55 protein-coding genes and 2 pseudogenes (1 of these 57 running past the window's edge) are annotated in these 57671 nt (G+C 48.6%); 24 read left to right on the top strand and 33 right to left on the bottom strand.

Translation table 11 applies throughout. The annotated features are described in order from the left end of the window. From H6G45_RS02930 to H6G45_RS02940, 3 genes and pseudogenes are all read right to left on the bottom strand, one after another. A pseudogene (locus H6G45_RS02930) lies at positions 1 to 103 on the bottom strand (IS4 family transposase); the annotation flags it as partial. Positions 104 to 467: 364 nt separating this feature from the next. Beyond that, positions 468 to 911 carry a response regulator gene (locus tag H6G45_RS02935; RefSeq protein ID WP_190596449.1) on the bottom strand — a complete coding sequence of 148 codons (444 nt, stop codon included), beginning with the start codon at positions 909 to 911 and terminating at the stop codon, positions 468 to 470. A gap of 19 nt (positions 912 to 930) precedes the next feature. Beyond that, the gene (locus H6G45_RS02940; protein ID WP_190596451.1) at positions 931 to 3177 is read right to left on the bottom strand and encodes an ATP-binding protein; all 2247 of its coding nucleotides are present in this window, start codon (positions 3175 to 3177) and stop codon (positions 931 to 933) included. A gap of 455 nt (positions 3178 to 3632) precedes the next feature. Here H6G45_RS02940 and H6G45_RS02945 point away from each other — a divergent pair, with 455 nt between their 5' ends. The 3 genes from H6G45_RS02945 to H6G45_RS02955 are packed head-to-tail and all read left to right on the top strand — an operon-like array spanning position 3633 to position 6185. Then, positions 3633 to 4895, top strand: coding sequence for a gamma-glutamyl-phosphate reductase (locus H6G45_RS02945; RefSeq protein WP_190596453.1), 1263 nt, complete (start codon positions 3633 to 3635; stop codon positions 4893 to 4895). A gap of 10 nt (positions 4896 to 4905) precedes the next feature. Then, positions 4906 to 5109 (top strand): hypothetical protein, encoded by a 204-nt coding sequence (locus H6G45_RS02950; protein WP_190596455.1) that lies wholly within the window; start codon positions 4906 to 4908, stop codon positions 5107 to 5109. Beyond that, positions 5106 to 6185 (top strand): AI-2E family transporter, encoded by a 1080-nt coding sequence (locus H6G45_RS02955; protein ID WP_347338239.1) that lies wholly within the window; start codon positions 5106 to 5108, stop codon positions 6183 to 6185. The genes H6G45_RS02950 and H6G45_RS02955 overlap by 4 nt, the downstream gene beginning before the upstream one ends. Positions 6186 to 6436: 251 nt before the next feature. Here H6G45_RS02955 and rpsD read toward each other — a convergent pair whose 3' ends face one another. Beyond that, on the bottom strand, positions 6437 to 7045 hold the full coding sequence (gene rpsD, locus H6G45_RS02960) for a 30S ribosomal protein S4 (RefSeq protein ID WP_010873531.1): 609 nt from the start codon (positions 7043 to 7045) through the stop codon (positions 6437 to 6439). A 218-nt stretch (positions 7046 to 7263) separates the two neighbouring features. Next, on the bottom strand, positions 7264 to 8067 hold the full coding sequence (locus H6G45_RS02965; protein ID WP_190596459.1) for an ABC transporter ATP-binding protein: 804 nt from the start codon (positions 8065 to 8067) through the stop codon (positions 7264 to 7266). Between the two features lie 247 nt (positions 8068 to 8314). On the opposite strand from H6G45_RS02965, the gene H6G45_RS02970 reads away from it, so the two are divergent. Continuing rightward, complete coding sequence (locus H6G45_RS02970) at positions 8315 to 8758, top strand: DUF29 domain-containing protein (RefSeq protein WP_190596461.1); 444 nt, start codon at positions 8315 to 8317, stop codon at positions 8756 to 8758. Here the strand turns inward: H6G45_RS02970 and fmt are convergent, their stop codons facing one another. After that, positions 8759 to 9766 (bottom strand): methionyl-tRNA formyltransferase, encoded by a 1008-nt coding sequence (gene fmt, locus H6G45_RS02975; protein WP_190596463.1) that lies wholly within the window; start codon positions 9764 to 9766, stop codon positions 8759 to 8761. A gap of 332 nt (positions 9767 to 10098) precedes the next feature. Between fmt and H6G45_RS02980 the strand changes: the two genes are divergently transcribed. Continuing rightward, positions 10099 to 10578: a nucleoside deaminase gene (locus H6G45_RS02980; protein WP_190596465.1), complete on the top strand. Its 480-nt coding sequence runs from the start codon at positions 10099 to 10101 to the stop codon at positions 10576 to 10578. On the opposite strand, the gene H6G45_RS02985 is transcribed toward H6G45_RS02980, so the two are convergent. After that, the gene (locus tag H6G45_RS02985; protein ID WP_190596468.1) at positions 10575 to 11234 is read right to left on the bottom strand and encodes a hypothetical protein; all 660 of its coding nucleotides are present in this window, start codon (positions 11232 to 11234) and stop codon (positions 10575 to 10577) included. The two genes, H6G45_RS02980 and H6G45_RS02985, sit on opposite strands and share 4 nt — an antisense overlap. Positions 11235 to 11352: 118 nt before the next feature. On the opposite strand from H6G45_RS02985, the gene accC reads away from it, so the two are divergent. Then, positions 11353 to 12699 (top strand): acetyl-CoA carboxylase biotin carboxylase subunit, encoded by a 1347-nt coding sequence (gene accC, locus H6G45_RS02990; RefSeq protein WP_190596469.1) that lies wholly within the window; start codon positions 11353 to 11355, stop codon positions 12697 to 12699. A 2-nt stretch (positions 12700 to 12701) separates the two neighbouring features. On the opposite strand, the gene H6G45_RS02995 is transcribed toward accC, so the two are convergent. Continuing rightward, the gene (locus H6G45_RS02995) at positions 12702 to 13763 is read right to left on the bottom strand and encodes an Mrp/NBP35 family ATP-binding protein (RefSeq protein WP_190596471.1); all 1062 of its coding nucleotides are present in this window, start codon (positions 13761 to 13763) and stop codon (positions 12702 to 12704) included. 220 nt (positions 13764 to 13983) lie between these two features. Between H6G45_RS02995 and H6G45_RS03000 the strand changes: the two genes are divergently transcribed. Further along, on the top strand, positions 13984 to 15270 hold the full coding sequence (locus H6G45_RS03000) for a pitrilysin family protein (protein ID WP_190596473.1): 1287 nt from the start codon (positions 13984 to 13986) through the stop codon (positions 15268 to 15270). A gap of 18 nt (positions 15271 to 15288) precedes the next feature. Further along, positions 15289 to 15447, top strand: coding sequence for a DUF2256 domain-containing protein (locus tag H6G45_RS03005; protein WP_190596476.1), 159 nt, complete (start codon positions 15289 to 15291; stop codon positions 15445 to 15447). Here H6G45_RS03005 and ribD read toward each other — a convergent pair. From ribD to ggpR, 18 genes and pseudogenes are all read right to left on the bottom strand, one after another. Continuing rightward, on the bottom strand, positions 15392 to 16504 hold the full coding sequence (ribD, locus tag H6G45_RS03010; protein ID WP_190596478.1) for a bifunctional diaminohydroxyphosphoribosylaminopyrimidine deaminase/5-amino-6-(5-phosphoribosylamino)uracil reductase RibD: 1113 nt from the start codon (positions 16502 to 16504) through the stop codon (positions 15392 to 15394). The genes H6G45_RS03005 and ribD overlap by 56 nt on opposite strands. A 98-nt stretch (positions 16505 to 16602) precedes the next feature. Next, positions 16603 to 17241 carry a class I SAM-dependent methyltransferase gene (locus H6G45_RS03015; protein WP_190596480.1) on the bottom strand — a complete coding sequence of 213 codons (639 nt, stop codon included), beginning with the start codon at positions 17239 to 17241 and terminating at the stop codon, positions 16603 to 16605. Between the two features lie 261 nt (positions 17242 to 17502). Continuing rightward, positions 17503 to 18621, bottom strand: a complete 1119-nt coding sequence (locus tag H6G45_RS03020) for a hypothetical protein (RefSeq protein WP_190596482.1) — start codon at positions 18619 to 18621, stop codon at positions 17503 to 17505. 159 nt (positions 18622 to 18780) lie between these two features. Further along, complete coding sequence (locus H6G45_RS03025; protein WP_190596484.1) at positions 18781 to 18987, bottom strand: type II toxin-antitoxin system HicA family toxin; 207 nt, start codon at positions 18985 to 18987, stop codon at positions 18781 to 18783. Further along, complete coding sequence (locus H6G45_RS03030; RefSeq protein ID WP_190596487.1) at positions 18984 to 19187, bottom strand: type II toxin-antitoxin system HicB family antitoxin; 204 nt, start codon at positions 19185 to 19187, stop codon at positions 18984 to 18986. The genes H6G45_RS03025 and H6G45_RS03030 overlap by 4 nt, the downstream gene beginning before the upstream one ends. Before the next feature lie 172 nt (positions 19188 to 19359). Further along, entirely contained in the window at positions 19360 to 20532 is a 1173-nt protein-coding gene (locus tag H6G45_RS03035) for a hypothetical protein (protein ID WP_190596488.1), read from the bottom strand. Between the two features lie 10 nt (positions 20533 to 20542). After that, positions 20543 to 21616 (bottom strand): hypothetical protein, encoded by a 1074-nt coding sequence (locus H6G45_RS03040; protein WP_190596490.1) that lies wholly within the window; start codon positions 21614 to 21616, stop codon positions 20543 to 20545. A gap of 4 nt (positions 21617 to 21620) precedes the next feature. Next, positions 21621 to 24851 (bottom strand): hypothetical protein, encoded by a 3231-nt coding sequence (locus tag H6G45_RS03045; protein ID WP_190596492.1) that lies wholly within the window; start codon positions 24849 to 24851, stop codon positions 21621 to 21623. Between the two features lie 80 nt (positions 24852 to 24931). Further along, positions 24932 to 25069 carry a hypothetical protein gene (locus H6G45_RS03050; protein ID WP_190596493.1) on the bottom strand — a complete coding sequence of 46 codons (138 nt, stop codon included), beginning with the start codon at positions 25067 to 25069 and terminating at the stop codon, positions 24932 to 24934. Then, entirely contained in the window at positions 25066 to 25407 is a 342-nt protein-coding gene (locus H6G45_RS03055; protein WP_190596495.1) for a nucleotidyltransferase domain-containing protein, read from the bottom strand. The genes H6G45_RS03050 and H6G45_RS03055 overlap by 4 nt, the downstream gene beginning before the upstream one ends. After that, positions 25397 to 25555, bottom strand: a complete 159-nt coding sequence (locus H6G45_RS03060; RefSeq protein ID WP_190596497.1) for a hypothetical protein — start codon at positions 25553 to 25555, stop codon at positions 25397 to 25399. Before H6G45_RS03060 ends, H6G45_RS03055 begins: the two co-directional genes overlap by 11 nt. Continuing rightward, positions 25552 to 26124, bottom strand: a complete 573-nt coding sequence (locus H6G45_RS03065) for a Uma2 family endonuclease (RefSeq protein WP_190596498.1) — start codon at positions 26122 to 26124, stop codon at positions 25552 to 25554. The genes H6G45_RS03060 and H6G45_RS03065 overlap by 4 nt, the downstream gene beginning before the upstream one ends. A gap of 39 nt (positions 26125 to 26163) precedes the next feature. Continuing rightward, positions 26164 to 27651 carry a hypothetical protein gene (locus H6G45_RS03070; protein ID WP_190596500.1) on the bottom strand — a complete coding sequence of 496 codons (1488 nt, stop codon included), beginning with the start codon at positions 27649 to 27651 and terminating at the stop codon, positions 26164 to 26166. Positions 27652 to 27661: 10 nt separating this feature from the next. Continuing rightward, positions 27662 to 28165, bottom strand: a complete 504-nt coding sequence (locus H6G45_RS03075) for a hypothetical protein (RefSeq protein WP_190596502.1) — start codon at positions 28163 to 28165, stop codon at positions 27662 to 27664. A gap of 57 nt (positions 28166 to 28222) precedes the next feature. Continuing rightward, a complete protein-coding gene (locus H6G45_RS03080) occupies positions 28223 to 29620 on the bottom strand; it encodes a lipoprotein (RefSeq protein WP_190596504.1) in 1398 nt (465 codons plus the stop codon). A 248-nt stretch (positions 29621 to 29868) separates the two neighbouring features. After that, entirely contained in the window at positions 29869 to 31530 is a 1662-nt protein-coding gene (gene glpD / locus H6G45_RS03085; protein ID WP_190596506.1) for a glycerol-3-phosphate dehydrogenase, read from the bottom strand. 145 nt (positions 31531 to 31675) lie between these two features. After that, on the bottom strand, positions 31676 to 33175 hold the full coding sequence (gene ggpS, locus H6G45_RS03090) for a glucosylglycerol-phosphate synthase (protein WP_190596508.1): 1500 nt from the start codon (positions 33173 to 33175) through the stop codon (positions 31676 to 31678). 275 nt (positions 33176 to 33450) lie between these two features. Next, positions 33451 to 33720: pseudogene (gene ggpR, locus H6G45_RS19765) on the bottom strand (glucosylglycerol biosynthesis transcriptional repressor GgpR); the annotation flags it as partial. 246 nt (positions 33721 to 33966) lie between these two features. On the opposite strand from ggpR, the gene gghA reads away from it, so the two are divergent. From gghA to H6G45_RS03110, 4 genes are all read left to right on the top strand, one after another. After that, the gene (gghA, locus tag H6G45_RS03095) at positions 33967 to 36633 is read left to right on the top strand and encodes a glucosylglycerol hydrolase (protein WP_190596510.1); all 2667 of its coding nucleotides are present in this window, start codon (positions 33967 to 33969) and stop codon (positions 36631 to 36633) included. Positions 36634 to 36683: 50 nt separating this feature from the next. Then, positions 36684 to 38210, top strand: a complete 1527-nt coding sequence (gene glpK / locus H6G45_RS03100; RefSeq protein ID WP_190596512.1) for a glycerol kinase GlpK — start codon at positions 36684 to 36686, stop codon at positions 38208 to 38210. Positions 38211 to 38284: 74 nt separating this feature from the next. Continuing rightward, complete coding sequence (locus tag H6G45_RS03105) at positions 38285 to 39109, top strand: RNA methyltransferase (protein WP_190596514.1); 825 nt, start codon at positions 38285 to 38287, stop codon at positions 39107 to 39109. 105 nt (positions 39110 to 39214) lie between these two features. Further along, positions 39215 to 39559: a DUF760 domain-containing protein gene (locus H6G45_RS03110; RefSeq protein ID WP_190596516.1), complete on the top strand. Its 345-nt coding sequence runs from the start codon at positions 39215 to 39217 to the stop codon at positions 39557 to 39559. A 291-nt stretch (positions 39560 to 39850) separates the two neighbouring features. On the opposite strand, the gene H6G45_RS03115 is transcribed toward H6G45_RS03110, so the two are convergent. After that, complete coding sequence (locus tag H6G45_RS03115; RefSeq protein ID WP_190596518.1) at positions 39851 to 40420, bottom strand: TetR/AcrR family transcriptional regulator; 570 nt, start codon at positions 40418 to 40420, stop codon at positions 39851 to 39853. Positions 40421 to 40783: 363 nt separating this feature from the next. Between H6G45_RS03115 and H6G45_RS03120 the strand changes: the two genes are divergently transcribed. From H6G45_RS03120 to H6G45_RS03145, 6 genes are all read left to right on the top strand, one after another. After that, on the top strand, positions 40784 to 41197 hold the full coding sequence (locus H6G45_RS03120) for a nuclear transport factor 2 family protein (protein WP_242018023.1): 414 nt from the start codon (positions 40784 to 40786) through the stop codon (positions 41195 to 41197). Between the two features lie 291 nt (positions 41198 to 41488). Further along, positions 41489 to 42166 (top strand): glutathione S-transferase N-terminal domain-containing protein, encoded by a 678-nt coding sequence (locus H6G45_RS03125; RefSeq protein WP_190596522.1) that lies wholly within the window; start codon positions 41489 to 41491, stop codon positions 42164 to 42166. 105 nt (positions 42167 to 42271) lie between these two features. Then, on the top strand, positions 42272 to 42964 hold the full coding sequence (locus tag H6G45_RS03130) for a cysteine hydrolase (RefSeq protein WP_190596524.1): 693 nt from the start codon (positions 42272 to 42274) through the stop codon (positions 42962 to 42964). Between the two features lie 169 nt (positions 42965 to 43133). Then, positions 43134 to 43802, top strand: a complete 669-nt coding sequence (locus H6G45_RS03135) for an NAD(P)H-dependent oxidoreductase (protein WP_190596526.1) — start codon at positions 43134 to 43136, stop codon at positions 43800 to 43802. 98 nt (positions 43803 to 43900) lie between these two features. Next, complete coding sequence (locus H6G45_RS03140) at positions 43901 to 44302, top strand: VOC family protein (RefSeq protein ID WP_190596528.1); 402 nt, start codon at positions 43901 to 43903, stop codon at positions 44300 to 44302. Positions 44303 to 44454: 152 nt separating this feature from the next. After that, the gene (locus H6G45_RS03145) at positions 44455 to 45417 is read left to right on the top strand and encodes a pyridoxamine 5'-phosphate oxidase family protein (RefSeq protein ID WP_190596530.1); all 963 of its coding nucleotides are present in this window, start codon (positions 44455 to 44457) and stop codon (positions 45415 to 45417) included. A 47-nt stretch (positions 45418 to 45464) separates the two neighbouring features. Here H6G45_RS03145 and H6G45_RS03150 read toward each other — a convergent pair whose 3' ends face one another. The 3 genes from H6G45_RS03150 to H6G45_RS03160 all read right to left on the bottom strand — a co-directional run bounded on the left by H6G45_RS03150 (position 45465) and on the right by H6G45_RS03160 (position 48254). Then, positions 45465 to 46355 carry a tetratricopeptide repeat protein gene (locus H6G45_RS03150; RefSeq protein ID WP_190596532.1) on the bottom strand — a complete coding sequence of 297 codons (891 nt, stop codon included), beginning with the start codon at positions 46353 to 46355 and terminating at the stop codon, positions 45465 to 45467. 167 nt (positions 46356 to 46522) lie between these two features. Beyond that, entirely contained in the window at positions 46523 to 46702 is a 180-nt protein-coding gene (locus H6G45_RS03155) for a Uma2 family endonuclease (RefSeq protein WP_190596534.1), read from the bottom strand. Positions 46703 to 46718: 16 nt separating this feature from the next. Next, complete coding sequence (locus H6G45_RS03160) at positions 46719 to 48254, bottom strand: bifunctional pantoate--beta-alanine ligase/(d)CMP kinase (RefSeq protein WP_190596536.1); 1536 nt, start codon at positions 48252 to 48254, stop codon at positions 46719 to 46721. Positions 48255 to 48424: 170 nt separating this feature from the next. On the opposite strand from H6G45_RS03160, the gene H6G45_RS03165 reads away from it, so the two are divergent. From H6G45_RS03165 to H6G45_RS03180, 4 genes are all read left to right on the top strand, one after another. Then, entirely contained in the window at positions 48425 to 49243 is an 819-nt protein-coding gene (locus H6G45_RS03165; RefSeq protein WP_190596607.1) for a carbonic anhydrase, read from the top strand. Between the two features lie 89 nt (positions 49244 to 49332). Further along, positions 49333 to 50082 (top strand): serine O-acetyltransferase, encoded by a 750-nt coding sequence (cysE, locus tag H6G45_RS03170; protein ID WP_190596539.1) that lies wholly within the window; start codon positions 49333 to 49335, stop codon positions 50080 to 50082. Between the two features lie 160 nt (positions 50083 to 50242). Continuing rightward, complete coding sequence (locus H6G45_RS03175) at positions 50243 to 51838, top strand: glucose-6-phosphate isomerase (protein ID WP_190596540.1); 1596 nt, start codon at positions 50243 to 50245, stop codon at positions 51836 to 51838. Positions 51839 to 52053: 215 nt separating this feature from the next. Then, positions 52054 to 53109, top strand: coding sequence for a fatty acid desaturase (locus H6G45_RS03180; RefSeq protein ID WP_190596542.1), 1056 nt, complete (start codon positions 52054 to 52056; stop codon positions 53107 to 53109). Positions 53110 to 53266: 157 nt separating this feature from the next. Here the strand turns inward: H6G45_RS03180 and H6G45_RS03185 are convergent, their stop codons facing one another. Continuing rightward, positions 53267 to 54649 carry a hypothetical protein gene (locus H6G45_RS03185; RefSeq protein ID WP_190596544.1) on the bottom strand — a complete coding sequence of 461 codons (1383 nt, stop codon included), beginning with the start codon at positions 54647 to 54649 and terminating at the stop codon, positions 53267 to 53269. 243 nt (positions 54650 to 54892) lie between these two features. Between H6G45_RS03185 and murF the strand changes: the two genes are divergently transcribed. Then, positions 54893 to 56257 (top strand): UDP-N-acetylmuramoyl-tripeptide--D-alanyl-D-alanine ligase, encoded by a 1365-nt coding sequence (murF, locus tag H6G45_RS03190; protein WP_190596546.1) that lies wholly within the window; start codon positions 54893 to 54895, stop codon positions 56255 to 56257. 134 nt (positions 56258 to 56391) lie between these two features. On the opposite strand, the gene H6G45_RS03195 is transcribed toward murF, so the two are convergent. Both H6G45_RS03195 and rplI read right to left on the bottom strand, forming a co-directional pair. After that, positions 56392 to 56778: a cytochrome c gene (locus H6G45_RS03195; RefSeq protein WP_190596548.1), complete on the bottom strand. Its 387-nt coding sequence runs from the start codon at positions 56776 to 56778 to the stop codon at positions 56392 to 56394. Between the two features lie 231 nt (positions 56779 to 57009). Further along, positions 57010 to 57468 carry a 50S ribosomal protein L9 gene (gene rplI, locus H6G45_RS03200; RefSeq protein ID WP_010872796.1) on the bottom strand — a complete coding sequence of 153 codons (459 nt, stop codon included), beginning with the start codon at positions 57466 to 57468 and terminating at the stop codon, positions 57010 to 57012. A gap of 181 nt (positions 57469 to 57649) precedes the next feature. Here rplI and H6G45_RS03205 point away from each other — a divergent pair, with 181 nt between their 5' ends. Continuing rightward, positions 57650 to 57671, top strand: partial view of a hypothetical protein gene (locus H6G45_RS03205; protein ID WP_190596610.1) — the 5' end (the start) only. Its footprint extends 842 nt past the window's final position; only the first 22 of its 864 coding nucleotides appear in the window; it begins with the start codon at positions 57650 to 57652; its stop codon lies off the right edge, out of view.

A 57671-nucleotide genomic window follows, 5' to 3' on the forward strand; every position in this document is an offset into this window, starting at 1 on the left:
CTAACCAGATACTCACAAACTTAAATGTGTCTAACACTGGGTAGTCATCTTTAGGAAAATTAGATAGATGAGTTTTGACAATATGTCCAAAATTTGATATCATTGCTTCAATTATTTTAATATTTCTGCCCTTTATTCTATCATTTTAAAGGGCTTTTTCCTTCTTTATAACTATCGTTCAACACTTCTGCGAGAGAGGGTGTTGCTATGAATTTTGCTCTGGTTTTTTTTCCTGAATTAACCCGTAGCCAATCTTCGCAAAACTGTAACTCCATCCGAATAAATTCACTTTTAGGCGATTAGGCGATCGCCATTAAACCCTTAGTCATTGATTGGTTGGTCTAACTTTTGTTGGCCCGCGCCTGAGCTTGGCATCGTTTCAAAACAGAGTGACCTATCCATTTCCCATAGAGCACATCGTTAATCCTGTCTTTTGCCGCTAATGGCAATAAAATGACGCGGTGGGGTCAACTGGCTGGTAAGGTAACCGTTTCCAGCCAAAAGGACTCAATACCCTGCACCATCTTAAATAAATCCTTCAAATTGCGGGATTTGGTGAGATAACAATTGACATGAAGTTCATAACTGGCGATTACATCATCCTCATTGTGGGAAGTGGTTAACACCACCACGGGGATTCTTTTCAGGGCCGGGTCTTGCTTAATTTCCGCCAACACTTCCCGGCCATCCTTTTTAGGAAGGTTTAAATCCAACAAAATTAGGTTGGGACGGGGGGAGTTTTCGTATTCCCCCTCTTGTCGTAAAAAGGCCATGGCCGCTAAACCATCCCGGAGAATGATTAGTTCGTGGTCAATGGTGCTGGTTTTCAAGACTTCCTGCACAAGGCGACTGTCGGCTTTGCTGTCTTCCACCAGCAGAATGACCTTGGGGGGATTAGATTCATCGGACATGGTTCAATACCTTACCTTCTTAGTTACCAATGGGGATGGAGAAGTAGAATGTGGAGCCCTCCCCTGGGTTAGACTCTACCCAAATTTGCCCTTGATGACCCTCGATAATTTTTTTGCAAATAGCTAGACCCATGCCGGTGCCTTTATACTCGTCCCTGGTGTGGAGTCGTTGGAAAATAACAAAAATGCGCTCGAAGAATTGGGGGTCAATGCCAATACCATTATCTTGCACCGCAAATACCCAGGCATCCTCCCGGCGATCGCCCCAGATTTTAATTTTGGCTGACTTGTCCCCGGCAAACTTGATCCCATTAGCGATCAGGTTCTGGAACACTTGCATGAGCTGGATTTGATCTGCCATTACTGCCGGCATGGAACCAACTTCAATTTCCGCCCCGCTTTCTTCAATCCGTTGCTTCAGGTTAGCCAGGGCTTTATCCACCACTTCCTGCACATCGGTGAAAGTGAGCTGGGCATACTGGGTATCCACCTTGGCATAGGTCAAAATATCGTCAATCAGAGTCTGCATCAGGGAAACCCCCGTCACGGCAAAGTCAATGAAGTCCTTAGCGTCTTCGTCCAGAGCTTCGCTGTAGCGCATTTCTAGCAGTTGTACATAGTTGCTGACTTGGTTGAGAGGTTCCTGCAAATCATGGGAAGCAATGTAGGCAAATTTCTTGAGGTCAGCGTTGGACCGTTCCAAGTTGCGGGCTAACTGAGCCAACTCTTCCGCCTGACGCAAAATCAAGTTGACGATCGCCTTTTTCAGGGCCAGGGCACTCTGAATTTCCACCGATTGCCAAGGTAGGGATTGCAGTCGGACAATTTCTTTCCAGAGGTCAAAGGACTGCCGGGGATGGAGTTCAATTTTACCGTCTTCCTGGGTGGCTTCGTAGGCATGGTGAGGATCTCCCCCCCAGTTAACCGTTTGCAACACTTCGGGGCGGAACCAGAGCAAAAAGTTATGGCGGGCAATGGGAATGGCCAATAAACCGCTGGCTACGGATTTAAAGTTAACGGCATCGGGGTAAATTTGTGACAGTGAAGAAGTGAAAAACACGTCCTGGACTTCCCGATTTTCCAGCCATTGCAGTAGATATCGCACCGCTTTTTCGTCTGGGGTTTCCCCAACCAAAATTAATTTTTCCCCAAAACAAATGGCCGCTCCCTGGGAACCAGTTAGCCCCAACAGGCGATCGGGATGATTGGTTAACCCTTCGACGAAATCCCCCGCCGTGGTCATTTTGTCCAATAAAACCGCTTCATGCTCCGCTAATTGCACCCGGTAATCGAAGGTTTCCGTATCTTCCTGGGCGGAAATGTTACTAAACACTACCCGACCAAAAAATTCGCAGGCTTTACGCAGTTCAAAGGGAATTACTTTGGGCGTTTGATGGTGGCAGGCAATGAGACCCCAGAGATTGCCATCCTTAATGAGGGAAATGGTCAAAGAAGCCCCCACCCCCATATTTTTCAGATAGGTGAGGTGACAATGGTAGGCACTGCGGAGAATGGATTCTGTCAAATCCACCGCTCGGTTGGTGCTGGGATTAACGGCGGGGGTGAGGGGCACTGCCACACCATAAACGTCAGGAATAACTCGGATGGGGTTATGGATAAATAGCCGACGGGCGGGCTGGGGAATGTCTGATTCAGGATAATGCAAGCCCAAGTAGGGCTCCATATCATCCCGTTTATCTTCGGCAATGACATCACCGTGGTTATTTTCATCAAAGCGGTATAGCATCACCCGATCAAAGCCGGTCATACGTCGTACTTCTTGGACGATGACATCGTAGAAATCCCGCAGATTAGCTTGTTGGCGCAACCGATTTAAGGCGGCATTGGCCATGTGGTAAAAACCAAGGAAAGGCAGATTGTCGGAAGTGTAGGCTGGTTCTAGTTCACACACCAATAGGCCGTCGCTATTGCGGTGAAAAACCCCATCGAAAATGACAAAGTCGTCCCCCATTACCCGCGCCCACAGTTTACTGGGGTTGAGGCTGCTGATTTGTCCTGCCGTTAGGCGACTCTGGATGGGCTCAATCTGAAAGCTATCAAATACTTCCCCTAGGCCTTTGCCCAACAGTTCCTCTGGCGATCGCCCCAAAATACCGGTGCAGTTGGCACTGATTTGGCTGATGATCAGATCCGGTTCCTGCAAGACCACCACTAAACCGTGGGGCTGAATTAGGTGGGCGGTGTGGATGGCGAGGGTTTCTAGCTGACGGAGGGACTGGTCGCTGAGTTGTAGGGTAGTGGCCATGGGCTTTTCTCTTTCTATCTATGGGTGGAGGCTGATGCTAATAACGACGGAGGCCGCAACTTTGGGCTTATAAGTAACTTGCAATAATCTTGGACTGACTGATAATTTCATCTCCGTCACTGGAGTAATAACGACCGAATATTCTGGGTGCTTTTATCCTAACGAAGCTTTTTTATTTCCCAACCGCAACGTTACACAACGAAACCGTTTCGCAATTTTTCTTAATGATTAGCGAGATAATTCACCGGTTCGAACTGGCCCTTGGCGATCGCCATTTTGACTAAATCTGAGCTTTGATTGTTTAATTGTCTATAACTGTCAATCCAGCAATTGGCTGCCCCTAACCCCTAAAATCCCTAACCTTTCCTTTTGGTTACTTTGGATGGGTGTTCGTCGAATAAACTGTCCGAAGTAAATCCATCTTTGCAGGCGGGCTTTGCCCCCTAGAATTTTCGATGACTAGCGACGATGCCGCGGCCGGTTTAGTAAAGGTTCTCGATTCTGCCCAGGGAGCTTTCCTTGCCCTCGATTCCTATGGCGGCAATGACCGGAGTCGGGCGGTGTTGGCCATGGCGGAGGCGTTGGAACGTTCCTTTGCCCAAATTTTGGAAGCCAATACCTTGGATTTGGTGGTTAGTCGGGAAATGTCCGTGGCGGATTGTCTCTGTGAATGGCTCAAGCTCACCCCGGAAAGGTTGCAAAACACGGTGGCTATTCTGAAGCGTTTGGCTTCCTTGCCGGATCCCCTCCAGCGGGTGATGGCTTCCCCCTATCAATTTAACCTGGCCCAGACCTATTGCCAGTTGATGCCCTTGGGGGTGGTGGCCCTAGTCTATGAAGCTTTTCCTGAATTAGCGGCGATCGCCGCAGGCTTTTGCCTGAAAACCGGGAACAGCCTAGTTTTGAGGAGTTGTGGTGCCTCTAGCCATTCCACCGCGGCCATTTGTGAAATCTTGCGGGAAGGTTTACTAGATGCGGATTTACCGGTGGACAGTGTTAACCATATTCCCAGCGAAACGCTACCCAATGTGCAGGACTTAGTGGGCAGTGCTAGCCAGCTTAATTTGGTTATTCCCTACGGCCGCCCCAGTTTTGTGGAACAAATTAGCCAACAATGTACTCCCCCTGTGTTGAGGGCCGCCATGGGTAACTGTTACCTCTACTGGTCTAGTAAAGGGGACTTGGAAATGGTGCGGCAAATGATCATCGACAGCCATGTGGGGCACCCGGATCCGGTCAATGCCATTGAAAAAGTTCTGGTTAGTCCGGGGCAAAATCCAGCGCCGTTGGTACGACTATTGAATAACCTACAGGGCAAGGGCTTCAAGCTCCGGGGAGACAGTGAACTCTGTGAACAATTTCCCGACCACCTCACCCTGGCCAAGGAGAACGAATGGGGTAAGGCCTACCTGGACCGCACAGTGGCCTTCCGCACCACCCAAAACTTGAAAACGGCGATCGCCTGGATCAATAGCCATAGCAGTGGCCACGGGGATTGTATTGCCACCGATTCCTATCAGGAAAGTCGACAGTTTTCCATGGGGGTGGACAGCGCCTTGGTGTATGTCAATATTCCGCCCTCTTTCTGTCGCAATCCCCACCAGGGAGAATCATTATTTTTGGGGGTATCGAGCCAAAAAGGTCAACGGCGAGGCTTGATTGGCCTAGAAGCATTTATGACCCCCAAGCAAATTGTCCAGGGGGAAAGTCGCAGTTGAGCCATTGCCCATGTCACAGTTAGGTCGTTTGGCATTGTTGGCCCTGAAAGTATTGCTCCCTTCGTTTCTTATCTCCTGGGGCATTAAGTTTATTGTGCCGGCCTTTGCTCCTCCACCGGAGTTAGCCTGGACCTTGCTATTGGTGTTCACTCCAGTGCTGGCGGTCATCGTTTGGTTGGGGCTACAGGAATGGCAGGGGAGGAAAACACCGTGACCTTTGCCCAATGGTCTGGCTTTATCAGTCTCTTGTTGATGGGGGCAGTGCTGTGGCAGATCCGCCAATTATTGTTACTGTTGTTTGCTGCCGTAGTGGTGGCCAACGGTTTAAACCACCTTTCCCAATGGTTCCAGCGGCGGGGCATAAAAAAACAATTATCCATACCCTTGGCGGTGATCATTCTACTGTTGGCCCTCGTAATAGTGGTGGCCCTGATCATCCCCCCCTTTGTGGAGCAATTCCAGGAACTCCTGACCCTTGTCCCCACCAGCATTGATGACACCCTACAATGGCTCCGGAAAATAGCCAGGGCGATCGATCCAGAATTAACGCCCCTCCTACCAAATTGGCAACAAATCACCGGACAGATCAGGCCTATTTTGCAGAAATTGGCTGGTAACGGTTTGGGGTTGTTTTACAGCACCCTGGGTTTACCCCTCACCCTTTTACTGCTGATTGTGCTCAGTCTGATGTTTTTGGCCAATCCCAGGGCCTACCGTCAGGGTTTCATCCGTTGCTTTCCTGCTTTTTATCGAGCCCGGGTTGATCTAGTTCTTAGTAAGTCGGAAATTTTATTGGAGGATTGGCTACGGCTAATTGTGGTCAGTGCTGTGGTGGTCACCGCCACCACTTGGCTCGGTTTAGTTTTGCTCCAGGTGCGGCTTCCCCTGGCCCTAGCCCTTGTTGCCGGTATTTTTGTTGTTATTCCCAACATTGGTCCCCTGATTAGTCTAGTCCCCGCCATGGCGATCGCCCTGTTGGACAATGCTTGGAAACCTCTCTTGGTGTTGGTGCTCTATGGGTTGATAAACTACTTTGAATTCCATTGGATCACCCTGCACTGCATGGGCAAGCCCCAGCCAATTTTGCGGGGGGTTTTACTGTTAGCCCAAGTATTTTTTGTCAGTGTGTTCGGACTTTTTGGGTTGTGGTTGGCGGTGCCCCTCACCTTAGTTGCCCAAGTTCTAGTACAAGAAATATTGATCAAAGACATTCTTGATCGTTGCCAAAGCTCAGAAGAAGTTGGGGAAGAAACGCCCCCACAGACTCCACCAGCATTGCCGGAATCCTAGGGGAAGGGCCACAGTAAATGTGGTGTAAATTTAGTTGAAAATGGTTCTAACTTGGAGGTGAGGATAATCCTTCTGTAAACTCCTCTGCAATTCACACGAACTTAATCTGATGGGAATCAGCCGCAAAACGTTGAATAACTAACTCCAAGGGAATTCTGCAGTTTCCCACTTTAATACTTGTAAAAAAAAAGATAAACTCATGGTGGTTAGGGAAAGGGAAAGTAAATTCTCCCCCATTTCCCCAGACAGATCTACGCTTTCCGAGAATAATACTCAATTACAAGCAGTTCATTGATCTGCAACGCCACCCACTCACGGTCAATAACGCTGTTGACCTTGCCAGTAAACGTATTTTTATCGAACTCCAAATGGGAAGGCACATTGGCCAAACCAGGAAATTCCATATTGGTTTCCACCAATTTACGGGAACGGTCCCGATCACGGACACTGACAATATCCCCAGGACGGCACTGGTAGCTAGGAATATCCACTACTTGACCGTTAACGGTGATGTGGCCGTGGCAGACTAACTGCCGAGCCCCCGGAATGGTGCCAGCCATGCCCAAACGGAACACAGTGTTATCCAAGCGCATTTCCAGCAGTTCCAACAGAGCTTGTCCGGTGGAACCCGTAGCCCGACGGGCTTTTTTCACATAACGGACCAATTGCTTTTCCGTAATGCCGTAGTTCAACCGTAGTTTCTGTTTTTCTTCTAGCCGAATGGCATACTCAGAACGTTTGCGACGGGCTTGGCCATGTTGGCCGGGGGGGTAGGCACGGCGAGGGGATTTACGGCTTAAACCGGGTAATTCCCCAAGGCGGCGGACGATCCGCAGACGAGGTCCTCTATAACGAGACATCTTAGTTGGTCATCTCCTAATCAATAATTCCCAAACATCCCATTATAGGTTAGTGAGGTCTGTTAACGCTACCCAGTGAAGTCCTCTCCCAGGGCATTGTGAATAACTTGGTAATTGATGCTCAATGTCCCATACTCTATTGGCTTAGGGTAAAGACCATGGTGAGAACTTCAATTAATTCTTTACCAATTCTCAAGCTTGACTAGTTCTGCCAAGGGCTAGGAATCGCCCAAATAGGCTTCCAGAACCCTAGGGTCAGACTGAATTTGCTCAGGAGTGCCATCGGCTAAGTTTCTTCCTTCTGCCAAGACCCAAACGTGGTGACAGAGGGTCATGATCACATCCATATTGTGTTCAATCACTAAAAAAGTAATGCCTTGGCGATTCCAATTGACAATGTGTTCACAAATTTGCCCAATCAGGGTGGGGTTAACTCCGGCGGCGGGTTCATCTAGCAAAATGAGCTTGGGATTGCTCATCAAGGCTCGGGCCATTTCCAACAGTTTCCGTTGTCCCCCCGATAACGCTCCGGCATAGTCATGGGCTTTAGCGGCCAAACCAACAGATTCCAGCATCTCCATCGCCCGTTGGCGGTTGACCCGCTCTTCTGACCGTACTTTTTTGAAACTAATTAATCGTTGCAGAAACTTTTCACCGGTCTGATGCTGATCCGCCAGTAACATATTTTCCAACACCGTCAGGCGGGAGAGCACTTTCGCCACCTGGAAAGTCCGCACACAACCCTGCAGGGCAATTTGGTGGGGGGCAAGTTGGCCGATGGAATCACCATTGAAAAGCACTTCCCCTTGGTCGGGGCGAATGAAGTTAGAGAGCAGATTAAATAGGGTAGTTTTACCGGCACCGTTGGGGCCAATTAAGCCGGTGATGCTACCTTCTTTGACCACAATATCGGCGTGGTCCACCGCCCGCAGACCGCCAAAATTTTTGCATAGCCCCTGGGCGAGGAGTAGAGAACTGTCCGGACTACCGAGATTTTCTGCCGGGGTGATGCGATCGCTCATGGAAAATGTGTCAATTACCGCTCAATTACTCTGATTTAGGCGAAACCAATGGTGCTCCGGTTCCCGTTGATGAAATTCCAACCGCTTTGGGACTTTTTGCCGGGGGGGGCTATACCGCCTCCAATCATAGTGGTTTGGAGCCAGTTGGCAAGACAAGATGGCAATTTGATCTACCAAAGATTAGGATGGAACCCATCCTTGATCCGCCCAAAAATTAAATTTCGGTGGGATTCAGCCGTAGATTGCCATGGAAGAAGTCAAGACCAAACAACTATACGAGCGGGACTATAGCCAATGGGCAGAAACGATGGCTGATTTGCTGGCTTCAGGTAACTTCGCAGAACTTGACATCGAAAATCTGGTGGAGGAGGTGCGGGATTTGTCCAAGCGAGAACGCGATCGCCTGTTAAGCAGTCTGCGGCTCATTGTTCATCATTTGCTGAAGTGGGATTATCAACCCCAGAGGCGCTCCCGCAGTTGGCAAGTAACCATTCAACGGGAACGGAATAATATCAGTTTCTACCTTAAAGATAGCCCCAGCCTACGGCGGTATTTGACGGATGGGTGGCTGGGGGAAATTTATGGCAATGCCAAGCTAGAAGCATTCAAAGAAACCGGGTTAGACTTTCCGGCGGCTTGTCCCTACGACATTGGGGAAGTGTTGAATCGTGTTGTTTCCCTAACTGATTAATTATTGATGGGCATTGGGCAGACCAAAAGCTCTGATGTCCCGGTTCCCATTGATGAAATCCCAACCGCTTTGGGGCTTTTTGCCTGGGGGCTGGACTTGTTCCAATAATAGGTGCCCGTTGCCAGTTTGTAGAATGGGACCCCAATTCTTAATGGTGCCGATAATTCGCCCCGGCGAGCCAGGCTCGAAGGAACAATGGTTATAGGCTTTGGCTAAATCTTGATATTGCTCTGGCAAGAGGGGAAAGAACTCCTTCACCAGGGGAATGGTGCTAATTATTTTCAGGGTCTGTTCGCCCCAAGCTGTGTGGCAGGCCGGCGCAAAACCCCGCACTTGGTTATGGATTTCTATGGCGCTCCGGTGCCAGTCAATAACAAAATCGGCTTTTTTCAGCAGAGGGGCATAGGTGGCTTCCGTTTCAGCCTGGGGAGTGGGTTGCAGTTTGGCTCCATCTAGTTCCCGGAGGGTTTGCACCAACAATTCCGCGCCTGACTTGGCCAACCGATCGCCGATCGCCGTTAGATTATCCAGTAAACCGATGGGGGTGGAAGTTTTTAGCAACATGGCCCCGGTGTCCATGCCTTCGTCCATGAGCATGGTGGTGACACCAGTTTCCGTTTCTCCGTTGGCGATCGCCCATTGCAGGGGGGCCGCACCTCGATATTTGGGTAGTAGGGAACCATGAACATTAATACATCCCAGCCTGGGCATGGCTAGAATTTCCGAGGAAAGTAATTGTCCGTAGGCCACCACCACAAAGAAATCGGCTTGGCAATTTCGTAATTTTGCGAGGGTTTCCCCGCACCTTTTCACCCGTTCCGGCTGCCATACAGGAATACCGGCTTGCATGGCCACTCCCTTAACCGGAGAAGGAATTAACTTACTGCCCCTCCCCCGTCGGCGATCGGGCTGACTAACCACCGCCAACACGTCCATATCCGGTTGGTTTAAAACAGCATTGAGGGTAGGAACAGCAAAATCCGGTGTGCCAAAGAAGACAATTTTCATTGCAAAATATCAAAAAAATAGCTCAGTTCCCTAGGGCTTTAACTACCAATTACCATGGCTTTATCGCCCCAAGAGTATGCTTATAAAGTTCTACCCTGCTCCTAAATCTCCCAATACTGGGGGACTTTAAAGTAGTTTCCCCCCAAAGTTGAGGGGCTAGGAGAACCCTTAAAACAGTTTCTAAAAAGTGTGAAGAATTGTAAGAAATGCCATTCTTCCCCAGCCGTTGCCATGGATTAAAAGTACAATTTGTACCAATAGTTGACGGCATGGGCAAAAGTCAGGGAACAGCCCATCGGACTAAATTTACCCCTTTAGAGGATATAGCCAGAATGGTTACTGAACAAGACCGTGAGTACATGCGCCAGGCGATCGCCATTATGCGGGATGCGGGGGTGGTCAACAAGACTGGTGGCCCCTTCGGCGTGGTCATAGTCAAGGATGGAGAAGTAATTGGAGCGGCGGGCAATAGTGTAATTCAAGACAATGATCCATCTGCCCATGCGGAAGTAAATGCCATCCGTCAGGCCTGCCAAACCGTGGGCACCTGGAATTTGGCGGGGGCGGTGATGTATAGCAGTTGCGAATGTTGCCCCATGTGCTACGCCACCAGCTACTGGGCCAGGATTGACAAAATTTACTACGCTGCCGGTTGGAGCGATTTTGAAGATCTTTTTGACGACAGCAATATCAGTAAAGATTTGGCAAAACCTTACCCAGAAAGACTGTTAGCACCGGAGCAAATTTTACAGGAAGAAGCTCAAGTGGTTTGGGAGGAATTTCGTCAGTTACCGGACGGTGCCCGCTACTAGCCCGATCGACTGAAAATTACCCGAAAAAACTGTAATAGCAAAAGTAGAGCAAGGATAATGGACGCCAACGCCAAAGATTGCTCTTTTTTTGTGCCTTGCCCCTCTAGCCAACGTTGATAAATGCCGCTCACCCAGGGCACCGCAAACCAGCCTGTGATAGCCACACTACAAAAGTTACTGAACAGCATCCAGGTGGGGAAATCAATCAAATCTGGCTTATGGAGCAATAAATTAAGCCCCATAACAGTGGGGTAAAGTACCAATAAAACCAACAGGTTTATTTTCCAGACGGGGGATGGCTGGCTCAGTTTTTGCTTTAACCAACGGCTGTAACCTTCCGTATTTACTTTGCCTTTAAACTCATAACCAGCATTTTCTTCTAGGTAAATTAACTGTCTTCTTTCTGGGCTATCTAGCCAACCGATAAAATTTTCCAGCGTGTCAAAGCGGATCACTGTTTCCGCTACAAAAATGCCCCCTTCCGAGCGTAATTCGGTGGATTCACTGCTAATGTAGCCCGGATATTTTTTTTCTAACTCCTTTAATTGTTCCTGACACTCCAGAAAAATTTGCTGGTGCTCTGGGGTGACCCGGTGGGCAAAATGATACTCAAAATATTCATCAGCAGCTTGGTCTGGCGTCGGTGGAGATGTCATGGGCAATGGGGATGGGGGCGCGGGGTCAGTATATCGGCGATCGCCTAGTCAACAAAACCCGATATTCTACTAAAAGACTAAACACATCGTTTTACCAACGCTAGAGCTGGGTGGGCCAATGCAATTCGCCAAAATTTTAATTGCCAATCGGGGAGAAATCGCCTTACGCATCATTCACAGTTGCGAAGAATTGGGCATTCCCACCGTGGCAGTCCACTCCACCATTGATCGTCACGCCCTCCATGTACAACTAGCCAACGAAAGTGTCTGCATTGGGCCGCCCCCCAGTAACAAAAGCTATCTCAACATTCCCAATATTATTGCCGCCGCCCTCACCCGTAACGCCACTGCCATTCACCCAGGCTATGGCTTTTTGGCGGAAAATGCTCGCTTTGCCGAAATTTGCGCTGACCATCAAATTACTTTCATTGGTCCCAGCCCAGAAGCCATTACGGCCATGGGGGATAAATCCACCGCTAAAAAAACCATGCAAAAGTCCGGGGTGCCCTGTGTGCCCGGTAGTCCTGGTTTGATCGATTCAGAAGCAACGGCTCTAAAAATTGCTGCAGACATTGGTTACCCAGTGATTATTAAAGCTACGGCCGGCGGCGGTGGTAGAGGCATGCGCCTCGTCCAGCAAGAAAAAGATTTCGTGCGAATGTTCCATGCGGCCCAGGGAGAAGCAGGGGCGGCCTTTGGTAATCCAGGAGTTTACCTAGAAAAATTCATCGAAAAACCCCGCCATATTGAGTTCCAAATTTTGGCCGATAGCCATGGCAATGTGGTGCACCTAGGGGAAAGGGATTGTTCCATTCAACGGCGGCATCAAAAGTTACTCGAGGAGGCTCCCAGTCCCTTTTTGACCCCTTCCCTACGGAAAAAAATGGGGGAAGCGGCGGTGAAAGCGGCCAAGTCCATTAACTATGTTGGAGCCGGCACAGTGGAATTTCTGGTGGATGGCAACGGCAATTTCTACTTTATGGAAATGAACACCCGTATCCAGGTGGAACATCCGGTGACGGAAATGATTACCGGCTATGACCTGATTGCGGAGCAGATTCGCATTGCCATGGGGGAAAAACTCCGCTTCCGCCAAGGAGACATACAAATCCGGGGTCACGCTATCGAGTGTCGCATTAACGCCGAAGATCCCAAACAAAACTTCCGGCCCCATCCTGGCAAAATCAGTGCCTATCTGCCCCCCGGTGGCCCTGGGGTACGGATCGATTCCCATGTGTACACCGATTATGAAATTCCCCCCTATTACGACTCCCTGATTGGCAAGTTAATTGTCTGGGCTGGCGATCGCCCTTCGGCCATCAAAAGAATGCAGAGGGCGTTGCGGGAATGTGCCATCACTGGAGTGCCCACCACGTTAGAGTTTCACCAGCGCATACTACAAACCCCAGCTTTTCTGGCCGGGGATGTGTACACCAATTTTATTGAAGAGCATTTAACGCCCTAATTTTAAACCAGGGCGGCCATGGAAACCTTGCCAGCAATTTGCTTAGCGATCGCCGTTAGGGCTTTAGCAGAAGCCGATTCAGGTTGGGAAACCACAATGGGAATGCCCTTGTCTCCCCCTTCCCGCAGGCTGATTTCCAAGGGCACACAGCCCAACAGGGGCACATTCAGTTCTTTGGAAGCTTTTTCGCCGCCGCCGGAACCAAATAAATCGTATTGGCGATCGGGCAGATCCGGGGGAATGAAATAGCTCATATTTTCCACAATGCCCAACACGTTCACCCCCATCTGTTGGAACATCTTCAGACCCCGGCGAGCATCCAGCAAAGAGACGGTTTGGGGCGTGGTGACAATGACAGCACCGGCCATGGGCACCGATTGGGTCAGGGTAAGTTGGGCGTCCCCGGTACCAGGGGGCATATCGACAATTAGGTAATCCAAAGCTCCCCAATTGACTTGGTAGAGGAACTGACGAATAATGCCATTCAGCATGGGGCCTCGCCAGATTACTGGTTGATCGGGGTCAATTAAAAAACCCATGGAAACCATTTTGATGCCATGGTTAAACACTGGCTCTAACACTTCCCCTTGGGGACTGTTTTGTACTTGCACCGCCGCACCGCTCAAGCCCAACATGGTGGGGGCATTGGGGCCATAAATGTCCGCATCCAATAGTCCCACTGTAGCGCCGGTTTGGGCCAGGGCTACCGCCACATTCACCGCCACTGTACTTTTTCCTACCCCTCCCTTACCGCTGGAGATGGCAATAATATTTTTCACCTGCCCCACGGATTGGCGATCGGGCAAGGATTTTTGTTGGGGAGTTTCCGCCGTCACCGTTACTTCTACCTTTTCCACCCCGGGCAAGGTTTTAACCGCTTTTTCGCAATCCTCCACAATGAATTCCCGCAACGGACAGGCCGGCGTGGTCAACACCAGGGTAAAACTAACAGTGCCCCCGGCGATCGCCACATCTCGGATCATGTTCAGTTCCACCAAGCTTTTTTGTAGTTCGGGATCTTGAACGGGACGGAGCACGGTTAAAACGGCATCGGTGGTTAACATAGTGACAATTGATGACAAAAATTGGGAGAATTCTCTGAGGGATTACAGTCTGCCCCTTGATCTTAAAGGTTTTTGGGCAGGTTCCGGCCAGACAGACCCCAGAGATAGGCAAGCTTCACCATTGACTAACCCCCCGACAAAGTCAGGAAAATCCCCCCCAAACCTAAGCATTGTGTCAGAGTGGAAATAGACATAGAGCAAACCCTATCCGTTTCCCTCCATGACCCCCAGCCTATTGCCTCCCCGCCTCAATCGTCCCCACATTGAAGTGTTGCCCAATGGTTTAACCATTATTGCGGAGCAGATGCCGGTGGAAGCAGTGTCTTTTCAACTCTGGTTGAGGGTGGGTTCCCGTTGGGAGGGAGATGAAATTAATGGCACAGCCCATTTTTTGGAGCACATGGTGTTTAAGGGCACTCCCCGCCTTGCCATGGGGGAATTTGAGCGGACCATTGAATCTAGGGGAGCGGGCACCAACGCCGCCACCAGTCAGGATTACACCCAGTTTTACTTCACTTCAGCTCCCCAGGATTTTGAACATTTAGCCCCTTTACAGTTGGATGTGGTGCTTAATCCCACCATTGCCGATGGGCCGTTTGAGCGGGAACGGTTGGTGGTGCTAGAAGAAATTCGGCGATCGCAGGATGATCCCCAACGGCGCATTTTTCAGCAGGTGGTGCAGTTGGCTTTTCCCCACACTCCCTACGCCCGACCGGTGCTGGGGGCGAGGGAAATTATTACCCATCTCCAAGCTCAACAGATGCGGGATTTCCACGCCCATTGGTATCAGCCCCAGGCCATCACTGCCACTGTGGTGGGGAATCGCCCCGTAGCCCATCTAGTGGAAACGGTAGCCAACAGTTTTGCCGATTGTTACCGGGTGAAATCCCCTTCCCAAACCTTAACGCCGCCGCCGGTCAATATTCCTCCACCTTTCACTAAGGTAGAAACAATCACTGTAGTAGATAAAGCTTTACAACAGGCCCGTCTAATTTTGCTTTGGCGATCGCCGGGGTTAGACCAGTTTGAGCAAACCTTACCCCTGGGAGTATTGGCGGTGATTTTGGGTCGGGGGCGAGTGTCCCGTTTGTTTCGAGAATTGCGGGAAGAAAAGGGTTTAGTAACGGCGATCGGGGCCAGCAATTCCACCCAGGCCACCCAGGGCATGTTCTACATTTCAGCCCAGTTACCGACGGAAAATATTCCTACCGTGGAGCGGTGCATCCTAGACCACATCGAGCGATTGCAGAATGAACCGGTACCAGAGAAGGACTTAGAACGCATCCGCACCCAGGTGGCCAACCGCTTTGTTTTTGGCAATGAACGCCCCGGCGATCGGGCTAATTTATATGGCTATTACTACGCTCAAATTGGCGATCTAGAACCAGCCTTGACCTACCCCGAACAAATCCAAGCCCTGACGGCAGAGGATTTACAAAGGTCTGCCCAAACCTACCTTTCCCCCACCGCCTATGGCAAAGTGGTGGCTCTGCCGGAACCACTATAGGTTTTACCCATAAAAACCATGGCCCACCGAGGTAACAAAGCCCATCTGCCCAGTAAAATCTGTCCTGTTTGTCAACGGCCCTTCACTTGGCGCAAAAAATGGGCCAGTTGTTGGGACGAGGTTAAATATTGCTCTGACCGTTGCCGTCGTCAGCGTTCCCAGCCAGATAACCCGTAAATAGCCAATCGGGCCCGATCGCCTGGCAATGGAGATTAGTTAAATTTAATGCTTCGGTCATACGCTGGAAACCCAATTCCCCCACTGGGGTCGGAGCCGTGCCACCACCAATAATTTTCGGGGCGAGAAAAGCATGAACTTTTTGCACTGTCCCCATGGCGATCGCCTCGGCCGCTAGGATGCCGCCACATTCCCACAACACTTGCAGACAATCCCGTTGGTATAACTCCGTCATTACTGCCAGGGGAGTTAACGGATCTAAGATCAGGGTCTCTACCCCCAATTTTTCCAGATGGCTGAGCATATTGTGATCACAGGTTTTGGTCGTCACCACCAAAGTTTTAGCAATCTCTTGATGCCATAACTGGGCTTCCAGGGGTAAATCCAAGGTGCGACTCAACACCACCCGCCAAGGATTTTGGTCACTCAGTCCATGGGTAGTGAGCAAAGGATTATCCCGCCGCACCGTATTACCACCAATAATTACGGCTTGGCATTGACTGCGTAATTGATGCACCCAATGGCGAGCGGCTCTACTGGTGACCCAACTGCTGTGGCCCTGGGCCGTGGCAATTTTTCCGTCCAACGTCATGGCGTATTTGAAAATGCCAAAGGGTCTTCGGTGCTGGATGCGAAAACAAAACGCTTCATTTAAGCGCTGGCAAGCTTTTTCTTCCACCCCCACTTTCACCTCAATGCCAGCCTGTCTCAAGCGGCTAATGCCCTTACCCGCCACCAAAGGATTGGGGTCTACCATGCCCACCACCACTTTAGATATCCCCGCTTTGATAATTGCTTCCGTACAGGGGGGAGTGCGACCTTGATGATTACAGGGCTCCAAATTGACATACAGAGTGGCACCCTTGGCCCGATCGCCAGCTTCCCAAAGGGCAAAAATTTCTGCATGGGGTTGCCCTGCCTGGGGATGGAAACCTTGGCCGACAATTTGATCTCCCTGGACAATGACTGACCCCACCAAGGGATTAGGGGCCGTTTTGCTGATCGCCGTTTTTGCTAGGGTCAAGCAACGACGCATATGGGTTTGGTCTGAGATCATGGCGCACTAGGAAGAAGAAATTTAATCAGATTTGCGTAAAATTTGCTCAACTTGCAACCAGGCATAGACGGTGGGGCTGCAATTATTCTTCCTAGCTATCAATGGAGGTTTTTGCCTGACCCCTTCTGGAAAATCACCGATAAATTATTGGCCGGCATGGCGATAACAGCCTGATTGTGTAGGTTCCTTTTTTTTGCTGCTTCAATCACATCTTCGAGCTGCCTCAAACCCCAGGCCGGATTCCGACTCCGCAAAGATTGGTCAAACGCTTCATTACTAGGAGCAGTGGTTACACCATCCTGGCGATAGGGGCCGTAAAGATAGAGTCTGCCCCCCTCCGGTAAGATGCGTTCCGCTCCATTCAGTAAACCTAAACAAGACTCCCAGGGAGAAATGTGGATTAAGTTGATTGCCACCATGGCAGTGATAGGCTCTGGCCAAATTTCTGCTTCCACCGGCCACGGAGATGATTGCACATTTAAGTCCAACGGTGGCTGTAAACAGGCCAATCCCTGGTGCTCCTGCCAGGCGAGAATACTTTCCCGACAAAGAGGATCCGGATCGGATGTTATCCACCAGCGGGGGGAAAAAAGGGGCGCAAAAAAACAAGCGTGTTCCCCGGTGCCACTGGCAATTTCCAAAATACTGCCCTGGGGAGGTAAATACTCCTGCAAAACAGCGGCGATCGCCTCTCGGTTGCGTTGGGTAGCGGGGGCATACTGACGGCGATCGGTCATGGTGAAGAAAGCAAAAATTTGACAGGAGGTAGGGATTGGCGAAAACGGGAAATAAACTATTCCTAATCCATTATGGTGCCATTTTTGGGTTCCTCTGACCCAATAAAAGGCTAAATAGAAGCGGTACAGAAGCTATTGCCATTGAAGTAAAGAGTAAGTTGGATTTTGATAATGTGGATGATCACCTGGAAAGATTAGCCAAATTTAAATATTAATTCTCAACCTAAAGCTTGGTAGTTTTTAGTGGGCTAAATAGGATTATTAATCTAAAGAAATCCAATGGCCATTGAGCCTTTGCACGATCGCCGTTGCTTCTTCATAACTTTTGGTAATCGCCCAAGTGTGGTGGGTTTTGCCATTACTTTCCCGCAGATAAATCTGATTGGGTAGCAGGGGATGGTCAGCGGCGGTGCGGAGATAATCCTTGTTAAATTTGCTATGGGATTGGGAATAAATAGACGTATCCCAAGGCACCCCCCGGTCCCAACCTGGCACTACCAAAGGATTAGAGCCTAACAAAATTTGGCATGGTACTAGCATGGGGCCTTTATAAATGGCATAGGCGATCGGCATGCAAGTGTTAATCGCTAAGGTTACTAATTCGCCATATTTTTGCATCAATGATTGTTGCCAATATTGGGTAATCAAAGTGAAATCTAGCCCCGCACTTCCCCTTGCATCCAATAGCTTATTGAATTTTTCATATTCTTTTCTCACTGTGCTAATCTCCTGTTGCCAAGCATATTCCAATGGGCATTGACCAAAAATAATTTTTCCTGGTTTGAGTAATTTCCACATTTCGCCAATTTTTAAAACGTCTAGCTTTGCCGGTGCTTGCAGGGTAAATTGATAATTCTCTGCTGGGCTCTCGTTAATTGCCCTAAATAGTTTGGCAAAACTGGTCAAGGAACTAAAACGGCTGAAGGATTCGGGACGGGGAAATAGGAAAAATCCTTGATTTTTGAGTTGCATTACCCAAAAGTTACCAACATTATTTTTTTCCACAACATCTGCTTGGTCAGTTAACAGAGAAACCCGCTGACAATAAACTTCAAATATTTGCGGAGTTTCGTGGTAGATATCAATAATTTTACTGATGGGCAAGTCCAATAAAGGAGGCGGTTCTTCAACAATTAAATGGGGATAGGCATCAGCAGGGAAGGGGGTGGGCCGATTCACTAAATTTTCAATTTGGAAAATTTTTTGCCTAAGAGTTTCTATTTCTTCAATTAACTCACTATTGCTCTGCGCTTGGGTTTCACTTTTTTTTTGTGCTTCAAAGAACCGTAAAGCTGCAAACTCTTGTTGTAGTTTAAGTTGGTTTTGTTCTAACTGAATCAGCTTAACTTGATTTAATTTATCTGGTTGATTGCTAGCCATATTGTTTAATTCGTCTCTTACTACTAACAATTTTAATTAAACACGTTCTTGTCGAATATAGTCACCTAATCGTAATTAATTGTCCTGTTCATTTATCGATTGAATTTAATTAAGTATAAAAAATGTATCTAAATGTTTAAAATAATGAATTTTCAGTGTTTATAGATCGCTTTCTGATAAATTGGCTTGTTTCATAAAATGACGAAGTAATCCTATTTTTAAATCTTGATTCCCATGGATAGGCACAGAAATTCTTTCATTTTGACCTTCCTTTTTATAAATATGATGACTGCCATTAATTCTGACTAAAGACCAGCCATTACTCTCTAAGTTTTTGGCGAATTCTTTGCCAGATAATGATTTCATATGGCAATTTCCATGATTCGAGTATTCTTAGAATTTTCAGGAATTTCTAGTTCGACAGATAAACAGCCTTCAACTGCCTCATATAGATTAGTTAATAATTCTTCAAAGTTCTCTCCCTGAGTAGCACAGCCTGGAATCGCGGGTACCTCAGCCCAAAATCCTCCTTCTTCGGCTTGATGGACAACAATCTTTAATTTCATAAAATCCTCTCTTCTGTAAGGTCTTCTTAATTGTAGGTTAACAAAATTTTCCAGCAATGGAAATAACAATAGTTAATGGTTGATTTTTTCAACTGAATTAGCTTAGCTTGATTTAATTCATCCGGTTGATTACTAGCCATATTGTTTAATTTATTTCTTACTGTTAATAATTTTAATTAAACACGCCCTTCTCGACCATTCGCCAACGGCGATCGCCTACTAGGACGAGTTTAGCGGGCTTGACTAATTTAGGGTTTTGTAAATTAGAGTAACTGTCAAAAAAAGAATTGTTAGCCAGTAATCTTTGCCAGCGGCTCAGCAAAAGATTCGGAATTAACCAAATTTCTTCCCCAATGGTAAAGGCTAAATAGGAAGCCTGACTCTTTTCTCCTTCTTCAAACTCCTGGCGATCGCCAAGACCAAGATTTCCTACTTTGCCATGGATAACACTTGCTGTGGGCTTAAGATATTGAAACTGGGACGGATCATCAAAAAAAGCCTTATTGCCCTGGTTAAAATTAATGATGCAATATTCTAAACTTAATCCTAAAGGTTGGCTCAAGTCTTCAATGTTCTCTTGATCAGTGTTTACATTGTTTTTGATTTGGGTAAAGTCATTTGCTAAGAAATGACTATAGACATCTGCTCCAATAATTGAATTTGGTGTATTTTCTTCGGCTTCATCTGGCAAATCAATGTCAGTTTGGGTGACATTAATAACTTTTCGTTTTGCACGGCCATTAACCCTAGAACCCTTAAGTTTTTTTAAAGTTTGACTTCCTATTTGCTTGAGAGATTTATTTTTAGTAGGCTTAGTCGAAAGATTATTCAACAAATCAACTGCCAACTTGCCGATGATAATGCTCAAACCGATGGCCCCAGCAATAAACCAATAAATTGTAATAATTAAATCTTGATTTTTCTGAGCACCAATTTCAGCGGTAGTTTCTACCCTATTCGAATTTACTGTAGGGGTCGGCGTCGGAGTAAGAGTTGGACTGATCGGTTCATCTTGATAGTAAGGAGGATTATTAACTTGGCTTTCCCTTGGTTGTAAACTAATCCAACCCCTTTCATCTACGGAAAAAGTGACAATTTCATACCAGCAAAAGCCATCATAATATTTCGGATATATGTCGGATAACGAAAATCTTCTACCGGCGGGGATTTCAGCAATAATTTCACCATTGATATTGGGAATGTCGTAAACATCCAAATTAAAATCAGAAAATGACATCTGATAATCCCTCATCACTGGACAAGGATTATTTTCCTGGGCATTAACCGGTTGAATGATCCAGATTATTGGAATAGCAAGAATAGGAATATATTTAAAGTTTAACATTGATCCGAAATCAATCAAACCTCCCAGACTTGATCAATCGCCAAATATCATTTCCAGTATTTTCTATCATTGCTGGTTCAACCAAAACATAGCTAGAATCGTACCATTCAAAAATTTTATTATCATCATTAGTTATTACTTGCTTCCAACGTTTATTAAACAAATTTGGAACTATATAGGTGTTTTGATCATCAAGTTTAAACCCAATATAAGAAGCCTGGGCTGTGTTGTCCGATGCCCTTTCAAATTCCACTTTTGCTGAAGCATTAATATCGACACCCTGACTCCCTAAATTGGTAGCAGAAGTCGGCTTTAAAAAGAAAAATAAGTCATTATTAAAGTGGCTTTCATGGCCCTTATTAAAATTCTCTACAATTATACTTAAAGTATCTGAGGGAGAAATTTCTACTTTCCCTGGAAATGCTGACCCCCTTGCTGGGTCATAATTATAGTCGTTGTAGTCAGATGCACTGTCCCATTCCTGGCCATACTGTCTTGATGGTTGAGACGTTGACCGGTTTGATCTTAGTTGAATAATCCCCTTCTCGATTTTATTCATCTCCCGAATTATTTTCTCAAGTTGACGAGATAGATTATCTGAATAATTTTTGACTACTGAAAGATCACTGGCTATTTTGTCCTGATAACTTTTAGTCAATGCGTAATTTTTCTTGATTTTTTCTTTTAGTTCCTGCAACTTTTTATCCAGCCACCAGACATATAAGCTCAGTAAAATAAACAGCAATAAAAGTGAGACTAAATAGGGAGCTTTAAACTTTATTAGCCCTTTCCAAATTCCAGCAATTGTTGAAATTGCTCTATTTTCTTTAGGTTGAGAATCACTACTTATACCTAGATACGCGGTTATTAACAAGGAATTATTTCGAGTTATCCGTAAAATTGTTTCACTTTGATCTATTGCAAACTCAGTTCTATTTGTTTGATCATCTGTGCCAATGAAATATGGATTTACTCGCTGATTTGGTTCTGGTTGATCTATCAAAGCTTGTGCTAAAGAACAATAATTAAATACTGCCAAATTACAAAGCACAAAAGTGTGTATAAATTTGTTAATAATTTTCATTTATTTAACCTACAGTTTTAGACCATTGTTCGGCGAGAATAGCAATAAAACATTTAAAAATTATTAGAAATGGAGGATCAATTTCAAATTCTGATGTAGGCCCTACTTTCCTTAAGCAAGCCTGTTTAACTTTCGCTTCTAGCAATATACGGAAGTCGCTATCCATACTAAAGAGACCGCCCTGATTGAAGTTTCTGAGCTGATCAATTTCTTGGATAGATTCTTCTCGTAAGATGTCGTTAAAATTCTTCAAATATTCTTCCAGTTGATCATAGGTAGTGATTTCAAAAGAATTAATTTCTTCCCAGCCACGATCTAAAACATTCAAACGGTTACTAGAAGTAAAAGCTTCTCCATTTATGAAACATTTTTCTCCGGTAAAAGGATAATCTTTTTTCTTACTTAAAAAACCACTTAGCTTAGTCCCTTCTGATGATACGACTAATCCACCACAAGCTTCTTCCTTAGGTTGAGGGGAGAGAGTTAATAGGTCAGGATTTTTATTTAGATCAGAAGCTCGCATCAGGATACCACAGGCTAGATCGTTAATTTCCGAGTTTTGGGTATAGACACCACTAGGAGTCAACCAATGCAAGAAACGAGATCCGTTGCCTCCCATTAAAATTGACGTAATGATACTAGAGTCATTAAAAAGTTTCTCTTTCTTTAGTTCTTTTTGTATCATCCCTAAATAGTGGAAAAGTCCACCGAAGGATAATGCTAGCAAAGTGCGAAACTGACGATTACGAGGCTTATCTGCATTCATAATGTAGCCTTCAGATAAAATTCTCTCTGAATTGGCTCGTAGATAAATATCCAAAGAAGCATTAAAGTTACGCTGATTTCCCAACACTTTAGCCACTGATTTTCCTGCTTCTGGAGGTAGACCAAAAATGTCACCAATAAAGGCCAGATTAGGCTCTAAAATGCTGTGAAAAATATCCCTTCCCGCATAAGGAACTGATGCTTGATGAACCAGTTGATTATCTTGCCAAACGGAAATATCCGATGTACCTCCGCCAATATCCACACAAGTAGTATAAATTAAATGCTTACTCAAAACATCGCCAAAGAATTGTGCAAAGGCAATGCTTTCTGTTTTTATACTCTGTCCCTGTAAATTATGATTTTGATTTGAAGTTATATCTAAATCTTTTAATACCTGTTGCCAAGCTCCGTTATATCGATTGATGTCCATGGGGGAAAAAGCGGACGGATAAGATACACTCCATTCAATGTTGCGGACTCCTTCCAGGGCGGCTTTAGCAGAAATCATTCGCACCAATTGCCCCAGGAAAGGTCGCTGGTATTGCACCTGTTTCCACTTAATATTGGTCTTGATATATTCCTTGTCAAACTCATACTTGTCCAGGCGGGGAACATAAATGCGGGCATTGGTAATTAAATTGGGAATTTCCCCTTCACTTTCTGCCCATCCTCTGGTTGTTAGCACCGTTGACATGGGAGGATTTTTTCCTTCTGGTAAAAGCAGATCAGGAATGAAGAACTCTCGATAAATTACTGTTTGAATATCCTCCAAACTATGGGTAATTTTGAGCAAATTAGTTTGTAACTGTAATCTTTCTGGAGCGCCGCTGGAGCCTTTCCGCACATAAACATTGGTAAACGAAGTACCGAAATCGACTCCCACTGTCCAAGTGGTCGCATTACCCCCCTGGGCTTTGGGCACCCGCAGAGGAATCAAACCCAATGGTTGGGCATTTTTATCGATCGCCAGGAGGACATCAGGGTAGGCATCACATTTCCAGTACTGGTAACTTTCCTGGCCCGATCGCCGATTTTTTGACTGGGCATTGGGGGTAGGTTGATCCACCCGAAAAGCCAACTCGCCATATTCTTCTGTAGTTTCCACCAGGAGGAAATACTCCTTCCACAAAGCGGGGGACACATTGGGCCAGAGGGCGAGGGTGGGAAAATCTTGCTTAATTTCGTTTTCCGCCTTGAGGGGATATTCCTGGGACATGGTGTAGGCCACAGGACGATCGAACCCCGATATTTGCACTGTTAACGAAACCCTTACCCCTGGGCCTTCTGGAGTGGAAACGGGACTTAACTCCACCTGTTTTTCCAAATCTTCACTGGTGAAATATTCCCGCAGAAAAGGTTTAAAGGGTAGCAGGATAGTCAGATTATCCAAATTTAATTTTTGGTCTAACCATGTGCCGGGCAATAAGCCTTTGGTTTTGTGGAAATAAAGATTAGGCTCAAAAATATCTGCTGGAGTGGCAAAGATGGCATCAGAACGGCGGTGAAGATTGGGGTCAAAATTGAGTAACGGAGATGCATCAATGACATTAATTTCCTGGGGTTGTTTGGCCAGAAGACTTGGTAACTGTATTGGATCAATAATGTAAAGTTGCTTGCTAGGATTGCGACCAACCGAAGCTATTGCCCGCACATTGGAAGGAGTTTGCACCGCCTCCGCTGGATCAAGTGCTCGAAAAAGTTCTGGGGCAAGGGGAATGCCAAACGGTAGATTTTTTGTGGTGGGTCGAAAAACATTACTGGTGGTGACACCCAAATCCCTGATATAGTCGTCTATCACCCCTGAGACCCGCCCCGCTAAATCCTCATTTTGGGGATTACGCATCAAGGTACCTTTTAAATTTTCCAGCCAAGGCAACAACACTTCCTTTTGATTGGGGGCTAAGCCGTTATTGATAGGATTGGTGAAAAAGCCATTTTTAATCCAAGCAATGCGCCGACTTAAGGAATCGTGAAAATAACCCGTGGGGCAGACAATGGTGGCCGGACTGGTCATACCGATCGCCACCCCGTCTAGTTCAAACAAATACAACTCCGCCCAGGGGCCATCGGGGGGCGCCATCGGCAACACATTGTCCCTATCGTTGGGACGCAATTTCCATAAACAACGGGCAAATTCCTTATCTTGATAATCCTTTAGCCGTACTTGGGTGGCAGTGATCTGAAGATTTAAATTTTCCGCCAGGGCCAAGGCCGTTAACAGACCCCGATATTGCTCAATTAGCCAATCCCGACTGGGGTACTGCCGGTTGCGAAAAGCTGAAATTAACTGCAAGGGCCGGGACCAGGGACTGGGGATAGAATTTACTTCCCGGTAAGCCCCCGCCTCAAACTCCAAACTATTACCCAACGTGTTGAACAAACCCACCCCATTGGGAATCCACTCCCCCGGAGCGGCACCACCAGCAAAATCTTGATTTGTTTTGGGAAGTAGGGGTTGGTTAGCCATAGTTGGGAAAGGGTTTAAGGAGAAAAATTAGACAAGACAAGATAAAAATAAGAAAATGAAAATAACAAAAAGGTAGATAATTATTCTGTATTATTAAAGCCCAAGTAATCTTGAGTAAATTTTAAAAATTCCCAGGCATTGGTGATTTGAATTTGAGCCTCTTCACAGGAAATATAATCAGGCCTACCGTAATCCCCTAAATACTGTTCCTTATTCATAGTAAAATCCCCTCCCTCTTTATATTCTTTAGCAAGGCTGTGTCCTCATGGGCAAAGTCTGCATGTGATAAATAAAGACAGTTAACTAACTGCTCTGTCTCCAGACAAAAATCACTTAACCAATTACTATTAGCATTAATTTCTGCTACGGGATCAACTTTACCTTTTAATACCACCAAAATATCAACATCAGAAGTGGTTTCTGCCTCTCCCCTAGCCTGGGAGCCGAAAAGAATAACTTTCGCCAATCTATCCCCATAAAGTTCCGCCAAATCAGCTCTGAGTTTTGTCAGAGTATCAGCCAAGTTAAATTGACTAAAAGAAGTTCTAGTTGCCATAATCAAAAAGCTGATTAACAGATAAATTAATGTCGGGAAATTGGGGGGAAATAATTGGATCATTGCTAGTAAGTGGACTGTCACAAATTGCCACTCGGTCAAGGGCAGAAAAAATTAAATCCCTTTCCACCAGGTAGGTATCGATCATTTTTTGCCTCCGATAACATCTTCATAAAGGGATGCTAAAGAACATTCCCAGTTAATGGTTTCTAGAGATAATAAATCCCCTTCTTCATAACTAATTAGTTCCCAACGCCCTTGACTATTACGACTAAAAAGATCCACTGCCATTTTGTTACTGTCAACCAACAAGTACTCCATCAAACTTGGTAATTGTCGGTAACGACGAAACTTTTCACCCCGATCATAGGCCTCCGTGCTAGGGGATAAAACTTCAGCAATAAAGCAAGGAAATTGAATAAATTGCACTGCCTCTTGCTCTCTGTCATCGCAACTAACCATCACATCGGGATAATGGAAAGAACTCGCCAAGGCCACTTTTACCTTGACATCGGCCATAAACACTCGGCAACCAGTGCCCCGAAGATGACTTTTTAGTAAAGTCGCCAAATTCAGACCGATTAAATTATGGGCAATGGTTCCGCCAGTCATAGCTAAAATTTGCCCATCCAGATATTCATGCCTAAATTCTTGCAGGGCTTCCCAATCTAGGTATTCTTGGGGAGTTTGATAGTTAATTTCAGCATTGGCTAGCATGGTTATATCCCTCAAATGGCAAACGTTTTCCATCCCAATCTAAAGCAAAGCAAACAGAGCGTGGGCTAAACCAAAAACGCCATTGTCGTAACTTTTGCCCTCATCGGCCAAACGGTTCTTAATGGTATCTAGGCGATCGCCATTTTGGACCGCTTGACTACGTTCTTTATCAATAATTAATTGATGGAGATGTTCACGATAACCAGGGCTTTGGTTTAAATCATCCAAATGTTTTAACTGAAAAAGTTGTTCCCCATTGACGTGGGCGGAGGACACCTGTTGGGCCCATTGCAAAAACTTCCTAGCCCAGGCTGTGAGTAGATCATTTTTGGCCACTTCCTGGGCATCTTCCACCAGGGGTTTGTCCCCTTCCCCTGCCCTAAGAGCAAAAAAGTACTGGAACCAAGGAGCGCCCTTGGCAAACTTTTTACCACCCAACTTCCGGGCCGCTTCCAACTCCAAAGAAAAGTTGTAGAACCAAGCGTAGGCAAAGCGCACTCCCTTACTGAGGGCTAATTTAGCGATTTCGTCATCCGGCAAGTCCGTCCAAATCAGATTATTGATATCCCCCCGACTGATGTAATGGGCCACCGTTTGCCCCATCGGTTGATCGAAACCATGGTTAGCGGCCAAGGCGGCGTACAACTCCACAAAATGGGCGCCATTTTCCTGGTTTTTACCCCCGGTGTGGGAGTCGTATCTGGTTTGGGCATTGTCCCCAATTAAATACACACTGTCGAAACAACCCTCCGACTGTTCCGTTAGATATTGCAACGCCGCTTGGGTATTGAGGGCAAAAAAGCGAGTTTCGGCAAATACGGTCTGATCTCCGTCATCGGGACGCTCAAAGGCAAAGTAGGGCAACAGCAAAGATGCGTGGATACGCACCCGGAGATTGTCCTGTCTTAACTGATTACTAACTAATTTAGCCAAGGTAGGAACTCCAGACGCACCAGTTCCCCCGAAAATACTGCCAAAGAAATGCACCACCACATCATTGCCTTTGCCGACGCCCAAATCCGTGGTCAGATTATTGAATAACTGTTGCCAGCCGCCGGCCTGGGTTTGTTGTAGACTATCTAGTTCCAACCGACTCATCACCGCTGAACCGATGGGGGGCCGGCCCCGAAATCCCACCCCTAAATCTGCCTCCTGTTCCGCTGGGCTGTAGAGGGCATCAAACAATTTTGCCAAAGGGGGAGCACTGGCCCGTAGGGCTTGTTTATTGAAAACCCCCGCCAAGTTAGTGTTGTGAATTTGATCTCCCAGGGGATTCCAGGTGCCGTAGTGGAAAAATTGCCCGTCCATTAAGGGACTTTTCCCTTGGCCAAAAGCTTTTTGAGCATCATCGGTGGTGCGAAAATTTACCCCAGTCCTTTGGGAGTTGCCGTTGGAAGTGTCCGCATCGACCAATAAAATTCTGAGTTCCGAGTTCTCACCGTACAGGCCCAGGGAATGGAGAAAGATGGCCGCTTCCACACATTTAGCTCCACTGCCGCCCACACCGATGGCATAGATTTTTCGCATGGTCTAAGCTCTAACCTCCATAAATTTTGCGTAACAACATTGACCCCGGTGGCACGTAGCGCATGGATTTGGGGGTAGCCAGGGCTGTGGGCAGCCAAAAAATTAACAACACATCGACAACAATGAAGCCCAGTAACCAGAAGAAGGGTTCTAGGTTACGGGTGTCATCAAACCAACCGTTGAAGAAACTCAGACCCACTAGGGCTAGCATGGTCACTACCCCCAGGAGAATAGCGAAAATCCACCAGAGACCAACAGTTTTGAGTACGTCTTGGGCCTTGGTAAAACTACCACTGAGGGCTTTGGCAATCCAGAACAGGAGTAGCAGTGCCCCCAGGGCATACACCAGGTAAAGGGTGGGAAATAATATTTCTGCGGCCCATTTGTCCAAGTTCCCCCGAGATAAGCTCAAAGGCAGTCCGCTTCCGCCCAATAGCCATGGCTGGAGCCCAAAAATTACCATGGTGGCGATCGCCACTGTCACCACGAGGGCCACTATCTCCGCAATTTTCATAACCCCTATCCTGACGAACTAATACGTGAAGATTAGCAAAAATTTTGATTAAGTAAGCTAATAGTGGCTGTAGCCGAGACAAAACTTAACAGCGTCCTGGTCATTGGCCACGGCCCCCCGCAATCCTGAAACGAAAAGTAGTAAATTTTGGGTTTTGGCACCGTTAGGATTACCGATGTCCATATCCCAATCCTGCCACACCGCTTGATCCAACTGGCGATCGCCAAGGGTGATGTAAACCAGTTTGCCTTGTCCCTGGGGTAGCTTGTTGCCATCAAAAACAGCCGTTAATAAAAGGCGGGCATCCTCTGCCCCTGGATTTTGAACAATTTCTGCTTTTTTCACTGACACAAAGGGTTCAGAAACGTTGAAAAGATCCGGGGTTAGCTCGCCGCCGGTGAGGGAAACGGTACTTTTAGAAGGAATATTTAACTCCAAAGGAGGCAAAGGGGGGGAAGAATTTTCGCCACAATTAGTTTGTTCGACCATGAGCCAATCCCTTTCCTGGTCTTGGTTGGGCCTTTGTCTATCCACAGAACCAATTTCAATAACGCATTCCTGGATCTCATCATTGAAAGAACTATTGTCCAGGGTGACTGTATCTGCCTGGCCCAGTTCAAAGGCGGAGGCTCGAAAGGCTTTGTTCACATCCAGGGGAAGCCGACGGAATTCCTTCACTAATTCATCCACCGTGTCCTGGGGCCCAGTCATCAAGATGAAAAATGGTCGGCCTTTTTGGTCCACATCTTGGCCAGCGGTATTATAAACAAAGGTGGGATAACTAGCGTTGGCAGAGTAGACATTGCCCCGAAACTGACTACGAACCCCTAAAAGTACGGCCTTGTAGTTAGGATTTTCTTTCAGCTCTTTGCTAATTAACCCGGAAATTTGACCGACGGCGGCATCGTCAGGCTCCAGGTCAGTGAGTAAAATTTTCAGACTACGGGGAGCGGTGGGATTGTCGCTACCCTCTTCACCATTGTCATTTTCTGGAGCTGGATTTGCTCCATTAGTGGTCTCGGTTGCTAATTCATAAAGTTGCCCCAAGGTACTGGAAACACAGGGATAGTCGGCAGTGGGTTGATCGCGACGACAATAAAAGGGCGCTTTACTGGCTGCTAGGAATTGAGCCGCTGAAATAGATTGGGCTTGGTTAATGGTGTCATTGCTCCCCACCCGCCAGTAGGAAGTGGGCAGATTTTTGTTTTGTAGCAGTGTGTGCAAAGAGGCGATCGCCTGGCCGTAGCGACTACCGGGTTGGCTGACAAACCCCACCATGGACTCACTGGCATCCACCCCCACTAGCACATTCAGGTTTTCAAAGGGCCCTGGGGCCTCTTGCTGTTCTGTCCTCCGATCGCCTAGTTGTTCCGTTTCCACACAGGGCAAACCTCCCCTTTGACCACAACCAGCTAACGCCAGAACTAATACCGAGAAGAGAATCCAGCTTTTCACACCAAAACCCAGAAAAACAATAATGGAAATGATTCATCAGAACGAGAGTTCGGCCATTAGCCTAGGGCACTGTTTTGCAAAAATCAAGCGGCTGCGGCTCGCCCTCCATAACTTCAATTCTAGGCGAGAGTTCCTTGGGTGATCCTATCGAGATTCCATGCACTGTGGGCAGCAAGTCAAAGGTTTGCCAGCCTCGCAAAGAGTGTTTTCAAAGCCCCCCATTTAGTTGAGGCTTTTTCTAAACCTTTTTAGTTGAGACAATAATCGGGAATGCAGTTTTGTTTCATATATTCATGGTACTTTTGAATTTGCTCATCACATTGGCCCTGGCTCCAGCCACAGTGGTCCATTAACGTTTGGCAAATGCCGGCCAGAGCACTAAAGCCGTAATCGTCCGTCACCATGGCGATCGCCGTGCGTCGTCGGCAAATATCCACCAAGGTATGGGCCATTTCTGCTTGGACGGCAAAAACCGCCTGAGCCTTAATATCTGGCAAGGAAGGAACAATTCGTTCCCCCAACTCCGGTGCCCCATGCACTAAAGCCAAAACTTCTCCTGCCCTGGCACCGTAAAGACAAAATAAATGTTGAATAGAATGGCGTTCCAGGCGATCGCCGTATTTATCCATGGCAGTTTCCAAGGACAGGGAATAGGCCTCTGCCCCTGGTAAGGGTTGGGTGAGGGTGGGACAGGGAGGAGCAGAGCGTCCCAGCTTGGTATAGACCTTATCCACCATTTCTTCCCCCACCTGACGATAGGTAGTCAATTTACCGCCAATCAGGGAAATTAAATTATTGACTCCGTCCGCACTGTGGTCGTAAAGAATATGATTGCGGGTAATACTGCCTGCCTTTTTACCATCGGTGTAGGGCAGAGGTCGTACCCCGGAATAGGTGAAGCGCACGTCCTGCCTAGTTAACTGGGCTGCCGGCATCACCCGATTAGTTTCCGCAATGAGGTAATCAATCTCGTCATCACTGGCTTTAACCTGATCGAGGGAGCCGTCATAACGGTGGTCGGTGGTGCCAATCAGATATTTACCTAGCCAGGGAATGATGAAATAGGGCCGCTTATCCACAAACGCTTCCACGTATAAAGCGGAAGCCGGAGCGCCAGGGAAGGGATCTACCACAATATGACTACCCTTGGTGCCGCCAATTTTTCTTTCGTTGACAATGGCAACAGGCTCAGAATCCCGACGGGCTAAACCGCAAATCTCATCTACCCAAGGGCCAGCGGTGTTGATAACGATCGCCTGGGTGCTATTAACAGTAAATTTTTCTCCGCTCAGTTGATCTTGACAATGGATGGCGGTAATCAGATTATTTTCCCCTTTCTCCAAACCGGTCACAGCCACATAATTGAGCATCTCAGCCCCCGCCTTTTGGGCCGATAGGGTTACTTCTAAATCCAACCGTTCCGCATACTCCACCTGGCCATCAAAATATTGGGCTCCCCCTTTCAGGCCTTGTTTTTCCGCCGCCCGGAACAACTGCTGGAACTGTTGGGGGCGCAACATCCGGTGGGGAGGGAGGGTTTTATCAAAACTGAGAATGTCATAGAGAATCATGCCCGCTTGGATTTCCCAATAGGCTCGGCTCGACCAGTCATACACCGGAATGGTCAACTGCAGGGGATGTACTAAATGGGGGGCGGTGTGGAGTAGGACTTCCCGCTCCCGCAACGATTCCCGCACCAGGTTAAATTCAAAATATTCTAAGTAGCGCAGACCACCGTGGATTAAGCGGGTGGACCAACTACTAGTGCCACTGGCAAAATCATCCTTTTCGATCAGGAGGGTTTTTAGGCCCCGTAGGGCCCCGTCCCGGGCCGTACCAACCCCGTTAATACCTCCCCCAATCACAATTAGGTCATAGGCCGTATTTTGGATTTCTGGGAAATTACGCATGGCTGGGTAATGCTCCAATGAGGAATAAATCGTGCAATTGAATGGAAAAAAGCCCCCTAAACTTTAACTCTGGGGAATTTTTAGGGGGTTGGGACAATGGTTCTTGGGCTACAAACTGCCGACAACAACCGGCCTTGGCGATCGCCTACATCTGGGGGGGTTCCCCTAGCACCACATCGGCATGGGCTTCCCGCAACAGGTGATTGGCCCATTGTTGAACGTCGTAGCGTTTGATGGCGCTGTACATTCTCCCCATGCGTTTTTTCTGTTCTTCCTTGTCCATGGCCAGGGCCTGGTCAATGGATTCGTCCATACGGCTAGAAGCGTAGGGATTAGTCAGCACCGCATCGGGTAGTTCCACAGCGCAACCGGCAAATTCTGACAAGATCAGGACCCCTTCTTCACCGTTTTTAGCCACCACGTACTCCTTCGCCACTAGGTTCAAACCGTCCCGCAGAGGGGTAATCCAGGCAATGTCTGCGGCACAAAACAGAGCAATTAATTCTTCGTAGGCGAGGGGGGAGGTAAAGAGCATTACCGGCGTCCAGGACAGTTTGGCAAAGCGGCCGTTAATTTTCCCTGCCAGCCGTTCAATTTCGTTTTGGGCGTTGCGGTAAATACGCATCCCTTCCGCTGCTTTAGCCACCGGCACCACCAAGCTAATTTCTCCCTGCAGTTCAGGACGACGTTCCAGTAAACGCTCATAGCACATCAGCATTTCCTTCGTGCCCTTGACGTAATCCACCCGACCGGCGGAAACGATTAGTTTTTTGCCATCCAGATCCCGTTTAATTTCGCTGATTTTTTGTTGCACACTTTCCTTGGCCACGATCGCCCGGATATTGGCCGGATTGGTACCAACAGGAAAAGCATCAAGATTGATTAGGCGATCGCCATAGCGCAACTGGGTGGTGCATTCCGGTTCCGCCAGGGCAGTGCCGTAGGGGGTAAAAGCTTGGTCTACGGGAACTCGTCTGGTGATTTCCACCGGTTTGAGACTGCGGGCCACTGCCACAAAATTTTCCACATAGCGGGGAATGTGAAAACCACAGAGGTCACAAGCCAGCAGACTTTCGACGATCGCCTCCCGCCAGGGCAAAATATTGAAAATATCAACGCTGGGGAAAGGAGTGTGGTGAAAAAAGGCAATCTTGGCGTTGGGTTTGAGCTGACGAATGTAAAGGGGCGCCAGCCAGAGGTTGTAGTCGTGGACCCAAAATAGGGCATCGTCATCGGCATCTTCACAGGCCGCCGTGGCAAACATTTCATTAATTCGTTTGAAATTTTCCCAATCGGAAGAGTCGTAAGTGAACTGCCAGGGGAAGGAGTGGAGAATCGGCCAAAAAGCTTCCTTGGAGGTGATGTGATAGAAATTTTTCACCTGGTCCGCTGTGAGGGGCACCCGGCGCACTGTGCAACGATCGCCGAGGCCCTCAATGGACATTTTCTCTTGGAAATCTTCCTTCTGTTTTGGGGTCACCTGCTTCCAGGCCACCCAGGTACTCTGTTCTGCATCAGCAAAAAAGCTCTTGAGGGTGGGCAAAATCCCGTTGGGACTCTTCTTTTCCCGATATACCGTTTTGCCATTTTCCCTAACTTCATCGTAGGGCTCACGGTGGTAAAGGATCACAAGGGATGAATTCATAAAATCAGCGGTCTCCAAAAGAAAGAATCAAACAAAGTAACTATTGGGCTGGTCTAGTACGGCTAATGTACCCGACTTCCTGGAGCCCAAGTTAATTCCCGCCGGGGCAGTTTAGTACGTTGAATAAAACTTTTCACCGCTAATATCGGTACAGAAAAATTGATTACGTCCTGGGCGAGTCCGCAGACATCGCGTTCCCCCGTGGGGGCAATTACGGCGACGGCTCATAAATCTTTGTTAAAGATTACTTAACCCGTCGGTAAAATGCCGTAACACTAATTACCTTTCCCCCTCGTTCCAGGGGAGAACAGCAGCGGCAAGCCACCAATCTCTGGTTTTTGGAAAGCCGTCCCCGGACTATGGGAAAAGTAGTTACTTGTTAAGTATAGTAACAGAAAAAGCTTTTCTGGCAAGATTTCTGCTTCTGGAGTTGGGAGCATCCTCTGGGAATTTCCCCATTGATTGCGGTAAATTCTATTTTTTTTGTTAACCTTAAAACTATTGCCATGGGCAGGGTGAATTGATTTTTTGTTATTGTTTGATCCCGTTTTCTAGTCTTTTTGACTTCCATTCAGCCAGGATGATTTTTTGCAGTTTTTTTATGGAGTTTTGATAACATTGAGCTTTGCCCCCGGCGATCGCCCCAGGAAAAACAATAAACACTGTGAACTAGTTTGCCCAGGGTCTATCCTAGGATTGCCGGGGATTTCACCCCCTTGGATGGGGAATAACGGTGCTGAACATCCCTTCTCCCCCGACAAATTCGGCTTATTTTGGGCTTATTTTTAAGTATGAAAGAATTAAATCGCATCCATCTTGTTGAAGACGAAACAGAAAAACTAATGAAGTGGGCCCGCACCGTCACCGAATCACCGGAGAACTATTTCCAGGCAGCTCGGGAAGTGGCGAAAAAACTTGGGGCCCATTATCGAGAGGATGGTCTGACCCAGGTGGGCTTTTGGGTGCCTCGGTTAGCGGGGGAAGGGGCTTTTACCGAGAAATTAATTTACCTGGAGGTATTTACTCCCCGGGGGGAGATTGATTTCCAAGCCCCGGAACAAACGGCATCATTCCGGTGGGAGCGCATTGAACTGCCCCAGCAGGGGGAATTTGTCTGGGCTGTGCTATCGGGGATGCGACCCGGCAGAAAGGATCAAGCGGGCTCTTTCTACTGGTTACGCTATTACGACTCAATTTTGTCCAAAACATTGGTGATCAGGGACCCCCTGGCCTATTCCCTGCCCTACGGCATTTTTGCCCCAGCGGAACTGTACGACATGGAAAAGATACAGCGGGAACGGGCGGATTTGGATTACCTACGGCGATCGGCAGCCCTGAACCGATGCCAAGAGCATCCTGAAAATGTTTTTGACCCGGAGCAACTTAAGGCCCAACGGGCGGCGGTGCTCAATCCGGCCATTCCTGTGGATCAGAATTTGCATCCCGATGAAGATAGTGAAGTGGCCATCTGTCGGGTGGGAGCCATGACTAATATTTTGCAAGTCCACATCAACACCGCTTCTCCGGAAGGCACCTTGGCGGGGCTGACCAAAATTTACCAACGGTTGGGGGAAAAAATACTCCGGGAAGAACCCCTCAATGATGCCGAATATAACTATTTGGGTTACGACGCTATCCAACTGTTACCCATTGAACCCACCATCGAATATCGCCTGGAGGATTTTAACCAAGACCACGAATTTTTTGCGATCGCTGGGGAGGAGATTGAGGAAATAGAGGTGGAGGAAGGGGCAGAAGTGGGAGTAGTGGTGGAAGAAAAAATTAAAGTCACCCTGCGTAAACCCAATACCCAAAATTGGGGCTACGATGTGCCGATCCTCGGTTCTGGAGCCACTAATCCAGCGGTGTTGGGCACTTTACGCCCGGATGAATTGGTGGATTTCATTGCCACGTTACACAATTTTCCCGGTGGCCCCATCCAGGTAATTTACGATTTGGTCTATGGCCATGCCGATAACCAGGCGTTGGAATTACTCAATCGGCAATACTTCAAAGGGCCCAACATGTATGGCCAGGATTTAAACCACCAGTTGCCCATGGTGCGGGCAATTTTACTGGAAATGCAACGGCGTAAAATTAACACCGGGGCGGACGGTATTCGGGTGGACGGGGGCCAAGATTTTCGCTTTTTCAATCCCCTCACCGGGCGGGTGGAACAGGACGATGCCTATTTGTTGGCCATGAGTGACGTGGTGCAGGAAATTCAAGGCTGTAAACGGTTGCTATTCACCATTTTTGAAGATGGTCGCCCCTGGCCCGAGGAAGGTTGGGAGGAAAAATCCACCTACCGAGAGTTAATCGAATTGCGGCCGGAATCCTACCAGTGGGGACCGCTGATTTTTGCCCATAACACTCCCTCCCTCAAGGGTTTTTGGCAGCGGAAATGGGAACGGGTTTGTGAGGTGATGTACAAAGGCGATCGATGGATCACCGGCTGTGGCAACCACGACACCGTGCGCCGGGGCAACCAGATTGACCACCACCAAGCGGAAATTAACTGGAATTTGGGCAAAACCTTGCCGGAAGTATTGCACAATGCCTACGACAATCCCGCGACGTTGCTGTGGGTATATGGTTTTTGTCCGGGGCTACCGATGGACTTTTTGAATGCGATGATGCACAGTCCCTGGGGCTTTTTCCGCAACACCGATGAACGTTACGGCGTCAAAGTAGCCTTTGAAGAGGCGGGATTTTTGGACTGGCAAATTTCCCCGGAGTTATACCAACATCCCCAGTTATTTCCCCAACTGAAGGCTTTGGGCTTTGGCAATTTGGAACTGTTGCAACGCTTCATGAAGGCGGTGGCCGATGCCATGATTAAAAAAGATTTTCACCTAGAAGCGGTGGCCAAAGCCTGTCGCCATTGCTTGGGCTATGACCCGGAGGAAGATGGGGAAGCGGCGGCCTGTGATTTGGAACTACTCAGTCAGTTTAGGCATGCTGAGCAACCGGAATTTGTCACCCGTTTGGATGTGCCCAAGTTGAAAAAATTTGCCCGGGCGTTTATGGAGGACGGCCATGAAGCCTGTCGTGTGTCCTATTACCTGGACCAGGTGGACCCAGAAAAAAGTCGTTTTAACCTGACATTACGCAATTATCGACGACAGAATCCTTGGTTACATCACAACCTCCAGGACGGCGATCGATTTAACCGCGTCCATGACAATGGCCACACTCTTTTTTATGGCCTCAGGACTAACCCGGCCACAGCCCACAGTGATGAGCCTGACCGGGTGGTGATGGTAACCCATATGGAGGGAGAGCCGGCGATTGTTACCTTGGGGGATTGGTTGCAACTGGATTTGCAGGAATGGGAAGTGGCGATCGCCACCCCGGGGGTGAATGTGGCTTCCACCGCGGATTCATTGCGGGCGTTTGAGTTGCGAGACGGCCAGGGTTTGATTTTACGTAACAGTCGTTTCAAGGGGGAATCCTAGGACCCATCGAGGCAGAGATTTGATGATTAATTTTTCGGAGGTTACTGTCTATGACAGCCAAGCAAGATCAGTATGTAATGGCCCTGGATTTGGGCACCACGGGTAATCGAGCCATTCTGTTTGATTACGAGGGCAACATTGCGGCCCAAGCTTACAAGGAATTAACCCAGTCCTATCCCAAGGCCGGTTGGGTGGAACATGATGCCCTGGAAATCTGGCGGGATACTAAAACTGCCATGCAGGAGGTGGTGCAAAAAACCGCTATCCAACCGCAACAAATTGTGGCGATCGGCCTCACAGTGCAACGGGAAACCTGTTTGCTCTGGGATAAAACCACCGGGCAACCCCTCCACCCGGCGATCGTTTGGCAGGACCGGCGCACCGCCCATTTTTGCCGGGCCTTGGAAGCCAAGGGGTATGTGGAGGAAATTTATGACCGCACCGGCCTCGTGTTGGATGCTTATTTTTCCGCCACCAAGCTCCATTGGTTATTGGATTGGGTCAAACATAACCGAGATATTGATCCGGCTAATCTGTTGGCGGGCACTATTGATAGTTGGGCCCTCTGGAACCTAACTGGGGGTAAAGTCCACCGCACGGACCACAGTAACGCCAGCCGCACCATGGTGCTCAATTTGGATAGCCTTACCTGGGATGAAAAACTGTTGGATCTGTTCGCCATTCCCGGTCAGATTATGCCAGAAGTGCAACCCAGCTTGGGTCATTTCGGGGTGACGGATCCGGCCATTTTGGGAGTAGAAATTCCCGTCACTGCGATTTTTGGTGACCAACAGGCGGCCCTCTATGCCCACGGTTGCGATCGCCCGGGTTTACTGAAATGTACCTACGGCACGGGGGCTTTTTTGGTGGCTAATACGGGGGCAAAAGTTACCCGTTCCCAGCATCGCCTACTGTCCACCGTAGCCTGGACCCAAACTAACTCCGACCAGAGCTTAAAAACTGACTATGCCCTGGAAGGCAGTATGTTCACCGCTGGCTCCTGTGTGCAATGGCTACGGGACAAATTGGGGCTGATCGACTCGGCGGCGGCCAGTGAAACCCTGGCCCGCAGTGTGGACAGTAATGGCGGTGTTTATTTTGTGCCGGCCCTGAGTGGTTTGGGAGCCCCCCATTGGGACATGAATGCCTGTGGCGCTTTTTTAGGCCTCACCGGCGGCGTCACCAAGGCCCATCTGGTGCGGTCCGTGCTGGAGGCGATCGCCTTCCAAGCTAGGGAGGTGGTGGAGGCCATCAACCAAGATAGCCCTGCGGCCATTCAACAACTCAAAGTGGACGGGGGAGCCTGTAACAATGACTTTTTGATGCAATGCCAAGCGGACGTTTTGGGCATTCCAGTGGAGCGTCCAATGGTGTTGGATGCCACTGCCCAGGGAGCCGCCTTTGGGGCTGGGTTAACGGTGGGTTTTTGGCAGGATTACCGCGCCCTAGTGGAAAACCGGGCCATTAACCGGGTATTTGAGCCGGGGGAAGGAGCCGCCAATGCCCAGGCTAATTTTGCCGTTTGGCAGGAGGCCGTTGGTCGGGCAAAAAATTGGGCCGAGTCGGCGGCGGAGTAGGTTTTTCTGGCCCCCTAACTGCGGCAAGATAGGCTTAATTCATTGTCCATTTCTGCCCATGCCCATTCAGGAAGGTGTACCCATTGCCCAGTGACATTGCCTCTATCACCAGCACCCAAAACCCCCTGGTCAAACAATTGCGGCAACTGCACCAAACCAAGGGACGCAAACAACAGGGCCAGCTTCTTTTGGAAGGTACCCATTTGCTAGAAGTGGCCCTAGCCGAGGGAAAGCGTTTCAACCAGGGCTGTTTTACGGAGACTTGGCAACGGAAAAATCCCGCCCTAGCCGATCGCCTAGTGGCCCAATCCGCCTACAGTTATTTGGTCAGTGGGGAAGTTTTAGCCAAAATGGCCAGCACCGTTAACCCCGACGGCGTGGTAGCAACCTTGGCCATGGATCAGTTTTGGCGATCGCCTCCCCCCAGGCCTCAATTGGGCTTGGTGCTGGAGCGGTTACAGGATCCGGGTAACCTGGGTACCATTCTCAGAACCGCCGCCGCCACCGGAGTAGAAGGCATTTGGTTAACCGACGACTGCGTTGATCCCACTAGTCCCAAAGTGTTGCGCTCATCCGCCGGCAGTAGTTTGCTTTTGCCCCAACAACAACAGGAATCCCTACTGCCAGTGTTGGAAAAATTCCAAGCCCAGGGACTGCAACTGATTGCCACCGTACCCCAGGGACAACAAACCCTCTGGGAAATTGATTTTCAGCGCCCCACCATAGTAATTTTTGGCAGTGAGGGCCAAGGGCTCAGCGCTCCAGTACTTGAACTAACTACCCAGCAAGTGGCCATTCCCCAGGCCCCGGCAGTGGAATCCCTCAACGTGGCGATCGCCGTTGGGGTAATGCTATACGAAGCCCGCCGTCAACAATGGTCGGCGTCAACACCAAAGTAAGTTCGGTTCTTTGCCCTCCGGTTCTTTCCCGAAATTGTTAGAGTATGGTTATCCCATCGGGATCAATCCCAAATCAAGTTCCATTACTAGAAGAGGAGATCCGTCGTGACCCATGAACCCCAACGTCCCCAACCGCTGTTTGCCGGCAATGAAACGGCAGGCAAAGATAGTTTGTGGACATACGTTCAAGAGTTGAGCCCCGAAACCATTGCCCAACTATCCCGACCCGATTCCCAAGAAGTGTTTCAGGTGATGGAACGGAATATTATTGGCCTATTGGGCAATCTGCCCCCGGATCATTTTGGGGTGACCATCAGCACCAGCCGGGAGAATCTGGGCCGTCTTTTAGCTTCCGCCATGATGAGTGGTTATTTTCTCCGTAATGCTGAGCAACGGTTGGGCTTTGAACAAGCTTTTAAAAGCACCGGCAACAACGGTGAAAATGCATAATATTGATGCTGAGTTTTATAGGGTCGGATCTGTCCGACTCAGAGCCTCCACAGGTAACCCAAAATTTACCTCTAAATCAACCCACTAAAGCCCTTGCAGTACTGGGAAGATTTTCTTCTAGTTTCCTTGCCAAGTTTTAAGGGCAGAAGGTACAACAATCTCCACATCCTTCGCGGAAACTACTTTTCTCCGGCTAGGCTTCCTGCTTAATAAACTAAGGGCCAACCATGGTCAAGTTCCCAACCTAATTTCTGGCCGGCTAGGGACGGTGAAGAGGGGTTTATACACTAATTAAATGAGCCTCGCCGCGGCAGCCTTGGCCTGGGTAGCAGCACCAGGGTGACGACGCATCATTGCTACTACGATTGACCCTTCCATTAATAGTAAAAGTTGCTCCGCCACCGCCTCCGGATGGGGAATTTCGGCTTCATAGACCAGTTGCAGAATATATTCGTAAATTGCTTGCTGGTGCTTGAGCGCGACCTGATAGCCAGGATGTTCAGGCTCCACCAGCTCCACCGATGAATTAATAAAAGCACAGCCACGAAAATCAGGTTGAGAAAACCATTCTTCCAGGGCATCAAACATGGCCAAAAGGCGATCAGTAGGTGTGGTTGCCCGTTTTTCCACCGTTTTCTGAAACCATCGCCGCCAGCTAGTATCACGCTCCTCTAACCAAGCAGCAATCAAGCTGTCTTTGGACTTAAAGTGGTTGTACAGCGACATTTTCGCTACGCCCGACTCGGCGATGATGCGATCAACACCAACTTTCTGCACCCCCTCTTGATAAAACAACGTGGATGCCGCTTGCATGATGCGGTCACGTGCAGATGGCTTGGAAGATGATTTGGTATTGGGCATATTGGCATAAATTTATACAGACTAGTCTACATAATATCATTTTTGCTTCAGATTTGTATGTAATTGAGCCTTTGTCAACGGGACTGATTTTGATACAGCGCTTGCTATGGGGTCATTTCCACCGATAGGGCGATCGCCTCCAGCCAACTTGACTAGCTCATTCTGACTCCGAAAATTACCCGCCGCTTCTGAACTAAAAGCACTGTCATCCTTAACCCATGAAATGATGACATTAGTCGGTTGACAATATACAGACCTGTCTGTAGTCTAAATATAGACAGACCTTTCTACATTACTTCGAGGAAGTCTCCTATGACCAAGCTCACAACATCCGCAAATCCTGCCGTTGACACCGTTGAAAACATGCCGCCACTGCCGCCCTTCACCCTGGAAACGGCAAAAGCAAAAGTACAAGCCGCGGAAGATGCCTGGAATAGCCGCAATCCCGACAAAGTGGTCCTGGCTTACACCGTTGATTCGGAATGGCGCAATCGCTCGGAATTTATTAAAGGTCGTAACCAGATTCGCGAGTTTCTGACTCGCAAATGGAATGCCGAGTTGGACTATCGCCTCAAGAAAACCCTATGGAGCTTCACCGAAAACCGTATCTCCGTCAAGTTTGAGTACGAGTACCACACCGACTCGGGCCAGTGGTATCGGGCCTATGGCAACGAAAATTGGGAATTTGCCCCCAACGGTCAAATGCAGCGCCGCGAAGCCAGCATCAACGACGTGCCCATCCAAGAGTCTGATCGCAAATTTCGCTGGGAAAGGTAAACCATCCCATAGTTCTAAATCCAAGTTGAGAGGACTGCCATGTTAACTAATTTCAAAATGGACAAATTCCTCCCCTGCGATGGTCTGCATACTCTGCCGCTCCAGATGGGTGCAGAACGAGAGAGCCTCCCCATGGAATGCCGTCTCGACCTTCCTCAGATCTCACGCCCATCCTGGAACTGTCGGCATGACCAATTATCCCCAAAACCCGCCAAATTGAATATTCCGCATCGACTAACTTGCCTCGATTACTAACTCCCATTGATTACTTGACCTTAAGGAAATTGATCCATGATTGACCTGTATACCTACACCACTCCCAATGGCCGCAAGCCTGCCATTCTGCTCGAAGAACTTGCACTACCCTACACCATTCACAAAATTGACATTGGCAAAGGTGACCAGTTCACCTCCGAATTTAAGGCCATCAATCCCAATAGTAAGATTCCTGCCATTGGCGATCGTGACAACAATCTCACCGTTTTTGAATCCGGTGCCATCCTGATTTATCTGGCTGAAAAGGCCGGAAAGCTTCTACCCACTGACGCAGAAAAGCGGGTCAAGGTAATGGAGTGGTTGATGTTCCAGATGGCGAGTGTGGGACCCATGTTTGGTCAGCTCGGCCACTTCCGTAATGGGGCTCCCAAGGAGATTACCTATGCAGTTAAACGTTATCAACGGGAGACTCTGCGACTGCTCGATGTGCTCGATCGCCAGCTTGAGAATCATCCCTACATTGCAGGGGGTTACTCCATTGCTGACATTGCCACATTTCCCTGGGTGGCTGCGGCCCAGACCCCTTACCTGGGCATTTCCATGGGAGCGTTTCCTCATATTGACCGCTGGGTTGAGACAATGCAGCAACGTCCTGCGGTACAAATCGGTATGAATATTCTCCAACCCGGATTTAAGAGTAGCTTCGGCACGCTGGCCGTTCCCGACTCGACATTGCAACTGATTGCAGTGTAACTATCTGCAGGATTTGGCACTCTCTTGCAATTGGTAGTACAAATTCAGATTTACCAGACGAATTAACCCTAATTATCCAGCTAAACACTTTAGGAGTTTTCCACCATGGCCCTACCCAATCCCGGCATGACCATTGATGCCGAAAGAACTGCGATTGTTATCATCGACCCCCAAAACGACTTCCTCAGCCCTAGCGGCGTGGCCTGGGGTGTCGTGGGCGAAAGCGTCACTGAAAACAATACTGTCGCCAATATCGAAGCTTTGATGAAAGCCGGTAAAGCCTACGATCTGCCCCTGTTTATCTCACCGCACTACTATTTTCCTGCGGATCATCGCTGGAAGTTTGAAGGCGCTCTCGAAAATCTCATGCACAGTATTGGTATGTTTGATCGCCCTGGTCCGTTGCAACTAGAGGGGCTGGAGGGCTCCGGTGCGGACTGGCTAGACATTTACAAGCCCTATATCGAAGACGGCAAAACGGTGATTTGCAGTCCTCACAAGGTCTATGGTCCCGAAAATAACGACTTGATTCTGCAACTGCGTAAGCAGAGGATCGACAAAGTCATTCTCGGCGGCATGTCGTCCAACCTCTGTGTGGAATCGCACCTGCGAGAGCTGCTGGAGCAAGGCTTTGAAGTCGCCGTGGTAAAGGACGCCACCGCTGGCGCGAAAGTCCCCGAGGGTGACGGGTATGCCTCGGCGCTGGTGAACTATCGGATGTTGGCCAACACAGTCTGGTCTACTCAAGAGGCGCTACAGGTTCTAGAACAAAGCCTGCCTAGCTTGCAGCCTGCGTGAAGAACTGCCAGTCATAGGGGGTGAGTACCATAACGTGCCCCTCCGCATTGCTAGAAATCTGGTTTCTTTATCAGTTTATGACCGAGAGTCTACGACCGAGTTTTGGCTCTCCTCAGAAGAAAAACCGGATTTCTGTAATCAGCTTAGCCACTATTTGAGGACACCCATCATGACAACGATTTTGCAAATTGATGCCAGTGCTCGCGTCACCCGTTCTCTGAGTCGCGGACTGACCACCGCGTTTGCCGAACACTGGCAAAAGGTCCGTCCCGACGACACCTGGATCACACGAGATGTGGGGCTTAATCCCCCCTCCGCCATTAGTGAGAACTGGATTGCCGCCGCGTTTAAACCCGTCGATCAACGCACCTTCGAACAGGTCACCGCCCTACGAGAATCCGACGAACTACTGGCAGAGTTAGAGTCCGCCGATGTTATCGTCATCGGTACCCCGATGTACAACTACGGCATGCCGTCGGCGCTCAAAGCCTGGATTGATCAGGTGATTCGCATCGGACGTACCTTTTCTTTCGATCTAGCACGGGGAGAGCAACCGATTGAGCCTATTCAAACTGGCAAAATTCTGGTCATCTTGACTGCCTCTGGCGAGGGGGGCTTTGAATTTGGCGGCGTACACGGGGCACAGAATCACCTGGATACAGCCATCATCACCGCTTCCCGCTTACTGGGGGTGAGCGAACACCACGTCATTCGCATTGAATATCAGGAGTTTGGCGACGATCGCCACCAGCAGTCCAAAGCGGCAGCCTATGCGGCCATTCCTCAACTGGTGGAACAGCTCAGCCAAAAGGTAAGCACCTCTGCCGTCGTCGTGTAACCCTCCCATCGGCCTGTCTATTCAGGCTACCCACCAAGGACTTGACCCCACATCCATCTTGCTTCGACTGACCTTTTATCCCTACGAGGAATTTAATCATGGCACTTACCCAAGGCACCCATCACATCGGTCTAACTGTTCCCGACATCAAAGCCACCCGCGATTTCTTCGTGAATGTATTGGAATTTCAGCTAGTCGGTGAAGTACCCAATTATCCCGCTTACTTTGTCTCTGACGGCATCAGCTTATTGACGCTCTGGCAGGCAGTAGAACCGGATCATGCCATTCCCTTTAATCGAAAAACCAATATAGGCCTGCATCACTTTGCCTTCAAAGTAGACGGCGTCGAAACTCTCAAAGCCATTTACGAAAAGCTCAAAAATGTCCCAGGCGTAGAGATTGAATTCGCGCCGGAACTGTTGGGAGATGGCCCCACTCAGCACATGATGTTCGCCATTCCCGGTGGCATTCGCATGGAGTTGACTGCTCCCGCCCGCTGACCTAATGCTGAGAGTACCTACGTTGGAATAGACGGACCTACGCACCATTGGGAAGTCTATCCAGCGTGACATTTTATATTTGGGTATATTGCAGAGTTCAATATTGCTTCTTACTGACAAACATCACTTTCAAAATTTGGGGAACCGACATCATGGCCATTCCTGGTTGGCAACGGGCAGATTCTCCCTTTCATAGTGGGGAAAGGGCAATTCAAAAACGGTTGGGTGCCTTAGACCAAATGGATAATTTCGGCCGACGGATTATTCGCGAATTTTTGCCCGACCAGCATCGCCAATTCTACTCCCAACTTTCCTACTTTCTGGTCGGTACAGTAGATACTGGGGGGAATCCGTGGGCATCCATCCTGGTGGGTGAACCTGGCTTTATCTCAACGCCAAATGACCGCACTCTTCACATCGCCGCTCAGCCTCTCTATGGCGATCCGCTTACTAAGACGCTGAAAGTTGGTATTGATATTGGCTTTCTCGGGATTGAATTGCATACTCGTCGCCGCAACCGCGTTAATGGCATGGTCAGCAATATTGGGCCCGATGGCTTTGAGGTGCAAGTGAGTCAAACCTTTGGCAACTGTCCCAAATATATCCAGGCGCGACAGTTCAATTTAGTTACATTTGACCCGGCTGTGGCCAAACCCCTGCATACCTTCACCACCTTGGGAGAAGCTGAACGTCAGGGGATTTTGGCTGCCGATACCTTCTTTATCGCCACCGCTTATCTGGACGATGCTGCCGGAGTCGCCAAAGGTGTCGATGTCTCTCACCGGGGCGGCAAACCAGGCTTTGTGCGCATCGACGGTGATACCCTCACTGTGCCCGACTTTGCTGGCAACTGCCACTTCAACACCTTTGGCAACATTGAGGTTAACCCTAGGGCTGGCCTACTATTTATTGACTTTGAGCGTGGCAATTTGCTTTATCTCACAGGCAGAGCTGAGGTGATTTGGGACGGGGACCCGGAAATTGAAGCCTATGCAGGCGCTGGGCGGCTGTTCAAATTTCATCTTACCCAGGGCATCCAGGTAGATAGTGGCTTGCCCTTAGCTTGGTCTCAGCCGGAGTATTCTCGCTTTTTAGAGCACACAGGTTCTTGGTAAACCATTTGTCCAAACCTATGGTGGGCTGCCCAATTAAAGTTGCAACCTTAGCCAAAAGTCGGTTCCGCCACAGTTTGCCTTGTCCCCTGGAGTAAGGCTTGGTAACTGGGCAGGGGATGGAGGTCAACAAAAGCCGATTCCCCTTCAATCAAGCTTAGGTAGCTAGCGGGGTACCATTGTAAAACTTTTCCCAGGGCGTAAACTGCATCTTCGTAATTTTTTTGCAGTACTTGGCAAAGGGCAATTTCATACCAGCTATAGTCGTCATCCACTTCCACATCCAAAGCCCGGTGATAACAGGCGATCGCCTTTCCATAGCGGTAGAGTTTTTGCCACAGTTCCCCTTGTCGAAACCAGGCCCAGTAATCATTGGGACGAATTTCTACCGATTTTTTATAGCATTGCAAAGCTTCGGCATAATGACCCCAACGGCGAAAACAGTCCGCCAGCCGGTACCAAGACCAAAAATCGTCCTGGCGAATGGTTAATGTCTGCCGAAAATTGGCGATCGCCGCTTCGTATTGGCCGGAGAGTCGGTAGGATTCCCCGAGGCGATAGGTGGCCCAATAATCTTTGGGCAAATGGGCTAAAGCCCTTTGGAAGCAAGGAATGGCACGGGTAAAGTCATCAATTTCGTTGAGGTACACACAACCCTGGTCGTACCAAGCCCAGTAGTTTTCCGGTTGGATTTGGCAAGCATTGCCATAGCTTTCCGCTGCATCCCCGTAGCGGCCCAGATGTTCTAGGGTAATGCCCCGTTTATACCAAGCCCAATAATCCCCGGGATAATATTCCAAGGCCCGCTCGTAACTGAGGAGGGCATCGTTGTATTTGCCCTGTTGCCAGAGGGTATTGCCCTGTTGGTACCAGCCTTTGTAACTGTCGGGGCGGCACTCCAGGGGGTTAAAAATAGTAGTGCGAGATGAGTGGGAAGGCATGGGAACACGACCAAGGGAAATGGCAACCGTACACCAGTGGGAAAAAACGTCGGGCCGGCGGCCAACTGAAGAGACTTACCGCCATGTTTAATTCATATACCAGAATTGTACAAACTTCCGGGGCGATCGCCGGATTTATCTGCTGCCCTTGTCAGGATTAGATCACATTACTTAATTAACCAGCCACATACTTCTCCCAAAGTTAAATCAACGGCCTGGGCAAAGCTTGGTGTCAGTAACTTTGATTCTATCTCGTCGAAAATTTCTGGCGATCGGTCGGGTTGATAAACAAAGATAGATTGTTCTGTTACAACCCATTCTAACCTCTTTACCAAGTGCTCAAACATTTATCAAAATTTCCCCTCATTGTATTTTTTTGTAAAGATCAATAATTATCTCTATCACCTCGGCAATAGTGAGGTTATCGGTGACAATTTCCACCGCATCCACCGCCTTTTGCAAAGGGGCGATCGCCCTAGTGCTGTCGAGGTGATCCCGTTGGGCAATTTCCGCTTCCAATTGGGCCAGATCCACGGCTTGATTCCCCTGGGCTTGGAAGTCTTTGAGGCGACGGCGGGCCCGTTCCTGCACTGAAGCGGTGAGGAAAATTTTCAATTCCGCATGGGGGAAAACCTGGGTGCCAATGTCTCGACCTTCCGCCACAATGCCTCCTTGATCGCCATATTGTCTTTGTAGTTTTAGCAACTTAGCTCGAACGGATCCTTGGGCGGCAATGGTGGAAACCAACTGGGTCACCGCTGGGGTGCGAATGGCATCACTGACATCTTGCCCATTAACTTTAACGCCAGTCAATTGGGGAGCAGGCCGGGGTATTAGTTCAATCTCCGCATCACTGGTCAGTTCCGCCACCGTTGGTTCATCTTGGGGATTAATCTGTCGGTCTAAAATCAGCCAAGCTAAGGCCCGGTACATGGCTCCGGTGTCCAAATAGGTCAGACCTAAACGGTCGGCCACCTGCCTAGTAACAGTGGATTTCCCGGCTCCGGCGGGGCCATCAATGGCAATAATGGGCGGTTGATGATTCAGCACAAGGTTATCAATTAAGCGGGTACTCCCCACATGGGCGGCGATCGCCATTAAAACAGGAATTTGGTCAGGGATTGTTTCCGCAATGGGTTGGAGGGTATCTCTCTGGACTAATTCTAGGTATTGGAGTTTTACTGCGGGTTCCGTCGCTAAAATGTCCTGAGCAATGGTCAATAGAGAAGATACTTGGCGATCGCCTTGGTGATATTGTTCTTGGGCGGCTTGCAAACTGCGGTAAAGCACTGCGGCCTGTTGTTTTTCCTGATCGCTCAAATATTGATTGCGGGAACTCATGGCCAAACCCGATGCCTCCCGTACTGTGGCACAACTGCGGATAGTCACAGTTAAGTTTAAGTCTTGCACTAACCGACGAACGATGGCCAATTGTTGGGCATCTTTTTCGCCGAAATAGGCCACATCGGGACAAACAATGGTGAACAGTTTGGTGACAATGGTGGCCACCCCCTGGAAATGCCCAGGACGATGGGCACCACATAAAACCTCAGTCATGGCTGGGGGAGGCAGTACGGTGGTCTGATCAACCTTGGAATTAAGCTCCAAATCCGTCACCGTCGGAGCAAAAATGACCGCCACTCCCAAAGATTCCGCCCATTGGCGATCGCCGTCAAAGTCCCGGGGATATTGTGCCCAATCTTCGCCTGGGCCAAATTGGAGGGGATTAATAAAAATGGACAACACAACTAAATTCATTTCCGCCACCGCCCGTTTCAGTAAACTACCATGGCCAGCGTGGAGGGCTCCCATGGTGGGTACTAAGCCCACGGTTTTACCCCGACCCGCTTGACGGAGATGGGTTTGTAACCCTGCTATTGTCCGAAAAACCTGCACCATTATTTCCTTACTATCCGTTGGATGGTTTGCAAACGATAGGAGTCATTGAGACCTAACCATGGCCGGAGTGTTGACCCCTATCCCAGGCAAATTGCCCCGCCGTCCTAGGCTCCCTGCCGCAAGTCTTCAATGATACAATGGGAGGCTGGAATTCCATCAACGGCGATCGCATGAAAAGACTCATCGAGGGACTGCAAAAATTTCAGGAGGGTTATTTTAGTTCCCACCGTGACCTCTTTGAGCAACTTTCCCATGGCCAACATCCCCGCATCCTCTTCATTTGTTGTTCCGACTCCCGGGTAGATCCCAACCTAATTACCCAATCGGAAGTGGGGGATTTATTCGTCATCCGTAATGCTGGCAACATTATTCCCCCCTACGGAGCGGCCAACGGTGGGGAAGGGGCCGCCATGGAATACGCCCTGGTAGCCTTGGGAATCAATCAAATCATTGTTTGTGGCCATTCCCATTGTGGAGCAATGAAGGGTCTGCTCAAACTTAATTCCCTCCAGGAAAAAATGCCGCTGGTGTACGACTGGCTCAAGCATACAGAAGCTACCCGGCGCCTGGTATTGGATAACTATGAGCATCTGGAAGGGGAAGAACTGGTCGAAATTATGGTGGCGGAAAATATTCTTACCCAGTTAAAAAATCTCCAAACGTACCCCGCCGTCCATTCCCTTTTGCACAAGGGTAATTTATCCCTCCATGGCTGGATTTACCGCATTGAAAGCGGACAGGTGTTGGCCTACGATGGGGTACTCCATGATTTTGTTGCCCCCCAGAGCCGTCTTTCCTATCTAGAGCCAGAATTCAATTTACATCCCAATTGTCCGTTAACTTCCTACAATTCTTTTAAAGTTCCCGGTAGTCAGCCCCCGGGGGCTAAGCCCTCCCCCCAACCCTCCCAGGGAAAACTTTCTGCCTTACCGGGGTTTAGCCATTTACCAATGGAACAGGCGGAGCGGATTTATCGGGGTTCCCGTTAATCTAGTTAAGGAGCTGGGCATAACTAGACATAAATACGGGGAAAATTTCTAAAAACGCTAAATGAATGCTTTAGGTAGGAACTGACTGGGTGCTAAATTCACTGATTGCTGACTTCCGAATTATTTTTGAGCGAGATCCCGCCGCTCGCAATTGGTTGGAGGTGCTTTTTTGTTACCCCGGTTTACAAGCCCTGGTTGTTCACCGTTTTTCCCACCGTCTTTATACTTTGGGACTACCGTTTTTCCCCCGGTTAATGTCCCAATTTGCTCGATTTTTCACTGGCATTGAGATCCATCCTGGGGCCCAGATTGGCCAAGGGGTTTTCATTGACCATGGCATGGGGGTAGTGATTGGAGAAACAGCCATCATTGGGGATTATGCTTTGATCTACCAGGGGGTCACCCTGGGGGGAACGGGCAAGGAAACCGGTAAACGTCATCCCACCCTAGGGGAAAACGTGGTGGTGGGGGCCGGGGCCAAGGTGTTGGGCAATATTTTGATTGGCGACAATGCCCGTATTGGGGCCGGTTCGGTGGTGTTGCGGGATGTGCCGGCGGATTTTACCGTGGTGGGGGTGCCAGGGCGCATGGTTCATCCCTCGGGGGAAAAGGTTAATCCCTTGGAGCATGGCAAGCTACCGGACTCGGAAGGTAAGGTAATTCGGCTTTTGTTGGAACGTATTGAACTGCTGGAGCAAGAGGTCAAAACCTTACAAAAACAGCAGTCAGAACAGGACTGGGAAGGGGATTATCGTTCTTGCTCGGAAACTGGCCGAGAACCGGTTTTATGTCGTTTAGGCGATCGGGAAATTGAGGAATTTTTGGGGGGCACCCTTTAATCTTGCCCCGGTAACTGCAACAGCGATGGAATGAGAGGAGGTTTGAAAAGCCTCAATTTTTGGCCGGATGTTTTTTCCTGTTTAATCAAATCTTTCTAATTGCCTTAAGATGTGAACGCAAGGCCGTCCTCAAGGGCGGGGTTTCAGACCCATTTTTTCGATGAATAACCAACAACTTTGGCAACGTTATCAAGACTGGCTTTATTACCATGGTGGCCTCGATTTTTACCTGGATGTGAGCCGCATGGGGTTTAGTGATGCTTTGGTAGAAGATTTGCAACCCAAGTTTGCCAAAGCTTTTCAAGATATGGTGGCCCTGGAAAAAGGGGCGATCGCCAATCCGGATGAACAACGCATGGTGGGGCATTACTGGCTACGCAATCCGGCCCTGGCCCCCAACGATGCTATCCGGGCTGAAATTACCGAACCCCTACAGCAAATTAAAGCCTTTGCCGCTGCTGTTCACCAAGGGACGGTTAAACCTCCCACTGTCCCCAAATTCACCGACCTGTTGGCGATCGGCATTGGTGGTTCAGCCCTAGGGCCTCAGTTTGTGGCCCAGGCCCTAGCCCCGGATTTCCCGCCCTTGGCCATTCACTTCATCGATAACTCCGACCCAGACGGTATTGACCGGGTGCTGAACTGTTTAAAGGCCCAAGACAAACTGAAAAGTACCTTAGTAATCACCACTAGTAAATCCGGTGGCACCCCTGAACCCCGCAATGGCTTGGCGGAAACTAAAGCAGTATTTGAAGCCCAGGGCTTGCATTTTGCCGATTATGCTGTGGCGGTGACTATGCCTGGCAGTAAACTTTCCCAGCAGGCCCAGACAGAACAATGGTTACAAGCTTTTCCCATGCAGGATTGGGTGGGGGGCAGAACCTCTGAGTTATCGGCGGTGGGCCTATTACCGGCGGCCCTCCAGGGGATTGATATTCAGGCCATGCTCGATGGGGCTAAAACCATGGATGAAGCCACTAGGGTGAGGGAATTAAAACAAAATCCGGCGGCCCTATTGGCTTTGGCTTGGTACTACGCTGGGGATGGGCAAGGGAAAAAAGATATGGTGATTCTGCCCTACAAAGACAGGCTGTTGTTGTTTAGCCGTTATTTACAGCAGTTGGTGATGGAATCCCTGGGTAAGGAACGGGATTTGGATGGCAAGGTGGTGCACCAGGGTATTGCAGTCTATGGCAATAAGGGCTCCACGGATCAACATGCCTACGTCCAGCAGTTGCGGGATGGGGTGCCCAACTTTTTTGCTACTTTTATTGAGGTATTGCACGATCGCCAAGGGCCATCCATAGAGTTGGAGCCGGGGGTAACCAGTGGGGATTATTTATCAGGATTTTTGCAGGGCACCAGGCAAGCCTTGTTTGAAAATCAACGGGACTCCATTACCGTCACCATTCCCCAGGTGGATGCCACCAGTATTGGAGCTTTGATTGCTCTGTATGAACGGGCGGTGAGTTTCTATGGTTCCCTGGTGAACGTTAACGCCTACCATCAACCAGGGGTGGAAGCGGGCAAAAAAGCGGCCGCCTCCATTTTGGAATTGCAAAAAGCGATTCTCTCCACTTTGCAGACAGAATCGGGGCCCATTGCCCTAGAAGCTTTGGCCACCAAAGTACAGGCTCCGGAGCAGGTGGAAACGGTGTATAAAATCGTCCGCCATCTGGCTGCCAATGACCGGGGGGTAGTGCTCCACGGCGATCGCCAATTTCCCCAACGGTTGCAAATCCAGTGGCAGAGTTAAGGCAGATTAATCTTCAATTGTTAGTTGCAGACCAGGTAATCATGGCTTACTTCAGAAGCAATTCGGTTCCTGGTCAATGGCAACGTGCTATAAAAAGAAAAGTTTGTTTACCTGAGTATTAATTCCTAGGCAAGGCAAACCTTGGCCGCTTCATAGCCCATGAATCCTTAAACAAAAATCTACCCGACCTTCCATTTGGAGATAAACCTTTATAAATGACTGCCACGATTCCCCCGTTGATGCCAACGGCAACGCCCAGCAATCCCGATCGCCCGATTGCGGATCTAAAACTACAAGACATCATTAAAACCCTGCCCAAGGAATGCTTCGAAAAAAAAGCGAGCAAAGCCTGGGCTTCTGTTTTGATCACCCTAGGGGCGATCGCCGTGGGCTATTTGGGTATTATCTATCTGCCCTGGTACCTGCTACCCATCACTTGGATTTGGACGGGGACAGCCTTAACGGGGGCTTTCGTTGTCGGCCATGACTGTGGCCATCGCTCCTTCGCCAAAAAACGCTGGGTCAATGACTTAGTGGGCCACATCGCCTTTGCGCCCCTAATTTATCCTTTCCATAGCTGGCGTCTGCTCCACGACCACCATCACCTCCACACCAACAAAGTTGAGGTTGATAACGCCTGGGATCCTTGGAGCGTGGAAGCTTTCCAAGCCAGCCCGGCGATCGTCAGGCTTTTTTACCGAGCCATCCGGGGGCCTTTTTGGTGGACTGGTTCCATTTTCCACTGGGGCTTAATGCATTTTAAACTCAGCAACTTTGCCGAACGGGACCGCAATAAAGTCAAACTATCCATCGCCGTTGTCTTTCTCTTTGCGGCGATCGCCTTTCCCGCCCTAATTGCGACCACAGGGGTGTGGGGCTTTGTCAAGTTTTGGTTAATGCCCTGGCTCGTGTACCACTTCTGGATGAGCACATTTACCATTGTGCACCACACCATTCCAGAAATTCGTTTCCGTCCCATCGCCGATTGGAGCGCCGCAGAAGCCCAGTTAAACGGCACTGTCCATTGTGACTATCCCCGCTGGGTAGAAGCGCTCTGCCATGACATTAACGTGCACATTCCCCATCACCTCTCCGTGGCCATTCCTTCCTATAACCTACGTCTAGCCCACGCAAGTTTAAAAGAAAACTGGGGACCTTTTCTCTACGAGCGCACCTTTAACTTGAAGTTAATGCAACAAATTAGTAGCCAATGTCATTTGTATGATCCGGAGAATGGCTACCGCACCTTTGGCTCCCTGAAAAAAGTTTAAACCTAAGTTAATGGGTCATTTTCAACCCATAATTGGTCAGCAATTAACCATAGCTGAGCCCTGGGGGAAGTTGCCCAACCATTAACTAAAACTGAAGTAAACATCTGGGAATGCGGCCAATGGGCTGGATTCCTTTTTTTTGGTGAAGGAAAATCTTCTAAGTAGATAAATTAGAGCGGTTGAGACTGGAAAGGTCCACCCGGCCAAAATGAATACTAAACGCAACTTGCATATTTTCCAAGGTTTTCACCAGCCAAGGCACCCCCTCCCGGGCCACCGACTCATAGTGATTAAACAAAATTGAAAAACGTTTTTCCAAATAAGGCTTCACCTTAGAGCAGAAAAGTACAATTTTGAGTAATACTCCAATGGTCTTCTTCACGCCAATATTGGAAATTAGATCAATAAAGACATAGTGATCCGGATTTTTACTGCCTTCCACTACTAAAAAGTTGAGCAACTGACTAGAAGTCCGCATCATTAAAAATTCCGTGGGTTTCTGTTGGTTGCATTCCGGATAGGCATTTTGGAATAGGTCAAATAGTTTCTTATCAAAACTTCCTTGTTTATACTTATCCTGTAGGGAACCCCGGATATATTCGTAAAGTTCGTCCTTAAAAGTGCCAAAGGATTGGGTATAGGCCACATGGTTGCGGAAACTTTTCGAGAGGGATTGGTAACTCTGACCGTTTTCCACTGCACCGACAAAATGTTTGAGGGAACTATTTAGATCCTGATCGCTCAGTAGGGTAGGGTTTTTCACTGGCTTGATCAATTCCTTGTCCGGCAAGATTAGTCCAGCTTTATTGGTTCTGGCCATGCGCACCCGATAGGTGACGTACTGGGAAAGGTTAATTTCAAACTTACGCTCATTTTGAGCTTTGATGCGGTGTATGGTTTGGCGGTGTTCCCGACTGCTATCGTCCCCCATGAGGCAATAATCATACAGATAGGGATAGCGGTGGATGAGGGTGCCAACGGAGCTGGATTTAGTTTCAAACTTGGCAGTGACAACGGTAGCCAATCTTTTCAGCCGGACAAATTGTTCACTGAGGGTAAAATTTTTAACTAGTTGGCGGATGTTTCCTTTTGTATTGCCCCCAGGACTAATATTAGCCACCGCTTTTTCCACCATATTTACCAGTTGGGGAATGAATCGCTGGGTTGGGGGGGAAAGTTGCCAATAGTTGATCAGAATATAACAGCAACGGTTAAAAAAGTAGTTGAAGTCTTCAGTGTTATTTTTAACTCTAATTACTTTTTCTAAGTGGGTAGAAATTTGCCCTTGAGAGCCACCTTGTCCACTCAAGAAAAGGCCCCCTACCGCCTCTAGTACTTGGTCCCCTTCCACGGACTGGACCAAGTTAAGCAGATAATCGTAAATTGCCTGCTCGTCGTTCATTTTATCAGAGTCGTTGGTGTGGAGGTGATTGTGGTTCACAGTGGCAACCCTCCTTGGTAAAAAGGGGGCAGATTGGGGGTAGGGAAAACTGATAATGAAAACGAAATCATAAGATAAGGTCAACGATACTCTGGGCATTTAATCAGGCATCGCTGTGGATGGTAAGATACACCCTGATCCCATTGGGATGAAACCGGAACCTTGTTACTAGACATTGTCGGTTTCTAACTGTTTTATATCTATTTCTCTTCCAATGTAAGTGATGAAGGCACCCATGGTAAGTGATCTAGATCACAGATAAAAATTGGCAATGACTTAACACTTCTGAGTCAATTCTAACCCAGTTTTCCTCCACCACATTCCCCACTCTTATTCTTTCCTATGAACTCCAAACTTTCCCTATTTGACATCCGTACATTCCTAGAAAGTTGCTTATTGTCTGTTACCAATCTTTCCGCGGATATACGGATAAATAATATTTGCACCGATACAAGGGCTTTGGTGCCAGGGGATTTATTTCTCGCCTTACGGGGAGAAAGTTTTGATGGCCACAATTTTATTCCCCAGGCCGGGGCGGCGGGGGCGATCGCCGTGGTGACGGATCGGCCAGTGGAGGGATTAGGGGAGACGGTGGCTCAATTTTTGGTGGAAGATACATTGGTGGCCTATCAGCGCATAGCGGCGGGATGGCGGCAACGGTTTACAATTCCCATCATTGGGGTGACCGGTTCTGTGGGTAAGACCACCACCAAAGAGTTAATTGCGGCGGTGCTGTCCCAGTTTGGCCATGTGCATAAAACCAAAGCTAATTACAACAATGAAATTGGGGTACCGAAAACTTTGTTGGAACTATCCCCAGACCATGATTTTGCCATTGTGGAAATGGCCATGCGGGGTCGGGGACAAATTGCCCTGTTGGCGGACATTGCCCAGCCCACCATCGGTTTAATTACCAACGTTGGCACAGCCCACATTGGTCTTTTGGGATCGGAGTTGGCGATCGCCGAGGCCAAGTGTGAATTGCTGGCCCATCAACCACCCCAGAGCACGGCCATCCTCAATCAAGACAATGCTTTGTTAATGGAGACAGCCCAACGATTTTGGCAGGGAAAAACCATTACCTACGGACTGCAGGGGGGAAATGTGCGAGGAACGGTTGATGGTGAAAATTTAATCCTCGATGGAGTTAGTTTGCCTTTGCCCTTGGCTGGTGTCCACAATGCTTCTAATTACCTAGCGGCGATCGCCGTGGCCCAGTGTTTAGGGTTGGATTGGCAACGGTTACAGTCGGGGCTGACGGTGGAGTTACCCAAGGGTCGGGCCCGTCGTTATCAATGGGGGCAGGACGTGGTGCTGTTGGATGAAACCTATAACGCAGGGTTAGAATCCATGTTGGCAGCGTTGGATTTATTGGCCAATACCCCTGGAAAAAGACGTTTAGCGGTGCTAGGGGCAATGAAAGAACTGGGGGATTATGGCCCGACATTCCACCAACGGGTGGGGGCCAAGGTGAAAGCCTTAGGTTTAGACGGTCTTTACCTATTGGCCAATGACCCTAATACCGATGCCATTGCCGCAGGGGCAAATGGTGTAGAGACCCAATCCTTCAGCGATGGACCTAGTTTAGTGGCGGCCCTAAAAACGACCCTTCAACCAGGCGATCGCCTCCTGTTCAAAGCATCCAATTCCGTCGGCCTCGGGGCAGTGGTTAGTCAATTGTTGGCAGAAAACCCCACCTCGGCTTAGAACTGCAAGGCTTGGGTTATTTGAAAATAGGGCTAACTCTTGCTCAGCGGGGATCAATACCCTGCGGGCTGATTTGTAGTGGTGATGAAAAGATAGCCACAGACTTCTATCTAAACAAATCTGTCCCCCTCGTCTCAGAGGGTTTTAAGGTAATCCAATAAATCCGCCATTTCCTGGGGATTGGGTTCAAACTGGGGCATGGGAGGCGTTTGACCACTAACTACCTGGTGAATGATGTGGCCCTGGGATCGCCGTTGGGACACCCCCCAAAGACTAGGGCCAATGTAACCGTCAGCTTGGATGCCATGGCAAACCACGCAATTGGCTTGGAAAATAGCCCGGCCCCTATCTGCATCTCCATTAAGGGCGAGCACCTGGTTCACATAGGGATCAAAGTTCATAAAGCTAAATAATGCCACTGCCAATATCACCAGGGAAATAATGCCTGCCATAATCCACATCCCGGTGGGGGAAGCATTTACCTTGGCAACAGTTGGATTTTTTTCGATTACAGGGGCCATAGGTTAGGAACGATTGGTCAAGGTGGCCAGGACCACCACTCAGAAACTTAATCTATTGTATTGATGCTGGGCATTCCTGTCTTTGCTTCGTCCTAGGCTGGGGCCTGGATTAACTGCGTTGACAAACTAAAACTCCCCCAATATCGATCCCAGAATTTTCCTGGGTCAGGGGGGAGCATTGACAAAAATCTATCCAGCTTGCCCCCAGTTGATCAGCGAGGGCCGACTGGTTTATAGGGGAGCAACTTGCACTTCCACCGTAGCGATAACTTCGGGGTGCAATTTGATTTGGGCTTGGTAAAAACCAGTTTTGTGGATGTCCGGCAGACTGATGCCCCGGCGATCGAGACTTTGGTTGGTGGCGGCTTCCACTGCATCGGCCACTTCCTGGGTGGTAACGGTACCAAAAATGGCTTCCGCTTCCCCTACTTGTTTTTTGATCACAAAACGACCAATGGTTTCCAGAGCGACTTTGCGGGCTTCGGCGGCATCTTTTTCTGCTTTGAGCCGTTCCAATTCCTTGAGGCGTCTTTGTTCCACCTGGCGCAAAATACCGGGGGTGGCCACTACTCCCAGACCTTTGGGAATGAGATAGTTGCGGGCATAACCGGGGGCCACTTCCACTAAATCGCCGGTGAAGCCTAGTTTATTGATAGTTTCGTTTAAAACGACCTTGACTCGCTTTGCCATGACTGTAATTTTTCCAATATGAAGTTTGTTTAGCTTGTGGAGCAATTCACAAACCTCCATCTTAACCTTTAGGGGCAATCCCGCCAAAGTTGGCGATCGCCGGAGGCCAGTTTTTCCCCAAGACAATGAACAGAAAGGCAAAGTTACTCTGTTACCATGGGGGACGGCCCTCCGCAACCAGATGCCAATGTCCAGCCTGATTT

The organism is Synechocystis sp. FACHB-383 (assembly GCF_014698605.1).
Classification (GTDB): domain Bacteria; phylum Cyanobacteriota; class Cyanobacteriia; order Cyanobacteriales; family Microcystaceae; genus Synechocystis; species Synechocystis salina.

Bases quoted from the DNA above. Each gene is read 5' to 3' on its own strand.
- gghA (WP_190596510.1), top strand. From the start codon at position 33,967: ATGAAAGAATTAAATCGCATCCATCTTGTTGAAGACGAAACAGAAAAA.
- H6G45_RS03015 (WP_190596480.1), bottom strand. From the start codon at position 17,241: ATGACCGATCGCCGTCAGTATGCCCCCGCTACCCAACGCAACCGAGAG.
- H6G45_RS03145 (WP_190596530.1), top strand. From the start codon at position 44,455: ATGGCCATTCCTGGTTGGCAACGGGCAGATTCTCCCTTTCATAGTGGG.
- H6G45_RS03160 (WP_190596536.1), bottom strand. From the start codon at position 48,254: ATGGTGCAGGTTTTTCGGACAATAGCAGGGTTACAAACCCATCTCCGT.
- H6G45_RS02970 (WP_190596461.1), top strand. From the start codon at position 8,315: ATGGAAGAAGTCAAGACCAAACAACTATACGAGCGGGACTATAGCCAA.
- rpsD (WP_010873531.1), bottom strand. From the start codon at position 7,045: ATGTCTCGTTATAGAGGACCTCGTCTGCGGATCGTCCGCCGCCTTGGG.
- H6G45_RS03005 (WP_190596476.1), top strand. From the start codon at position 15,289: ATGGCCCACCGAGGTAACAAAGCCCATCTGCCCAGTAAAATCTGTCCT.
- H6G45_RS03075 (WP_190596502.1), bottom strand. From the start codon at position 28,165: ATGAAAATTGCGGAGATAGTGGCCCTCGTGGTGACAGTGGCGATCGCC.
- H6G45_RS03125 (WP_190596522.1), top strand. From the start codon at position 41,489: ATGATTGACCTGTATACCTACACCACTCCCAATGGCCGCAAGCCTGCC.
- H6G45_RS03115 (WP_190596518.1), bottom strand. From the start codon at position 40,420: ATGCCCAATACCAAATCATCTTCCAAGCCATCTGCACGTGACCGCATC.
- rplI (WP_010872796.1), bottom strand. From the start codon at position 57,468: ATGGCAAAGCGAGTCAAGGTCGTTTTAAACGAAACTATCAATAAACTA.
- ribD (WP_190596478.1), bottom strand. From the start codon at position 16,504: ATGATCTCAGACCAAACCCATATGCGTCGTTGCTTGACCCTAGCAAAA.
- H6G45_RS03040 (WP_190596490.1), bottom strand. From the start codon at position 21,616: ATGAAAATTATTAACAAATTTATACACACTTTTGTGCTTTGTAATTTG.
- H6G45_RS03000 (WP_190596473.1), top strand. From the start codon at position 13,984: ATGACCCCCAGCCTATTGCCTCCCCGCCTCAATCGTCCCCACATTGAA.
- H6G45_RS02985 (WP_190596468.1), bottom strand. From the start codon at position 11,234: ATGACATCTCCACCGACGCCAGACCAAGCTGCTGATGAATATTTTGAG.
- H6G45_RS02995 (WP_190596471.1), bottom strand. From the start codon at position 13,763: ATGTTAACCACCGATGCCGTTTTAACCGTGCTCCGTCCCGTTCAAGAT.
- H6G45_RS03150 (WP_190596532.1), bottom strand. From the start codon at position 46,355: ATGCCTTCCCACTCATCTCGCACTACTATTTTTAACCCCCTGGAGTGC.
- glpD (WP_190596506.1), bottom strand. From the start codon at position 31,530: ATGCGTAATTTCCCAGAAATCCAAAATACGGCCTATGACCTAATTGTG.
- H6G45_RS03060 (WP_190596497.1), bottom strand. From the start codon at position 25,555: ATGATCGATACCTACCTGGTGGAAAGGGATTTAATTTTTTCTGCCCTT.
- H6G45_RS03020 (WP_190596482.1), bottom strand. From the start codon at position 18,621: ATGGCTAGCAATCAACCAGATAAATTAAATCAAGTTAAGCTGATTCAG.
- H6G45_RS03030 (WP_190596487.1), bottom strand. From the start codon at position 19,187: ATGAAATTAAAGATTGTTGTCCATCAAGCCGAAGAAGGAGGATTTTGG.
- murF (WP_190596546.1), top strand. From the start codon at position 54,893: ATGAACTCCAAACTTTCCCTATTTGACATCCGTACATTCCTAGAAAGT.
- H6G45_RS02935 (WP_190596449.1), bottom strand. From the start codon at position 911: ATGTCCGATGAATCTAATCCCCCCAAGGTCATTCTGCTGGTGGAAGAC.
- H6G45_RS03135 (WP_190596526.1), top strand. From the start codon at position 43,134: ATGACAACGATTTTGCAAATTGATGCCAGTGCTCGCGTCACCCGTTCT.
- H6G45_RS03065 (WP_190596498.1), bottom strand. From the start codon at position 26,124: ATGCTAGCCAATGCTGAAATTAACTATCAAACTCCCCAAGAATACCTA.
- H6G45_RS02940 (WP_190596451.1), bottom strand. From the start codon at position 3,177: ATGGCCACTACCCTACAACTCAGCGACCAGTCCCTCCGTCAGCTAGAA.
- H6G45_RS03035 (WP_190596488.1), bottom strand. From the start codon at position 20,532: ATGTTAAACTTTAAATATATTCCTATTCTTGCTATTCCAATAATCTGG.
- H6G45_RS03195 (WP_190596548.1), bottom strand. From the start codon at position 56,778: ATGGCCCCTGTAATCGAAAAAAATCCAACTGTTGCCAAGGTAAATGCT.
- H6G45_RS02965 (WP_190596459.1), bottom strand. From the start codon at position 8,067: ATGAGCGATCGCATCACCCCGGCAGAAAATCTCGGTAGTCCGGACAGT.
- H6G45_RS03050 (WP_190596493.1), bottom strand. From the start codon at position 25,069: ATGAATAAGGAACAGTATTTAGGGGATTACGGTAGGCCTGATTATATT.
- H6G45_RS03165 (WP_190596607.1), top strand. From the start codon at position 48,425: ATGAAAAGACTCATCGAGGGACTGCAAAAATTTCAGGAGGGTTATTTT.
- H6G45_RS03175 (WP_190596540.1), top strand. From the start codon at position 50,243: ATGAATAACCAACAACTTTGGCAACGTTATCAAGACTGGCTTTATTAC.
- accC (WP_190596469.1), top strand. From the start codon at position 11,353: ATGCAATTCGCCAAAATTTTAATTGCCAATCGGGGAGAAATCGCCTTA.
- glpK (WP_190596512.1), top strand. From the start codon at position 36,684: ATGACAGCCAAGCAAGATCAGTATGTAATGGCCCTGGATTTGGGCACC.
- ggpS (WP_190596508.1), bottom strand. From the start codon at position 33,175: ATGAATTCATCCCTTGTGATCCTTTACCACCGTGAGCCCTACGATGAA.
- H6G45_RS03180 (WP_190596542.1), top strand. From the start codon at position 52,054: ATGACTGCCACGATTCCCCCGTTGATGCCAACGGCAACGCCCAGCAAT.
- fmt (WP_190596463.1), bottom strand. From the start codon at position 9,766: ATGAAAATTGTCTTCTTTGGCACACCGGATTTTGCTGTTCCTACCCTC.
- H6G45_RS03185 (WP_190596544.1), bottom strand. From the start codon at position 54,649: ATGCCCAGAGTATCGTTGACCTTATCTTATGATTTCGTTTTCATTATC.
- H6G45_RS03070 (WP_190596500.1), bottom strand. From the start codon at position 27,651: ATGCGAAAAATCTATGCCATCGGTGTGGGCGGCAGTGGAGCTAAATGT.
- H6G45_RS02980 (WP_190596465.1), top strand. From the start codon at position 10,099: ATGGTTACTGAACAAGACCGTGAGTACATGCGCCAGGCGATCGCCATT.
- H6G45_RS02950 (WP_190596455.1), top strand. From the start codon at position 4,906: ATGTCACAGTTAGGTCGTTTGGCATTGTTGGCCCTGAAAGTATTGCTC.
- H6G45_RS03130 (WP_190596524.1), top strand. From the start codon at position 42,272: ATGGCCCTACCCAATCCCGGCATGACCATTGATGCCGAAAGAACTGCG.
- H6G45_RS03155 (WP_190596534.1), bottom strand. From the start codon at position 46,702: ATGTTTGAGCACTTGGTAAAGAGGTTAGAATGGGTTGTAACAGAACAA.
- H6G45_RS02945 (WP_190596453.1), top strand. From the start codon at position 3,633: ATGACTAGCGACGATGCCGCGGCCGGTTTAGTAAAGGTTCTCGATTCT.
- H6G45_RS03025 (WP_190596484.1), bottom strand. From the start codon at position 18,987: ATGAAATCATTATCTGGCAAAGAATTCGCCAAAAACTTAGAGAGTAAT.
- H6G45_RS03055 (WP_190596495.1), bottom strand. From the start codon at position 25,407: ATGGCAACTAGAACTTCTTTTAGTCAATTTAACTTGGCTGATACTCTG.
- H6G45_RS03120 (WP_242018023.1), top strand. From the start codon at position 40,784: ATGCCGCCACTGCCGCCCTTCACCCTGGAAACGGCAAAAGCAAAAGTA.
- H6G45_RS03045 (WP_190596492.1), bottom strand. From the start codon at position 24,851: ATGGCTAACCAACCCCTACTTCCCAAAACAAATCAAGATTTTGCTGGT.
- H6G45_RS03140 (WP_190596528.1), top strand. From the start codon at position 43,901: ATGGCACTTACCCAAGGCACCCATCACATCGGTCTAACTGTTCCCGAC.